Source organism: Nocardia sp. NPDC052566 (genome assembly GCF_044547285.1).
Lineage (GTDB): Bacteria > Actinomycetota > Actinomycetes > Mycobacteriales > Mycobacteriaceae > Nocardia.
Map to the genome: position 1 here is coordinate 227,265 of NZ_JBIUAF010000002.1, position 57,035 is coordinate 284,299.

54 protein-coding genes (2 of these 54 cut by a window edge) are annotated in these 57,035 nt (G+C 67.9%); 25 read left to right on the forward strand and 29 right to left on the reverse strand.

Features of this window, described 5'->3' with window-relative positions; genetic code table 11:
* A protein-coding gene (locus ACIG5A_RS08430; protein ID WP_397240577.1) for a CocE/NonD family hydrolase crosses the window boundary here: on the reverse strand, positions 1-1,274 show its 5' portion. The gene continues 754 nt to the left of window position 1, outside the view; 1,274 of the gene's 2,028 nt are visible here — the first part of the coding sequence; the start codon lies at positions 1,272-1,274; the stop codon falls past the left edge of the window.
* A 185-nt stretch (positions 1,275-1,459) separates the two neighbouring features.
* Between ACIG5A_RS08430 and ACIG5A_RS08435 the strand changes: the two genes are divergently transcribed.
* Complete coding sequence (locus ACIG5A_RS08435; protein ID WP_397239279.1) at positions 1,460-2,119, forward strand: TetR/AcrR family transcriptional regulator; 660 nt, start codon at positions 1,460-1,462, stop codon at positions 2,117-2,119.
* 145 nt (positions 2,120-2,264) lie between these two features.
* Positions 2,265-3,329, forward strand: coding sequence for a biotin synthase BioB (bioB, locus tag ACIG5A_RS08440; RefSeq protein WP_397239281.1), 1,065 nt, complete (start codon positions 2,265-2,267; stop codon positions 3,327-3,329).
* A gap of 228 nt (positions 3,330-3,557) precedes the next feature.
* On the opposite strand, the gene ACIG5A_RS08445 is transcribed toward bioB, so the two are convergent.
* On the reverse strand, positions 3,558-4,172 hold the full coding sequence (locus tag ACIG5A_RS08445; RefSeq protein ID WP_397239283.1) for a putative glycolipid-binding domain-containing protein: 615 nt from the start codon (positions 4,170-4,172) through the stop codon (positions 3,558-3,560).
* 61 nt (positions 4,173-4,233) lie between these two features.
* Between ACIG5A_RS08445 and ACIG5A_RS08450 the strand changes: the two genes are divergently transcribed.
* Entirely contained in the window at positions 4,234-4,503 is a 270-nt protein-coding gene (locus ACIG5A_RS08450) for a DUF2277 domain-containing protein (protein ID WP_397239285.1), read from the forward strand.
* A gap of 12 nt (positions 4,504-4,515) precedes the next feature.
* Positions 4,516-5,049: a DUF1992 domain-containing protein gene (locus tag ACIG5A_RS08455; protein WP_397239287.1), complete on the forward strand. Its 534-nt coding sequence runs from the start codon at positions 4,516-4,518 to the stop codon at positions 5,047-5,049.
* 201 nt (positions 5,050-5,250) lie between these two features.
* Here ACIG5A_RS08455 and ACIG5A_RS08460 read toward each other — a convergent pair whose 3' ends face one another.
* Both ACIG5A_RS08460 and ACIG5A_RS08465 read right to left on the reverse strand, forming a co-directional pair.
* Positions 5,251-5,730: a hypothetical protein gene (locus tag ACIG5A_RS08460; protein WP_397239289.1), complete on the reverse strand. Its 480-nt coding sequence runs from the start codon at positions 5,728-5,730 to the stop codon at positions 5,251-5,253.
* A 281-nt stretch (positions 5,731-6,011) separates the two neighbouring features.
* Positions 6,012-7,637, reverse strand: a complete 1,626-nt coding sequence (locus tag ACIG5A_RS08465; RefSeq protein ID WP_397239291.1) for an alkaline phosphatase D family protein — start codon at positions 7,635-7,637, stop codon at positions 6,012-6,014.
* A 108-nt stretch (positions 7,638-7,745) separates the two neighbouring features.
* Between ACIG5A_RS08465 and ACIG5A_RS08470 the strand changes: the two genes are divergently transcribed.
* Positions 7,746-9,245, forward strand: a complete 1,500-nt coding sequence (locus ACIG5A_RS08470; RefSeq protein WP_397239293.1) for a flavin-containing monooxygenase — start codon at positions 7,746-7,748, stop codon at positions 9,243-9,245.
* 10 nt (positions 9,246-9,255) lie between these two features.
* Here ACIG5A_RS08470 and ACIG5A_RS08475 read toward each other — a convergent pair whose 3' ends face one another.
* The 7 genes from ACIG5A_RS08475 to ACIG5A_RS08505 form a co-directional block, all read right to left on the reverse strand.
* A complete protein-coding gene (locus ACIG5A_RS08475; protein ID WP_397239295.1) occupies positions 9,256-9,927 on the reverse strand; it encodes a molybdopterin-dependent oxidoreductase in 672 nt (223 codons plus the stop codon).
* Positions 9,928-10,161: 234 nt separating this feature from the next.
* The gene (locus tag ACIG5A_RS08480; RefSeq protein WP_397239297.1) at positions 10,162-11,589 is read right to left on the reverse strand and encodes a beta-N-acetylhexosaminidase; all 1,428 of its coding nucleotides are present in this window, start codon (positions 11,587-11,589) and stop codon (positions 10,162-10,164) included.
* Positions 11,589-12,464, reverse strand: a complete 876-nt coding sequence (locus tag ACIG5A_RS08485) for a carbohydrate ABC transporter permease (RefSeq protein ID WP_397239299.1) — start codon at positions 12,462-12,464, stop codon at positions 11,589-11,591. Before ACIG5A_RS08485 ends, ACIG5A_RS08480 begins: the two co-directional genes overlap by 1 nt.
* Complete coding sequence (locus tag ACIG5A_RS08490) at positions 12,458-13,417, reverse strand: carbohydrate ABC transporter permease (protein WP_397239301.1); 960 nt, start codon at positions 13,415-13,417, stop codon at positions 12,458-12,460. The genes ACIG5A_RS08485 and ACIG5A_RS08490 overlap by 7 nt, the downstream gene beginning before the upstream one ends.
* 6 nt (positions 13,418-13,423) lie before the next feature.
* Positions 13,424-14,701, reverse strand: coding sequence for an extracellular solute-binding protein (locus tag ACIG5A_RS08495; RefSeq protein WP_397239303.1), 1,278 nt, complete (start codon positions 14,699-14,701; stop codon positions 13,424-13,426).
* Between the two features lie 217 nt (positions 14,702-14,918).
* A complete protein-coding gene (locus tag ACIG5A_RS08500; protein WP_397239305.1) occupies positions 14,919-15,863 on the reverse strand; it encodes an NADP-dependent oxidoreductase in 945 nt (314 codons plus the stop codon).
* A 60-nt stretch (positions 15,864-15,923) separates the two neighbouring features.
* Positions 15,924-17,357, reverse strand: a complete 1,434-nt coding sequence (locus ACIG5A_RS08505) for a purine-cytosine permease family protein (RefSeq protein ID WP_397239307.1) — start codon at positions 17,355-17,357, stop codon at positions 15,924-15,926.
* 414 nt (positions 17,358-17,771) lie between these two features.
* On the opposite strand from ACIG5A_RS08505, the gene hutC reads away from it, so the two are divergent.
* Complete coding sequence (hutC, locus tag ACIG5A_RS08510) at positions 17,772-18,527, forward strand: histidine utilization repressor (protein ID WP_397239309.1); 756 nt, start codon at positions 17,772-17,774, stop codon at positions 18,525-18,527.
* Here the strand turns inward: hutC and ACIG5A_RS08515 are convergent.
* The 5 genes from ACIG5A_RS08515 to ACIG5A_RS08535 all read right to left on the reverse strand — a co-directional run bounded on the left by ACIG5A_RS08515 (position 18,524) and on the right by ACIG5A_RS08535 (position 23,384).
* Positions 18,524-19,270, reverse strand: a complete 747-nt coding sequence (locus tag ACIG5A_RS08515; RefSeq protein ID WP_397239311.1) for a DUF4166 domain-containing protein — start codon at positions 19,268-19,270, stop codon at positions 18,524-18,526. The two genes, hutC and ACIG5A_RS08515, sit on opposite strands and share 4 nt — an antisense overlap.
* Complete coding sequence (locus ACIG5A_RS08520; protein WP_397239313.1) at positions 19,267-19,983, reverse strand: hypothetical protein; 717 nt, start codon at positions 19,981-19,983, stop codon at positions 19,267-19,269. Before ACIG5A_RS08520 ends, ACIG5A_RS08515 begins: the two co-directional genes overlap by 4 nt.
* 8 nt (positions 19,984-19,991) lie before the next feature.
* On the reverse strand, positions 19,992-20,813 hold the full coding sequence (locus ACIG5A_RS08525) for a MerR family transcriptional regulator (protein ID WP_397239315.1): 822 nt from the start codon (positions 20,811-20,813) through the stop codon (positions 19,992-19,994).
* Between the two features lie 93 nt (positions 20,814-20,906).
* Positions 20,907-22,088, reverse strand: coding sequence for a lipase family protein (locus ACIG5A_RS08530; protein WP_397239317.1), 1,182 nt, complete (start codon positions 22,086-22,088; stop codon positions 20,907-20,909).
* A gap of 183 nt (positions 22,089-22,271) precedes the next feature.
* Complete coding sequence (locus ACIG5A_RS08535; protein WP_397239319.1) at positions 22,272-23,384, reverse strand: LysR family transcriptional regulator; 1,113 nt, start codon at positions 23,382-23,384, stop codon at positions 22,272-22,274.
* Between ACIG5A_RS08535 and ACIG5A_RS08540 the strand changes: the two genes are divergently transcribed.
* Positions 23,377-23,604 carry a hypothetical protein gene (locus ACIG5A_RS08540; RefSeq protein ID WP_397239321.1) on the forward strand — a complete coding sequence of 76 codons (228 nt, stop codon included), beginning with the start codon at positions 23,377-23,379 and terminating at the stop codon, positions 23,602-23,604. The genes ACIG5A_RS08535 and ACIG5A_RS08540 overlap by 8 nt on opposite strands.
* A 7-nt stretch (positions 23,605-23,611) precedes the next feature.
* Here ACIG5A_RS08540 and ACIG5A_RS08545 read toward each other — a convergent pair whose 3' ends face one another.
* A complete protein-coding gene (locus ACIG5A_RS08545; RefSeq protein WP_397239323.1) occupies positions 23,612-24,079 on the reverse strand; it encodes a hypothetical protein in 468 nt (155 codons plus the stop codon).
* A 183-nt stretch (positions 24,080-24,262) separates the two neighbouring features.
* On the opposite strand from ACIG5A_RS08545, the gene ACIG5A_RS08550 reads away from it, so the two are divergent.
* The 3 genes from ACIG5A_RS08550 (at position 24,263) to ACIG5A_RS08560 (ending at position 26,784) form a co-directional block, all read left to right on the forward strand.
* A complete protein-coding gene (locus tag ACIG5A_RS08550) occupies positions 24,263-26,116 on the forward strand; it encodes an ABC transporter ATP-binding protein/permease (protein ID WP_397239325.1) in 1,854 nt (617 codons plus the stop codon).
* 94 nt (positions 26,117-26,210) lie between these two features.
* Positions 26,211-26,546 carry an Lsr2 family protein gene (locus ACIG5A_RS08555; RefSeq protein WP_397239327.1) on the forward strand — a complete coding sequence of 112 codons (336 nt, stop codon included), beginning with the start codon at positions 26,211-26,213 and terminating at the stop codon, positions 26,544-26,546.
* 76 nt (positions 26,547-26,622) lie between these two features.
* The gene (locus ACIG5A_RS08560; RefSeq protein ID WP_397239329.1) at positions 26,623-26,784 is read left to right on the forward strand and encodes a hypothetical protein; all 162 of its coding nucleotides are present in this window, start codon (positions 26,623-26,625) and stop codon (positions 26,782-26,784) included.
* 4 nt (positions 26,785-26,788) lie between these two features.
* Here ACIG5A_RS08560 and ACIG5A_RS08565 read toward each other — a convergent pair whose 3' ends face one another.
* Entirely contained in the window at positions 26,789-27,502 is a 714-nt protein-coding gene (locus ACIG5A_RS08565; RefSeq protein WP_397239331.1) for a DsbA family oxidoreductase, read from the reverse strand.
* A gap of 154 nt (positions 27,503-27,656) precedes the next feature.
* On the opposite strand from ACIG5A_RS08565, the gene ACIG5A_RS08570 reads away from it, so the two are divergent.
* Positions 27,657-28,994: a M20/M25/M40 family metallo-hydrolase gene (locus ACIG5A_RS08570; protein ID WP_397239333.1), complete on the forward strand. Its 1,338-nt coding sequence runs from the start codon at positions 27,657-27,659 to the stop codon at positions 28,992-28,994.
* Positions 28,991-30,508, forward strand: coding sequence for a YfcC family protein (locus ACIG5A_RS08575; protein ID WP_397239335.1), 1,518 nt, complete (start codon positions 28,991-28,993; stop codon positions 30,506-30,508). Before ACIG5A_RS08570 ends, ACIG5A_RS08575 begins: the two co-directional genes overlap by 4 nt.
* On the opposite strand, the gene ACIG5A_RS08580 is transcribed toward ACIG5A_RS08575, so the two are convergent.
* On the reverse strand, positions 30,501-31,736 hold the full coding sequence (locus ACIG5A_RS08580; protein ID WP_397239337.1) for a serine hydrolase: 1,236 nt from the start codon (positions 31,734-31,736) through the stop codon (positions 30,501-30,503). The genes ACIG5A_RS08575 and ACIG5A_RS08580 overlap by 8 nt on opposite strands.
* A 136-nt stretch (positions 31,737-31,872) precedes the next feature.
* Here ACIG5A_RS08580 and ACIG5A_RS08585 point away from each other — a divergent pair, with 136 nt between their 5' ends.
* Together ACIG5A_RS08585 and ilvD are read left to right on the forward strand one after the other, a co-directional pair.
* Positions 31,873-32,583, forward strand: coding sequence for an ankyrin repeat domain-containing protein (locus ACIG5A_RS08585; RefSeq protein WP_397239339.1), 711 nt, complete (start codon positions 31,873-31,875; stop codon positions 32,581-32,583).
* Between the two features lie 68 nt (positions 32,584-32,651).
* The gene (gene ilvD / locus ACIG5A_RS08590; RefSeq protein WP_397239341.1) at positions 32,652-34,367 is read left to right on the forward strand and encodes a dihydroxy-acid dehydratase; all 1,716 of its coding nucleotides are present in this window, start codon (positions 32,652-32,654) and stop codon (positions 34,365-34,367) included.
* Positions 34,368-34,374: 7 nt separating this feature from the next.
* Here ilvD and ACIG5A_RS08595 read toward each other — a convergent pair whose 3' ends face one another.
* The 7 genes from ACIG5A_RS08595 to ACIG5A_RS08625 form a co-directional block, all read right to left on the reverse strand.
* A complete protein-coding gene (locus tag ACIG5A_RS08595) occupies positions 34,375-34,746 on the reverse strand; it encodes a hypothetical protein (RefSeq protein WP_397239343.1) in 372 nt (123 codons plus the stop codon).
* A gap of 12 nt (positions 34,747-34,758) precedes the next feature.
* A complete protein-coding gene (locus ACIG5A_RS08600) occupies positions 34,759-35,208 on the reverse strand; it encodes a roadblock/LC7 domain-containing protein (RefSeq protein WP_397239345.1) in 450 nt (149 codons plus the stop codon).
* 29 nt (positions 35,209-35,237) lie between these two features.
* On the reverse strand, positions 35,238-35,609 hold the full coding sequence (locus ACIG5A_RS08605) for a hypothetical protein (protein ID WP_397239347.1): 372 nt from the start codon (positions 35,607-35,609) through the stop codon (positions 35,238-35,240).
* A gap of 229 nt (positions 35,610-35,838) precedes the next feature.
* On the reverse strand, positions 35,839-36,621 hold the full coding sequence (locus ACIG5A_RS08610; RefSeq protein WP_397239349.1) for a DUF1460 domain-containing protein: 783 nt from the start codon (positions 36,619-36,621) through the stop codon (positions 35,839-35,841).
* A gap of 9 nt (positions 36,622-36,630) precedes the next feature.
* A complete protein-coding gene (locus tag ACIG5A_RS08615; protein WP_397239351.1) occupies positions 36,631-37,635 on the reverse strand; it encodes a hypothetical protein in 1,005 nt (334 codons plus the stop codon).
* A gap of 120 nt (positions 37,636-37,755) precedes the next feature.
* Entirely contained in the window at positions 37,756-38,826 is a 1,071-nt protein-coding gene (locus ACIG5A_RS08620; protein WP_397240578.1) for an AI-2E family transporter, read from the reverse strand.
* Between the two features lie 454 nt (positions 38,827-39,280).
* Complete coding sequence (locus ACIG5A_RS08625) at positions 39,281-40,219, reverse strand: EamA family transporter (RefSeq protein WP_397239353.1); 939 nt, start codon at positions 40,217-40,219, stop codon at positions 39,281-39,283.
* A gap of 38 nt (positions 40,220-40,257) precedes the next feature.
* Here ACIG5A_RS08625 and ACIG5A_RS08630 point away from each other — a divergent pair, with 38 nt between their 5' ends.
* The 3 genes from ACIG5A_RS08630 to ACIG5A_RS08640 all read left to right on the forward strand — a co-directional run bounded on the left by ACIG5A_RS08630 (position 40,258) and on the right by ACIG5A_RS08640 (position 42,873).
* Positions 40,258-40,788, forward strand: a complete 531-nt coding sequence (locus ACIG5A_RS08630) for a CGNR zinc finger domain-containing protein (protein WP_397239355.1) — start codon at positions 40,258-40,260, stop codon at positions 40,786-40,788.
* A 535-nt stretch (positions 40,789-41,323) separates the two neighbouring features.
* The gene (locus ACIG5A_RS08635) at positions 41,324-41,731 is read left to right on the forward strand and encodes a hypothetical protein (RefSeq protein WP_397239357.1); all 408 of its coding nucleotides are present in this window, start codon (positions 41,324-41,326) and stop codon (positions 41,729-41,731) included.
* 485 nt (positions 41,732-42,216) lie between these two features.
* Complete coding sequence (locus ACIG5A_RS08640; protein ID WP_397239359.1) at positions 42,217-42,873, forward strand: LuxR C-terminal-related transcriptional regulator; 657 nt, start codon at positions 42,217-42,219, stop codon at positions 42,871-42,873.
* A gap of 60 nt (positions 42,874-42,933) precedes the next feature.
* On the opposite strand, the gene ACIG5A_RS08645 is transcribed toward ACIG5A_RS08640, so the two are convergent.
* Complete coding sequence (locus tag ACIG5A_RS08645; RefSeq protein ID WP_397239361.1) at positions 42,934-44,190, reverse strand: glutamate synthase-related protein; 1,257 nt, start codon at positions 44,188-44,190, stop codon at positions 42,934-42,936.
* Positions 44,187-45,269, reverse strand: coding sequence for an asparagine synthetase A (locus ACIG5A_RS08650; protein WP_397239363.1), 1,083 nt, complete (start codon positions 45,267-45,269; stop codon positions 44,187-44,189). Before ACIG5A_RS08650 ends, ACIG5A_RS08645 begins: the two co-directional genes overlap by 4 nt.
* Before the next feature lie 285 nt (positions 45,270-45,554).
* Between ACIG5A_RS08650 and ACIG5A_RS08655 the strand changes: the two genes are divergently transcribed.
* The 8 genes from ACIG5A_RS08655 to ACIG5A_RS08690 are packed head-to-tail and all read left to right on the forward strand — an operon-like array spanning position 45,555 to position 54,694.
* Complete coding sequence (locus ACIG5A_RS08655; protein WP_397239365.1) at positions 45,555-46,676, forward strand: LLM class flavin-dependent oxidoreductase; 1,122 nt, start codon at positions 45,555-45,557, stop codon at positions 46,674-46,676.
* Positions 46,673-47,917: an MFS transporter gene (locus ACIG5A_RS08660; RefSeq protein ID WP_397239367.1), complete on the forward strand. Its 1,245-nt coding sequence runs from the start codon at positions 46,673-46,675 to the stop codon at positions 47,915-47,917. Before ACIG5A_RS08655 ends, ACIG5A_RS08660 begins: the two co-directional genes overlap by 4 nt.
* Positions 47,914-48,396: a cobalamin B12-binding domain-containing protein gene (locus ACIG5A_RS08665; RefSeq protein WP_397239369.1), complete on the forward strand. Its 483-nt coding sequence runs from the start codon at positions 47,914-47,916 to the stop codon at positions 48,394-48,396. The genes ACIG5A_RS08660 and ACIG5A_RS08665 overlap by 4 nt, the downstream gene beginning before the upstream one ends.
* Positions 48,396-49,646, forward strand: a complete 1,251-nt coding sequence (locus tag ACIG5A_RS08670) for an acetyl-CoA carboxylase biotin carboxylase subunit family protein (RefSeq protein WP_397239371.1) — start codon at positions 48,396-48,398, stop codon at positions 49,644-49,646. Before ACIG5A_RS08665 ends, ACIG5A_RS08670 begins: the two co-directional genes overlap by 1 nt.
* Positions 49,647-49,660: 14 nt before the next feature.
* Positions 49,661-51,130, forward strand: a complete 1,470-nt coding sequence (locus tag ACIG5A_RS08675; protein ID WP_397239373.1) for a hypothetical protein — start codon at positions 49,661-49,663, stop codon at positions 51,128-51,130.
* 26 nt (positions 51,131-51,156) lie between these two features.
* Positions 51,157-52,380 carry a methylaspartate mutase gene (locus ACIG5A_RS08680; protein WP_397239375.1) on the forward strand — a complete coding sequence of 408 codons (1,224 nt, stop codon included), beginning with the start codon at positions 51,157-51,159 and terminating at the stop codon, positions 52,378-52,380.
* 23 nt (positions 52,381-52,403) lie between these two features.
* Positions 52,404-53,651: an ATP-grasp domain-containing protein gene (locus ACIG5A_RS08685; protein WP_397239377.1), complete on the forward strand. Its 1,248-nt coding sequence runs from the start codon at positions 52,404-52,406 to the stop codon at positions 53,649-53,651.
* Between the two features lie 26 nt (positions 53,652-53,677).
* On the forward strand, positions 53,678-54,694 hold the full coding sequence (locus ACIG5A_RS08690; protein ID WP_397239379.1) for a TauD/TfdA family dioxygenase: 1,017 nt from the start codon (positions 53,678-53,680) through the stop codon (positions 54,692-54,694).
* Positions 54,695-54,697: 3 nt separating this feature from the next.
* Here ACIG5A_RS08690 and ACIG5A_RS08695 read toward each other — a convergent pair whose 3' ends face one another.
* A protein-coding gene (locus ACIG5A_RS08695; protein WP_397239381.1) for an AAA family ATPase crosses the window boundary here: on the reverse strand, positions 54,698-57,035 show its 3' portion. The gene runs 377 nt beyond the window's last position; the window shows 2,338 of its 2,715 coding nt (coding positions 378-2,715); the start codon falls outside the window, past its right edge; its stop codon occupies positions 54,698-54,700.

Sequence of the window (57,035 nt, forward strand, 5' to 3'; positions counted from 1 at the left end):
TGCTGCCAGAGCGTCAGCGGGCTGTAGCGGTCGATGCCGTTATCGATTCCCTTGAGCCACTTGTCGAACCAGGCCCGCTGTAGTGCGTCGATCCGCGGCGGCGCACCGGCGACGCCGAGGCCGGCGCCCGCGGTGCTGTGGTACCAGTCGCCCATCAGCAGCTTCTTCTGTGAGGTCGGCAGCGGGATCGCGTTGTAGGCCTCGGGCTGGGAATTGGCGAAGATGTCGTGCCAGCCGCCGACGATGAAGGTCGGCGCCTCGACCTTGTCCGGATGCCCGGTGATACCGACGCGGAACGGGCCGTCGGGATCGAGAAGTGCCCGCATATCCGGCGGAATCGAATCGACCGAAAGGACGAAGAGCGCTCGAATGAGAGTGTCCAGGAACGTCACCGGGCTGGCCACCCGGTCGGCCAGCCATTTCCAATCGAATCCGCCGGTGGCGATCGAGACGAGATCGGGCAGCCATTTGGCCACGTTGATCCCGGCGAGCCAGAACGGGACGAAGCCGACGACGAAGCCACCGCCCGGCGCCAGCGTGTCGCGCAGGAGGTCGCTGCCGGGGATGACGGAGAACACCGCCTGCACCGACGGTGGTTGCTGTTCGGCGCCCTGCAGCGCGCTGATCCCGCCGTTGGAGACACCGGCGAGCCCGACCTTGCCGTCCGACCATGGTTGGCGCGCCGCCCATTCGGCGATCTCGGCGGTGTCCTGCTTCTCGCGTTCGCCGAAGGCCTGCCACACCCCCTGGGAGAAACCGGTGCCGCGCAGGTCGGCGACGATCTCGGTGTATCCGCTCTGAATCAGCTTGCGGTCCGCGGTGACCGCGCGCGCGATACCTCCGGACAGGGTCTTGACCTGATCACCGAAACCGGAGAACGGCGTGCCGTTCAGATTGAACAGGTCGAACCGATTGATCAGCGTGACAAGAGGATCCGAGAGCCCCGGAATCGACAGCCCCGAATCCAGCAGCATGTACGCCAATTTCGTGTACGGCGTCATGTTGACGATGGTCGGCAGCGGTGTGTCGACGATGCGGCCCGCCGCGTCCATCGGCCGGTACACGTTGGCCTTGATGACGACGCCGTCGCTCATGGTGATCGGCACATCCCAGTCGATGTGCACCCCTGGATACTTCGGCGCTTCGTCTTGCGCCGCCGTCCATGCCGTCTCGTCGGCGGTCCGATCGGCCTGCGCCGCAGGCACCGTCAGCGTGGCGATCACCGTCGCCGCCACCGCGGCGCCGACGACCCATCTTCGCAGGAAAACCTTCATCGGCAACGGACCCACCCTTCGTTGGACTGCGCATCGTGATAACGAAAAACAGCCGGGTACCCGACTGGTTGGGTACTGTAACGTTTCTCACTATCGAGTGGCAATGATGGATTGCGCCATAACGGAACTCGATGGTGCACAGCGAGCGATCACGCACCTCGGGGCGCGTTGATATCGTGGACGAGGTGAATGTGCCGACCCTGGACGAGCGTTTGCCGCGCGGCCCGCACGGGCTGACCCGCGCGGAGGTCGCCCAATCGCAGCGCGGCCGGCTGTATGTCGCCATGCTCGACGCCATTGCCGAGCGTGGCTATCACCCGGTGACGGTCGCCGATCTTGTTGCGCGCGCCAAGGTTTCCCGGCGCACCTTCTACGAGCTGTTCGATTCCAAGGAATCCTGCTTCGCCGCCGGATTCGAGACCATCGTCGAGATCCTGCGTCTCCGGCTCACCGACGCCATCAAGGCTGCCGCACCGCAGGATTGGCGCCAGCTCGTGCGCACCTCGCTGACCGCCTACCTCGATGTCCTCGTCGACGACCCCGCCATCGCCCGAGCCGTGCACGTCGAGGCGCTGATCGCCGGGCCCGAGCTGGCCGGCTATCGGCGGCGGATGATGTCGGTCTTCGCCGACCGCATGCGCGCCGCGCACGACCTCGCCGTGCAGTCGGGTCAGCTGACGGGCCCACTTCCCGACGACGTCTTCGACTTCCTCATCGGCGGCCTCGACGACCGCATTCGCGACTGCCTGCAGACCCGCGGCCCCGCCGCGCTGCCGGAGCTGGAGCCGACGCTGTCGTTCATCGCGCTCACTCTGCTCGGCGCGCCACCGCATTCCGCGGCGTAGGTCGCCGTATCCGTCACCCACGCCGCTCCGGCATGGCCGGGGTGGAGCTCTCGCGTGCGCCGAGCATGACTCGCCAGCATCTTGATTGAACACCGTTCAAGATTAACCTTGAACGGTGTTCAAGTTTGTTGATATGTTGGCTGGCATGACGGCTGAGACATTGAATTTGTTGGTGGACAAGGCAATCCGAGGTGAGGCGCCGAACAGGGCTGAGGCGCTCGCGGTGCTTGCCGGAGCGGATGACCTGATCGACGTGGTAGCTGCTGGTTCGCGGGTGCGGCGGGAGTTCTTCGGCAGGCGGGTCAAGCTGAACACCATCGTGAACATGAAGAGCGGGCTGTGCCCGGAGGATTGCGGGTACTGCTCGCAGCGGCTCGGATCGGCGTCCGAGGTGCTCAAGTACTCGTGGATCACGCCGGGGAAGGCAGCGGAGGTGGCCGGTCAGGCCGTCGACGCCGGGGCGAAGCGGGTGTGCCTGGTGGCCAGCGGGCGCGGGCCGGGGGAGCGCGACATCACCCGGATCGAGCACACCATCGCCGCGATCAAATCCGATCATCCGCAGGTGGAGGTGTGTGTCTGTCTCGGCCTGCTCGCCGACGGCCAGGCCGAGCGGCTCGCGGCGGCGGGCGCGCACGCCTACAGTCACAACCTGAACACCAGCGAATCCCGTTATGCGGACATCTGTTCCACGCACACGTTCACCGACCGCGTCGATACGCTGCGCCGGGCCACGTCGGCCGGGCTGTCACCGTGTTCGGGGGCGATCTTCGGGATGGGCGAATCCGACGACGACATCGTCGATCTCGCGATCGCGCTGCGCGAGCTCGACCCGGACTCGGTGCCGGTCAACTTCCTGATCCCGTTCGAGGGCACACCGCTCGGCGATCGGTGGGAGCTCACGCCGGAGCGCTGCCTGCGCATCCTGGCCCTGTTCCGCTTCTACTTCCCGGATGTCGAGGTGCGCCTGGCCGGTGGGCGCGAAATCCATTTGCGCGCACTGCAACCGCTCGCTCTGCACCTGGCCAATTCGATGTTCCTCGGCGACTACCTCACCAGTGAGGGCCAGCCAGGCGCCGACGACCGCCAGATGATCACCGACGCAGGCTTCACCATCGAGGGCGCCGCCGAGCCCACCCTGCCCGCCGCCCGCCACGACCTGGTCGCCATCCGCCGCCGCGGCGCGGGCACCGAACTCCCCGCCAACGCCTGAGCCCCTGGTGCCCGCCCACTCCGCCGAGCGCAGTCGAATGGCGGTGCGACACACCGTACTCGGGGGCCATATGACTGCGCTCGACAGTTGAGCCCCACCGACCACAGTCGGACGGCGGTCACGCAGCCTGCTCGCGGTCCGCGGCGGCGGTGTCGCCGAGCGTAGTCAAATGGCGTGTGGCACGCCGTGTGTGGCCACCATCTGACTGCGCTCGATGGATCTCTGGCGCTAGTCGGGGCGGGCGCTGCCTGGGCCTTGTTGGCGAATGTCCTGTGTCGCAGCGTGTTCTGGGGGGAGGCGGCGGGCCATGGTCGGGTACACCACGACGAAGCCCGCGCTGTCGATGGTCAGGTCACTGGTGAAAGAGCCTGAGGCGTAACGGACTCGGCCGCCGTCGCCGTTCGTGTCCAGGTGGGTGTAGGTCTGGCGGTCCGGGATCACCCGCAGGGTCGGGACCTCGACGAAGGCCATCAGGAACTCGATGCTGCCCGGCTTGCGGTGCAGCGCGGTGCGAATGATGGGCATGGTGTTGGTCAGCGGTGAGCAGGCGATGTCGCAGTCGAGTGCCCCGGCGAGATCGGGCCGCGGCTCGCCGTTGACAGTCCAGTCGTCGCCCACGCGGCGCAGGTCGAGATGATGCTGCGTGGTCGGGGTGGCGGCGGTGATGGTCAAACAGGTGGTGGCCGCCTGGTCATCCGTATCGAGGGTGTAGGACAACCAATACGGCTCGGGGAGCTGGCCGACGGCACGACCTTCGGCGTGCAGGACCAAATCGTCCAGGGTGACCCACGAGGACTCGAACCCAGCCGTTTCCTCGACCTGCCAGACGAACTGCGCGACCATGCCACCACATCCTATTGATCACCACGTGCCAGGGGGCGGAGTTCGGATTAGCCTCGGATTTATGTGCCGAAACATTACTGCCCTGCGTGGGCTGGAGCCCGCGGCCACCACCGAGGAAATCCAGGCCGCGGCGTTGCAATATGTGCGCAAGGTCGGCGGGCTGTCGAGCATCTCCGCCACGAACAAGGCGGCGGTCGATGAGGCCGTCGCCGAGATCGCGGCGGTGACCGCCCGGCTGCTGAATCAGCTACCGGACCGGAAGGTACCGCCGAAGACAGTGCCGCCGCTGCGCCGACCCGAGGTCAAGGCGCGAATCGCCGCACGCGGCTGAGGGCGGCGGGGGATGACCGAGCGGAAACCGCCGGGGATCACGTTCGAATCGTGGATCGATAAGCAGGTCCGCGAGGCGACCGAGCGCGGCGAATTCGACAATCTGCCAGGCACGGGCAAACCGATCCCCGGTGCGGGCGCCGAGGTGGACGAGAACTGGTGGTTGCGCGGCTACCTGCGCAAGGAGGGGGTGAGCGGCGACGCGATGCTGCCGCCCTCGCTGCTGCTGCGCCGCGATGTCGAGCGGCTGCCGGAGACGCTGGCGGGGCTGAATTCCGAGGCACAGGTGCGCGAGATCATCGCCGACATCAATATGCGCATCGTCGAATGGCTGCGCATGCCATCGGGCCCGTTCGTCCCGGTCGCGCCGGTCGACACGGAGGAAGTCGTCGCCACCTGGCGGCAAGCGCGCGCGAAACCGGCACTCACGCGGGAACCGGCACGCGCGGCAAGGGAACCGGCGCGCGTCGTATCGGCAGGCACCGACCGCAAGCGCCGCCGCTGGCTACCGAGACTGCGCCGCAAACTCTTTCGCGCGCGCCCGTAACCGCCAACCGATACCTGCACGCGCAGTGCAGGAGCCCTGCGCGTCGTATCGGCGGTGACCGCAAACGCCGCCTGGGCGGCAACCCCGCCCATGACCGTCCGCCGAGCGCAGTCGAATGGCCCTGCGACACGCCGTAATCGGGGGCCATTCGACTGCGCTTGGCGGAGCTCGATCAACGCGGCGGCTGTCTGGCCTGTGGGTTCAGGCGGGGAGGGGGATGGTGGTGGAGCAGACGGTGTCGCGTAGTTGGCGGGGGGCGGTGTTGAGGGGGATGTCGTACCAGAGGTCCAGTTCCAGGCGGTTGCCTGCGCCGAGGGTGATCTCGAGGGGCTGGCGCTTGATGCGGATGGCGTCGATGCTCACCGGGTGGGGGGCGTCGGCGGCGTCGGTGAGTTGGTAGTCGTCGGAATTGGTGGTGTGAAAGGCCCTGTCGGTGTTGGTGATCGCCACGCGGACGCGCACGAATTGGCCCTTGGGCAGCCATTCGGCGTGCGTGCCGAGCAGGTAGCCGATGCCGGGTTCGACCTCCAGCGCGGTGACCGTCAGCTTGTCGCAGTCCTGCGGCGTGCGGGTCTCCGGCGCGGCCGTGGTGGTTGTCGTGGCCGTCGGCGCGGCGATCGGCGCCGGATCGGACGCACAGGCGGCCAGCGGGAGGATCAGGAGCGAGAGAAACCAGCGCACATGATCAAGGGTAGGGGCGCAGACCGCGCGGTATCGCCGATTACGTCGCGAAAACTGTTCAAGTGTGGGCGATTCGCTAGCCAAAGAAGGCGCGACTTGTTCCCTGGTCCGAGCCGCCGAGCCGCCGAGCCGCCGAGCCGCCGAGCCGCCGAGCCGCCGAGCCGCCGAGCCGCCGAGCCGCCGAGCCGCCGAGCCGCCGAGCCGCCGTGGTATCCGGAGCCGTGCCGGAGTTGGGCAACTGCTCTCGCGCGTTTGGCCAACGAATGGCTGCGGTGGCGGGCTCACCTGGTTCCGGTGGCTTGGCCGCCGATCGCGCCTGGAGCGGCGCCGGAGGCTTCGATGACGCCCGGAATGCCGTTCCGCACAATGAAACTGGCGCGGGTATGGATAGGCGCCCCTGGTCGCCGGACGTAGGGGACGACACGGAAGTCGTTGCGCCACTGGTGCTGATCCACCTCGACCCGCACATACCCGCGTTGCGCGTTGAAGAACTTCAGGTCCGGGTTGGCGGCGAGCAGCCTGCGCCCCTTCTCCGGGAAGTCGGCGCCGTCGCCGTTGGTCGAGATCGAGGTTCCGGTGAATTCCACCGCGACCACCGGCGACTCGGGGTCGGTGTAGTCGCGCCGCAACTCGGCGGCGTGGTTCTCGTGACGGTCGCCGGTGATCACGACGAGGTTGCGCACGCCACGGTCGGCGGCGGCGCCGAGCACGGCATTGCGATCGGCGACGTAACCGTCCCACGAGTCGGTGGAGACCGAGGTGTCCGGACCGGGATCGGTGTCGTTCTGGCTCATGCCGACCTGATTGCCGATGACCTGCCAGCGGGCGGGGGAGTCGGCGAATCCATCGACGACCCAATCACGTTGCGCCCCGCCGAGTATCGTGCGGTCGGTGGCGAACCGCGCGGCGCAGCCCGCGACGACGCTGCCGCCGCAGGCCTGCGCGGTGCGGTACTGCCTGGTGTCGAGCATGGTGATCTCGGCGAGGTCGCCGAAGCGATAGCGGCGGTGCAGGCGCATGGACGCCCCCGATGGCAGCTGCGCGATCCGCAGCGGCTGATGTTCGTACATCGCCTGGAAGGCGGCGGCCTTGCGGCGGCGGAACAGCGCGGGAATGCGATAGATGTCGATACCGAGCCCGGGTGCGTCGCCCGCCCAGTTGTTGTCGACCTCGTGATCGTCCATGGTGACCAGCCACGGGAACGCCGCGTGCGCGGCGCGCAGCGGCGCCTCCGCCTTGGCCTGGGCGTAGCGCAGCCGGTAGCCGGTCAGGTCGACGGCCTCGTCGCGCAGGTGCGGCTCCAGCGACATGCCCGCGCGGCCGCGCGCCCATGCCCGCTCGTAGATGTAATCGCCGAGATGCACGACCAGATCGAGGTCTTCCTCGCTCATGTGCTGGTAGGCGGTGTAGAAGCCGGAACTCCACGATTGGCAGGAGGCGAACGCGAAACGCAACCGCGAAAGGGGTTGCCCCGCAGCGGGAGCGGTGCGGGTCCGGCCGATCGGGGAGATCGCCGAGCCGGCGCGGAACCGGTAGAAGTACCAGCGGTCCGGGTCGAGCCCGGTGACCTCGGGATGCACGCTGTGCCCGAGTTCGCGGGTGGCGACCGCGCTGTCGCGCCGCACCACCCGGCGGAAGTTCTCGTCGTGCGCGATCTCGTATTCGACGGTGACCGGTGCGCGCGCCGTGCCCGCGAGCCCGTCGGGAGCGAGCGGGTCCGGCGCGAGCCGCGTCCACAGCACCACGCCGTCGGGGAGCGGATCGCCCGAGGCGACGCCGAGGGAGAACGGATCACCGTGCCATCGGGGCGCCGCGAATCGCGAGCTGCTCGCGGCCGCCGTTCCGGCGAGTACCGCGGCCGTGCCCGCGGCACCGAATCTCAACAACTGCCGACGAGACAGGCCCATATATCAGGCTAACCGAGATCAACTAGACGTAACTTCCAATAACAAGTAACCTGCTGGCAGCGCTCGGCAGTGGGGCCGCAGGCGTGACCAGACGAAACGAGTACCTCAATGACGCGGCATGTCGACGTACTGATCATCGGTGCCGGTATTTCCGGAATCGGGATGGCCTGCCACCTGACCCGCGAGGGCACCGGACGCAGCTACACCATCCTCGAGCGTAGACCGGCCGTCGGCGGCACCTGGGATCTGTTCCGCTACCCGGGAATTCGCTCCGATTCGGATATGTACACCTTCGGTTACGGCTTCCGGCCGTGGCACGGCACCAAGGTGCTCGCCGACGGCCCGCACATCCGCCAGTACATCGCCGATACTGCCGCCGAATACGGTGTCACCGAGCACATTCGGTTCGGCCGCAGGATGACGCGCGCCAGCTGGTCGAGCGAGGCCGGGGTGTGGACGGTCGAGGCGCACAACGAGCAGACCGGCGAGATCGAGCGCTACACCAGCAATTTCCTGGCCGGCTGCACCGGCTACTACGACTACGACAAGGGCTATCGGCCCGCCTTCACCGGCGAGGAGCGCTTCGGCGGCCGCATCGTGCACCCACAGCACTGGCCCGAGGATCTGGACTACGCGGGCAAGCGCGTGGTGGTGATCGGCAGCGGCGCAACGGCTATCACCCTGATTCCCGCGATGAGCGCCGACGCCGCGCACGTCACCATGCTGCAGCGCTCGCCGACCTACATCACCGCGCTGCCCGCCGACGATCCGGTCGCGGTCGGCCTGAAGCTGGCGCGGGTGCCTGCCAAGGTGGCCTACCGGATGGGGCGCGCACGCAATATCGCCTTGCAGCGCGCCAGTTTCCAGCTCTCGCGCACCAACCCGGCGGCCTCGCGCAAGGTGCTGCTCGGCGCGGTCAGGGCGCTGGTCGGCCCCAATATCGACATGCGCCACTTCACCCCGTCCTACAACCCGTGGGATCAGCGGCTGTGCGTGGTACCGAACGGTGACCTGTTCAAGGTGCTGCGCCGCGGCAAGGCCTCGATCGTCACCGACCACATCGACACCTTCACCGAGACCGGCATCCGGCTCGCCTCCGGCGCGGAACTGCCCGCCGACATCGTGATCAGCGCGACCGGCCTGCAGTTGCAGATGCTCGGCGGCGCGACGCTCGAGGTGGACGGTGCGCCGGTGACGGTGCGCGACCGCGTCGCGTACAAGGGCGCGCTGCTCGACGGCGTGCCGAACGCGATGGTGGTGATCGGTTACACCAATGCCTCGTGGACGCTGAAGGCCGACCTGGCCGCCGAATACTTCTGCCGGGTGCTCAATCACATGCGGGCGCGCGGTTTCACCGAGTTCGTCGCCGTGGCCGAGGACGCGGACCGCTCGCCGCATTCGCTGATGGGCGGCGCGCTGACCTCCGGTTACATCCAGCGTGGCGATGCCGTGATGCCCCGCCAGGGCGCCCGCGGCCCCTGGCAGGTCATCAACAACTACTTCCGCGACCGCGCCATGCTCCGCAAGGGCCCGATCGAAGACGGCGTGCTCACCTTCACCGCCGCGGCGAGCAAGCCGCTTCGGGTGGCCGACGCGCGAACCGCTTAGGCCGAGCGGATTACCGCGGTACGTTGCGGCTACCGCGGGCGCTCAGTGCGCGGATCGGTCCGATCAGCCAGCGGTAGACGGGCCGCACCGTGCGGCCGGGAAGATAGCGGTGACGTTCCTCCTGCCAGACTCTCGCCCTGCCGTGCGCCGCGATGGGCGACCACCGGTCGGGAAGCGGGGGTTCGGTGGTGTGGAATTCGATGCGGCACAGATGCTTTGTGCTGACGAAGCCGTACTGGCTCGGGCTGACCAATCGCACCGGGGCGCCGTGGTCGGTGTCGAGCGGCCGTCCGTCGAGGCGGTCGGCGATGAGCACATCGCTCGCCATGGCGTCTTCCAGTATCGCGATCGATCGGTAGCCGTCGAGACCTTCGAAGACCACGTGGCTGATCGATGCCGCCGACTCGAGCAGTGGTTCGACCTTGGTGCGGAAGAGGGTCTCGAACGGGACGCCTTCCCAGAGCAGACCGGTCGCCGACCATCCTGCGACGCAGTGGAAGTCGGCCGCGAGTTCTTGTCGCGGCAGGGTGGCGAGTTCGGTCGCGGGCATGGCGACGGCCTCGGTGACGGCGCCGCCGATTTCGATCACCGGGTCGGCGGGTACGGGCGGCGGTGGGTGATGCAGATGGGTGCCGAAGCGCGGGAATCCGTCCACGCTGCGTTGACCTGGGGGAAGTGACATCCGAACCTCAACTTATACGGTGGCGTATAACATCGAGCGTAGCTCATGCGGATCGTGGCGTCGACAGTCCGAACGTCCTCGTAGGCGCCGCCGGGATCGGGGGGAGGTCGCGAGTTCCGTTGATGCGGTGGGCTTTCGGTTTCGGCACTCTCCGTCGAGCGCAGTCGAATGGCCCCGGTACACGGCGTGTCGTAGGGCCATCTGACTGCGCTCGACGGGGTGCGGGTGGGGGTGTCAGTGGGCTGGGGCACCGGGGGTGCGGTGGATGGGGCGGTGGGAGGTGGGGGGTACGTCGGGACGGGTTTGCCAGGGGTGTGGTCCGTCGAGGGGGCGGTATTCGACGCCGAGGGCGTCGAGGCGGGGGAGATGGTGCTCGCGGAGGCGGGTCAGGAATTCGGGGTAGTCGCGATCGCCTGGGCTCCAGGCGATTTCGGCGATGGCGCAGAGGCGGGGAAAGGCCGCGTAGTCGACGCGGCGGATGGTATCGAGGTGCTCGCTCCAGATCTGGGCCTGGATGCCGAGGATCTTCGGGCCGGTGATCATGGGCTCGTAGCGGTACATGTCTTCGAGGGTGCGCAGGTAGCCGACGGGGATCGGTTCCTCGGGGTGATCGGATTGGCGATGGTCGAGGTAGACATAGTCTTCCGGGCACAGCACCACCTCGTGACCTGCCGCGGCCGCGCGTCCGGCCGCGGCTTCGTCGCGCCAGGCGCCGATGACCATGGGCGGGAGCGCGCCGATGTCGAGTACCTCGTCCCAGCCGTGCGCACGGCGGCCGCGACCGGCCAGATGGTCGGCGAGGTCGGCGACGAATCGGCCGTGTTCGGCTGTCATACCGGGAACTTCGTCGCCGCCGATGCCGATGATCGGTGACGGGAAGATGGTCAGCACGTGATCGAGCACGCGGCGGAAGAAGTCCAGCGTGTGCGCGGTGGGATTCAGCAGGGAGGTGCTGACGCCCCACGAGGTCCACACTTCCCACGGCTCAGTGGTTTCCGGGCCGAGGTCGGGGTAGGCGGCGATCGCCGCGCGGGCATGCCCGGGGATATCGATCTCCGGGACGACCGTGATCGCCCGCTCGGCCGCGTAGGCGACGATCTCGCGCAGGTCGTCATCGGTGTAGAAGCCGCCGTGCGGGCGGCCGTCGCGCTGCGGCCCGTCGTGCCTGCCGACCATCGAACCCGTACGCCACGAGGCGATTTCGGTGAGCCTCGGGAATTCGGGGACCTCGATGCGCCAGCCCTGGTCGTCGGTCAGGTGCAGGTGCAGCACGTTGAGCTTGTGTGCCGCGAGGAGATCGAGGAAGCGGAGCACCTCGGCCTTGGTGCGGAAATTGCGCGCGACATCGAGCAGGCAACCGCGCCAGCGGAATCGGGGGTGGTCCTCGACCACGCCGCACGGCACCGTGGTGCGCCCGTCGCCGATCGGCGCGGCGCGGAAGGTATCCGGCCCGGTCAGCTGCCGCAGCGTCTGCCGGCCGTAGACCAGGCCCGCGTCATCGGCGGCATAGAGGGTGACCTCGTTCGGCGTGATCTCCAGCCGATATCCCTCGGGTGGCAGCTCCGTGTCCGTGCGCTCGTGCAGCGGTGCGGGCCAACGGCATTCGCCGGGTAGCCGGGTCACCGAGACCGGGCGTGGTAGTAACGTGTCGAATCCTGGCATCAGCCCTTCACCGCCCCATCCAGTCCGGACACCAGCTTGCGCTGCACCAGTACGAACAGCACCAGCGCCGGAATTGTCATCAATGTCGAGGCGGCCATCACCGCGCCCCAGTCGGTGTCCTCCGGTTTGAAATAGACCAGAATCGCCTGCGGCAGCGTCTGATTCTCGGTCTTGGAGATGATGAACGTCTTCGCGAACAGGAAGTCGTTCCACGCGTGGATGAACGCGAGCACGCTCACCGACACCAGGCCGGGCAGCACCAGCGGCAGCAGGATCTGCCAGGTGAATCGGATCCGGCTCGCGCCATCGAGTTTCGCCGCCTCCTCCAGTTCGACCGGCACCGCGGCGACGAAGCCGCGCAGCAGCCAGATCGCCAGTGGCAGGCTGAACACCAGGTCCACCAGCATGATCGAGCCGAGCTCGTTGAGTCCGAACGCCGGTGTGGTGCCCCCGATGGAGCGCATCAGGAAGAACAGCGGAATCGTCAGCGCCTCCACCGGCACCATCTGCGCCACCAGGATCATCACCAGCAGCACCGTGCGGCCGCGGAACCGGAACCGGGTCAGCGCGACCGCGGACAGGAACGACAGCAGCAGCGAAAACGCCACCACCACAACGGCGATCAGCAGGCTGTTGAGGAAGTACCTGCCGAATCCGTTCATGGACAGCACCCTGGTGAAGCTGTCCATGCTCGGCGCGAACGTCCACGGTTTCGGGCTGGCCGATTGGATCTCGCCCGGCGGTTTGATCGCCGAGAGCACCATCCAATACAGCGGGAAGGCAATGAAACCCGCGATCACCACGGTGACGATCTCGGTGAGCAGGCGGCCGGTCTTGTGCGGACCGCGTCGCGTGCGGCGGGTCAGCGTCACCATGGCGTGCTCGCGCGCTGGGACCGGATGTAGAGGCCGGTGATCGACAGCAGCAACAGCGTCATCAGTACTCCGATCGCGGAGCCGAGCCCGTATTCCTGCCCGGCGAAAGCCTTTTGGTAGGCGTAGACATTGAGCACCAGGTTGCGCCCGGCGACGCCGCCGCCGTTGGTCATCACGTAGATCTGGGTGAACACCTTGAAATCCCAGATGATCGACTGGATCGTCGCGATGAGCAGCAGCGGCCGCAGCATCGGCAGGATCACCGACCGCGCGGTGCGCCAGGTGGACGCGCCGTCGAGCGCCGCCGCCTCCAGCACCTCCTCGGGGATGGCCTTGATACCCGCGTACATCGTCACCATGACGAAAGGGAACGAGCACCAGATCACCTCGGCGGCAACCAATCCGAACGCGCTGAGCGTGCCGAACGTCCACGAGTGGCCGTCCATCGACGTGAAGCCGATCCCGGTGAGCACCTCGTTGACGAATCCGAAATCGGTGTCGAACAGGAACAGCCAGACATAGGACCCGGCCATCGCCGGGGTGGCCCACGCGCCGAGCGCCGCGAGGAACAGCAGCATGCGCGGCAGCGCGCGGACCCTGGTGGCCAGCACCGCGAGCCCGGTGCCGACGACGAGCCCGCCGACCACGCACACCGCGCCGAATCCGAAGGTATTGGCGAGCACCGTCCAGAATTGCTTGTCCGAGAGCAGTTCCCGGTAGTTGCCGAGGCCGACGAACTCCAGCGGCGCGGTGCCCGCCGCCTGTGCCTGCCCGTAGTCGTAGAACGAGATGACCACGATCTGGTAGATCGGGTACGCGAGGATCGCGAGCAGCAGCAGTCCGGCCGGAGCGAGATAGAGCCAGGCGGCGATGGTGTCGCGGCTGAGCCGTCGGCGCGGTTTCGGCGCGATCGGCGGCACCTGTGCGGTGACGGAGAGTTCCTGAATCGCCATCCGCGCCTACTTGAATGCCTTGTCCATCGCCGCGGCCGCATCGGCGAGCGCGGCCGACGGATCCTTGGCTCCGGTGGCGATCTGCTGGACGGCGGTCGGCAGGATGTTCTGGCTGTCGATCTTCGACCAGGCCGGGGTGCTCGGCACGAACTTTGTTCCGGCCTTCAGTGTTTCGACGAACGGCCGCAGGAACGGGTCATTGGCGGCGAGCCGCTGCTGCACGCCTGCCAGGGTCGGCAGGTTGCCCATCGCCGCGTACATCTTCTCCTGGTATTTCGCGCTGCCGAGCAGCTTCACGAAGTCCAGTGCCAGGCCGTGGCGCTTGCTCGCATTGAATACGCCGAGCAGGTTGCCGCCCGCGAATGCCGGTGCGATCGAACCCGTTCGGGTGCCGGGCAGCGGGACCACCGCGTACTTGTCCTTCACCGCGCCCTGTTCCACGGCCTTGCGGTTGAAATCGCCGCCGATGGTCATCCCGGCTTTACCACCCGCGAACGCGGTCACGCTCTGGGTGCCGGTGAAATCCGCGCACTGGGCGGGCGGGCAGATGTCGTCGTGGATCAGCTCGGCGTAGCGGGTGATCCCCTCCTTCGCCTGATCCGAGTTCACGGTCGAGGTCCAGGTCGCGCCGTCCTGCTTGGCGAGTTCGCCGCCGTTGGCCCAGAGGTACGGCAGCATGGCGTAGGTGAACTTGCCGCCGACCGCGATTCCGTACAGATCGGGCTTCGCGGCCCTGATGCGGCGGGCGGTGTCGGTCAGCTCGGCGAGGGTGGTCGGCGGCTTCAGGCCGAGTTCGGTGAAGACGTCGGTGCGGTAGTAGAGCGCGCGGATGCCGGTGAACCACGGTAGGCCGTAGGTCTTTCCGCCGGATTTCGCGGTATCGAGGACCGAGGGGATGAGGCCCTTGCCCTCCGGCCACGCGGTGAGCTCGGCGCCGAGGTCGGCGAACGCGCCGGTGGTGGCGTAGCCGGCGAGGTCGGTGTTGCCGAATTCGGCGACATCGGGCGCGCTCGCCGGATCGTTGAAGGCGCCGGCGAACTTGTCGGCGCGGCTCGCGATCGGAACCCACTGCACGTCGACGTCGACATTCGCATGGGCCGCTTTGTATTCCGCGATGGCCTCCGCGACGACGGCCTCCTTCGGCGCGCGGTTCGCCTCGTCGAACAGCCAGACCCGCACCGTGCCGGTCTTCTCGTCGCCGCCCGCGCCCGCCGGACCGGACTGCACCGGCGCGCATCCGGCGAGCAGGAACAGTGCGGCACCGGCGGTTAGTGCGCGTTTCACATGTCCGCCAACGGCTTTGGGCCGGGATTCATGGTGCGGCATCGAGGTTCCTCCGGGTCACGCCTGCGTGGGTTGCATATTACGCAATGCATATTGCGAGCTATGCCACACTGTTCTAGCATCAACCTGGATCACATTCAATAGGCGGATGTGACCCAGGTCGCAGTGCGAGGGGGTGTTGGCGGAGGGGTAATCCGGTGTCGCTCAGCGGATTCGATCAGGCGTCGGCGACGGAGAGAACGATCTTCCCGGTGGTGCGCTCCTGCCGGATGAGCCGATGCGCCTCGGCGGCCCGCTCGAGCGGAAACACCGCGTCGATGTGGGCGGTGAGCTGCTTGTTCGCGACCAGCTCGGCGATGGCCTCCAGCTCGGCGCGGTCGGGTTCGACGAGGAAGGCGCTGGCGCGGACGCCGAGCTGAGCGGCGCGCTTGTACATGCCGCGGGTGAACGCGGCCTGCGCGTTGACGAGAATGCCACCGGGGCGCAGGGTTTCGAGCGCGCGCAGCGCGGGCTCGCCGCCGAACATCTGGATGACGATATCGATATCGCGCACCGTCGCCGCGATATCGGTGGTCGTGTAGTCGATGACCTCGTCGGCACCGAGGCCGGTCACGAATTCGTGCTTGGCGGCGCGCGCGGTCCCGATCACGTGGGCGCCGAACGTTTTCGCGAGTTGCACGGCGATATGACCGACCCCGCCCGCCGCCGCGGAGATCAGCACGCGCTTGCCCGGCCCGACCTGGCCGACGTCGACCAGCATCTGCCATGCGGTGAGCGCGACGAGCGGCAGCGCGGCGGCCTGGCGGAAGTCGACTCCGTCCGGAATGCGCACCAGCTGTCGCGACGGTGCGGTCACATACTCGGCGTAAGCCCCTGCGGCATAAGGGAATCGGGGCATGCCGAACACTCGGTCACCGGGCCGGAACCGGGTGACACCGTATCCGGCCTCCTCGACGACGCCCGCGACGTCCCACCCGTTGACGAACGGCAGGGTGAGCACATCGTTGTACCCGTTGCCCTCCCGGTTGAAGGTGTCCACCGGATTGACCGACGCCGCGACGACTTTCACCAGTACCTCGGTGTACCGCGGTTGCGGCCGGTCGATCTCGACCAGCCGCATCGTCTCGGGTCCGCCCCACTGCTCCTGCTGGACTGCGCGCATCAGCTGCCTCTCTTCGGTTTTCGTGATGCCACCAAAGTTAGGCCGACGACGCGCTCGAGATCAGGCGCGCGCGGTGGATTTCACCGTGTCCGCCGGATAGATCATCCGGTCCGGCGGATTGCTGGTCCTGCGGGCGAGCGGGTAGTAGATGCCCGCCGTGAAGACGATGCCGACGATCCACGAGATATCCGCGCCGCCGAGCAATTCGGTGATCGGGCCGGTGTACAGCTTCTGTGCCAGGAAGGGTATCTGCGCGAGGATGCCGAGGACGTAGCAGGCCAGCGCGGTGAGATTCCACCGGCCGTACCGGCCGTCGGGGTCGTACAGCGCCGGGATATCGATGCGCTCGCGCGAGATGAGGTAGTAGTCGATCAGGTTGATCGCGCTCCACGGCGTGAAGACCATGAGCAGCACGAGCACGAAATTCTTGAAGTTGTTGAGGAAGTCGGGGCTGGCGGCGATCGCGATGAGCATGGAGACCGCGGTGAAGCCGACGATGTAGGTGGTGCGCGCGGCGGACGAGGTGCGCGACTGCCCGTTGAAGGCGGTCACCGCCGTCAGGATCGACATGAAGCCGCCATAGGCGTTGAGACAGTTGACCGTCAGCTTGCCGACGACGATCACCAGGTAGATCAGCAGCGCGATGGCCGACGGTCCGGCGAGGGTGCCGATGAACCCGACCTGGTTGCCCAGGAACGCCTTTCCCGCGGCGGCGGCCACCAGCGCGCCGAGCGTCATCGACCACTGCGAGCCGATCACGGTGCCCGCGAAGGTCGACCAGAAGGTGGCCTGCTCGCTGGTCGAGCGCGGCAGGTAGCGCGAATAGTCCGCGACGTAGGGGCCGAAGGTGAGCTGCCAGCCCGCGCCGAGCGAGACGGCGAGCACGAAAGTGGCCACCTCGAACGGCTTCGCGCCGATGACCGCGCCGACGTCGTACTGCGTGAACACCCGGATGGTCAGATAGCCGAAGCCGAGAATGCCGACCACCGTGGCGATCCGGCCGACCATGTGGATGAGCCGATATCCGGTCACCGCGACGACGGCGGTGAGCGCGCCGAAGACGAGGATGCCGATATTCGCGTTGTCGACGTGCAACACCTTGTTCACCGCCTGGCCCGCGAGCACGGTGCCCGTCGCGGCGAAGCCCAGATACATCACGACGACGAGCAGGAGCGGGAGCACCGCGCCGAAGACGCCGAATTGCGCTCGGCTCGAGATCATCTGCGGCAGGCCGAGCCGGGGTCCCTGCGCCGAATGCAGCGCCATCACGATGCCGCCGAGGACATTGCCGAGCAGCAGGCCGATGATCGCCCAGAGCGCGTCGGCGCCGAACACCACCGCGAGCGCGCCGTCGACGATCGCGGTGATCTGCATATTCGCCCCGAACCAGAGGGTGAACTGGTTGCGTGGCGTGCCGTGGCGCTCCGCGTCCGGAATGACTTCGATGGTGCGGTGCTCGATGGCCGGGCTCGCGTCGGGTTGATTGTGCGGCATGGGTCCGCCTTCCGTCATGGTCGAGCAACCGCGGAAGTGCGTGGCGGGCAGCGGAACCCGGCTGCGCCCCCGGTCTGCTCTGGGTCACCGATCGACCCAAACGCATAGTCCTGTATATACAAGTGGCTGTCAACAGGTATGTCGAGCGGTTACGCTGACTGCCTGCACGATCGGCGAGGAAAGGTGGTCGGCATGAGCGGTCAGGCCCGGAGGCGGCAGCGAAGCGTCACCACGCAGGGCCCCGTCCATGCCGAAAAAGACACAGCATGAGCGGTCAGGCCCGGAGGCGGCAGCGAAGCGTCACCACGCAGGGCCCCGCCCATGCCGAAAAAGACACGGCATGAGCGGTCAGGCCCGGAGGCGGCAGCGAAGCGTCACCACGCAGGGCCCCGCCCATGCCGAAGAAGACACAGCATGAGCCGCCCGGTGGGGGTCTCGGACCTGGCGGCATTGTTCGCGGCGGCCGGACCGGAGTCGGCGCCCGCCTACGAGCGGATCAAAACGCTGATCCGCCGGCAGATCGACGCCGGGCTGTGGGTGGCGGGCGATCAGCTGCCGTCGGAGAACCAGCTCGTGAGCGCGCTCGGGATATCCCGCATGACGATCAACCGGGCGCTGCGCGAATTGGCCACGGCCGGAGTGCTCGTCCGGATGATGGGTGTCGGCACCTTCGTCGCGCCGGCGAAGGTGGCCTCGCCGCTGTTCGAGGTGCGCAATATCGCCGACGAGATCCAGCAGCGCGGCCACCGGCATCGCACCGAGGTGGTACTGCTGCGCAGCGAGCCGGTCGACACCGAGAACCCGCTGCTGTCCGACTGGCCCGCGGGTTCGGTATTCCATTCGCTGCTGGTGCATTTCGACGACGACGTGCCGATTCAGCTGGAGGATCGTTTCGTCAATCCCGAGGCCGCCCCCGGCTACCTCGAGCAGGACTTCGCCGAGGTCACCCCGAATCGCTACCTCAGCGAGGTCGCTCCGCTGGTGCGCGGCGAACATGTTGTCGAAGCCGTACAGGGCCGCCGTGAGGACTGCGCACTGCTGCGCATCCGCCGCACCGAGCCGTGCCTGCAGATCCGCCGCCGCACCTGGTCGGCGCTCACCCTGGTCAGCGTCGCCCGCCTGGTGCATCCTGGCTCGCGCAGTCGCCTCGAGGGCGCGTTCGGTATTTAGCGCGCCACTCTGGCACTTTCGGGCGCAGCCGGTCGGTCGGCCTGCGCATGGCCGGAGCGAATGCGGCGGTCCGCCTCTTCGCGGACCGGACGCAGGCCGGGGCGGACGCCGTGCGTGTCGGCGGCCACATAGCGCGCGGTGAACGTGCCCTGATAGCCGAAGACGGGGCCGAGCACGGGATTGGTCACGCGCACGTCGATGCGGAAGCGGCCGATGGTGTCGTCGAAGGATTCGCGGACCTCGGCGCGGCCGTGCAATACCTCGGGCAGGCGCAGGTCGACGCGCGCCTCGCGGAAACGCAGGTCGCCGGAGCGGATCAGCAGCGAACCGTCGGGTTCGGCGGACAGGTGCAGGTCGGAGGCGAGGTGCTGGTGGGTGCCGAGGTAGTCGAGGACGCGGTCGCCGCGCGGGTCGAGCACCATCTGGGCGTCGAAGCGGCGGGTGTCGCCCGGAAAGGCGAAGGTGCGGACGAACGACACCGTCTCGCGGCCGAAAGTGTCACGGTACGGGACGTTCTCGATGGTGAACGGGATATCGGCGCCGGTGCGCGGCAGCAGGATATTGCGGCTGGCGCCGAGCGCGAGGAACGGGCGGACGATGCGGCGGCCGTGCCAGATGCGGTCCATCACACCGGTGCCGAGGCAGGCCTCGTTGCTGTCGAGCCCGACGGCGAAGCGGCGGCGCAGCTGCGGATGCAGGCGTTCGAAATCGGCGCCGAGGACGGTGCGGAACATCGACGTCATGTCGCGGTCTCCAGTGCGGTGAGCAGGCTCGGGGTGGTGGTTCTCGCGGGCGGGGTGCGCAGGCAGCGGCGGGCGGCCGGGGTGACCGGGGCCGGTGGGGCGAGTACGGCGGCGGCCGCGGCCGTGCAGGACGCGAGCGTCAGCCAGCCGAATGGTGCAAGCGTAAGTGTGGCCACCGCGGTGACGAGAACGATGGCACGCGTGAGGTATTCGAGCACGGCGTACATCAGCGAGCGGCGCGGCGTGATATCCCGTTCGCACCACAGCCGCAGCCGATCGAACGACCATGCGGTGGCCCAGCCCATGAGCGGGCGGAAGATTCGATCGGCGACCGGGCCGAGCCTGCCCCAGCGCACCGTGTAGTCGTAGCCGGTGTAGAAGCGAATTCCGCTGGGAGTGGGGACATATCGCCAGTAGCCGCTGCCGTCCTCGATGATCGACAGCGGGTCGGTCGAGCTGAACCGCAGCGCGGAGGTGCGGCTGCCGTCGGGCCGGTCGCGGTCGCCCGCGCTGATGCCGGTTCCGGCGATCGGGCGGAACGGTATCGCGCGGGTCGCGTAGCGGAAATGCGTTGGCTTCCCGGGGATTTCGGGGAGGTAGTCGATATCGGTGAAGCGCAGATCCCAGCGGCGGTGTTCGGCCGGATGTTGCGTGCGTTCCCACAGCAGATCCATGTCGGCGTCGATGACGGCCTCGATGTAGAGCTTGTTCATGGTCTTTCCTAGGTATCGGCGGCCAGGAACTGGTCGACGGCATCGGTTTCGGGTGTTCCCGGCTCGACCAGGCGCTCACCGAGCACCGGAACCGGGCGTTCGAGCCAGGCGGGCGCCGCGCCCTCCGGCAGCAGCGCATGGCGCTCGGCGAAGCGTTCGGCGAGCTCGCGCATCGATTCGCGCAGCGCGCCGACCACCACGCCCTCGGCGATCCCGGTGAGCTCCTCCAGCAGCGCGCGTACCTGATCGAGTTGATCGGATTCTTTGCCGCCCTGCCGGATTCGCGGCCACAGGGTGCGTTCGAAGGTGTCGGCGAAATCCGCGGCGATCTCGTCGGTGTGCGCCCGCAGCCTGGCGAACTGGTCGAGCACCTCGCCGGACGGTATACCGAGTTCGGCGGTGCGCAGCCCGCTGGCCAGCGCCCACCGCCTGGTCTGCGGCCTGCCGCGCTGCCAGCGGATGAGCCCGAGCCGAGTCGCCTTGCGCAACAAGCTCGCTCGCAGGTCCTTCGCCTTGATGACGGTGCGGATATCACGCAGGCCGAGCGGCACCCAGTCCTCCGGGCCGCCGGGCAGGGCGAGCAGATCCGCGACGCTCGCGCCCTGCGTGCGCGCGGTGAGCAGCGTGGCGATCGAGGTCAGCGAGAACCCGCGCTCCTGTAGCCGATGGACCAGCTCCAGCCGCTGTAGATGTGAATCGTCGTAGCGGACGCTGCGCCCCGCTCGGCGCGGGGCGTGCAGCAGGCCCTTGGTCTGATACATCCGCACAGTGCTGGTGGGGACCCCGGCCTTGGCGGCCAGGGTCTCCACGGTGAATCCGTCTCCGCTCACACCCCGAGTGTTGCAACGATTATTATTCGAGTCAACACTCTTCTAGTAAATGCTCTAACTCTCAGTAGAACTGCTGGTGGCGGCGGTGAGATCTCAGGCACATCCCGTGGGAGGGATGGCGCCGGTGAACCGCTGGGCCAGGTAGTCCATGGCGGCGGGGTATCCGGCGGGGGACGCGGCGACGTGGTTCTGGCCGTGCGGGCGGACGTAGGTGATCCGGCCGCCGGTGGCGCACCAGGTGTCGACCAGCGCGTCGGTCCGCTCGGCGGGCAGGACGTCGTCGTCGGTGGAGTGCCAGAGGTAGATGGGCGCCGTGGGTGTTGTCCTGTCCAGGCGGGTGGTCTCGCCGATGGCGCGGATGCGGGGATCGGCGCCGATGTTCGTGGCCGCGGTGTAGTCATCGATGTTCGCGAAGAGGTACTTCACCACGAATTCGAGTCCGCAGGCATTGGCGTTCTCGGCCAGCATCCGGCGGCCGCGGTCGTTGAGCAATGCCGGAATGTCGGCCTCGGGGGCGAGCCGATGGAAGGCGGCGAGCAACAGCAGGCCGAGACCGGCATTGCTGCCTCGGTTCACTTTTGCGATCGCGCTTGGCAGATCGGCCGGGACGCCGCCGAGGGCGACACCGGCGAGTTCGAGTTCCGGTGCGTAGGAGGGCTGTTGCTGTGCCGCCCACGCGGTGGCGATCGCGCCGCCGGAATATCCGATGGTGGCGATCGGGGAGTCGGCCAGTCCGGCGGGTGCGAACGAGCGGGTCGCGCGCAGGCCGTCGAGCACGCCGTGCGCGGTCTGCCCGGCGTCGAGGAAGCGGGCCCGCGGCCCCTCGTAGTCGGAGATGACGACGGCCCAGTTCCGCCGCAGCGCCGAGGCCGCCTCGGTGGTCGAGAAGGTGCTGTTGTTGATGCCCGCGGCCAGTCCCATCCGCAGGTAATGCGAAGGGGCGCACTGCGGTCCGAGACTGTCCTCGGCGATCTGCAGGCCGAGCAGCGGCCGCGGTCCCGGTTCGGTCCACGGCGTGGTGGGCACCGCGATCGTGGCGACCACCGTGGTCGGCAGCCCCGCGCCATCCGACGATCGATACTGCACCTGCCACGCTCGCGTCGGCGGCGCACCGATGAGCCCCACCGGCACGATCTCCCGTGACCGCAGCACCGCCCCGTTGGCGTGCTCGGCCAGATCCGCGGGAGCGGTGTAGAACGGGTCCGCGGTGGAAACCGGAACTGGTTGTGCCGCAGCAGATCCCGTGACGACCCCCGATCCGGTACATGCGGTCACCGCCACAACGATTGCGCCGCACAGCCCTCGTCCGAGGTGCAAGCCGCCGCGATCCGATCTCGTCCCCAGTCTGATCACGTCGTTCATCATCCCGCAAATGCCGCGCGCGGCAACATGACTCGTCCAGCTACACGTTCTCTGCCGTGGTACCCGGGCAGTCCAGCGTTCCTGCTCCCGTCGCCGCTACCGAGGCGGTCGTCGACCACGCGGACGCCGATCCATGGGCAAGATCCGGGCACGCCGACGGCCGAACGGGATCACGCCCGAATAGAGGTCGGCGGCTATCCGGGTGAACGAGCGGATCAGTGGGCTGTGGTCGTTGGTATTCCAGGCCAGGACGAGGTTGCTCGGTGGCATGTCGGTCAGTGGGACGGCGGTGAGGCCGTCGGGTAGTTCATGGACCAGGGGGGCGATGCCGATGGTTCCGTTCCACAGCACGGCTTGGAGGCATTCGTGCATCGTGCGCACCATCGGGCCGTCGTCCTGTTCCGTCCGTTGTGTCCAATATGCCTGCCATAGTGGGTCGGTGCCGTCCGGCAGGCGGAACCAGAGTCGGTCGGCGAGCTCGCCGACCCGTAGCGCGTCGCGCTGTGCCAGCGGATTGTCGGCGCGCAGTACCGCGCCGACCGGGTCGGTGCGCAGTACGCGGACGGTGATCCCGGTCTGATCGAAAGGCGTTCTGGTGAGAGCGATGTCGACGAGACCGGCGCGCAGGCCCGCGGTCGGATCGGCGAAATCTGCCTCCCTGACCCGGATTTCGACGCCGGGGTGGCGGTGCCGGAATGCGGTGGCAAGACGGGTGCCCCCTTGTTCGGCACCCTCGGCGAGGGTGCCGATGGTGAGGGTGGCGGTGCCCGCGACGACGAGCACCCTGGCTCGCGCCCGATCCGCCTGTGCCAGTAACGCGCACGCCTCGTCGTAGAGCGCGGCGCCCGCCGTGGTGAGGGCGACGCCCGCGGGGGAGCGGTGCAACTGACGTTCGCCGAGGAGGTCGCCGCCGGACGTCGGTTGTATTTGACGACAACACATTTCCATCCGGAGCGCGCGTTCGGCGCGCACACCTTCCGCGATGCGGCGACCTATCTGATCAACCGCGACCAGGCGACCGACCTGCGGGCGAAAGGCCACGGCTATCTCGAAATGCTCACCGGGCTGGGCGAATCGGTGGCCAGGCACCTCGCAGGCGTGCGCCTGACCCAGCCCGACCTCGTCTACGAGCAGGACTACGATCTGGACCTCGGCGATCGAATGGTCCGCCTGCGGGCCACCGGTCGCGCGCACAGCATGGGTGATCACCGGCCACGGCGACTTCGGTGGCACACAACTGCTCCGCGACGTCCGCGACTATCTCCGGTTGCTGCGCGACGAGACGTGGCGTCGCCGCGATTCGGCGCTGAGCGAGGAGACGATCGCCGAGGAGATCCGGGCACTGATGATCGCTCGGCACCCCGAATGGGACGGCCAGGTGTGGATCGAGAAGGGGGTCGGCTGCCTGTGCGCCGAGCATCGCCACTGAGCGGAGGTCACGCGCCGGTCGTCGAGCCGGGCCGGATGATCATCAGCACCGTGACGACCGCCCACAGCAGATTGAAAACACCGGTGAACATGGCAAGGGTGGCCCTGGACTTGGCGTCGAGCACGGGGGCCGGTGTGGTCAGGTCGGCGAGGATCTTCGCCTGATCCGGCAGGACGAGCAGGGCGAGAATGCCCGCGGCGGCCGCGGTCAAACCGATCGAGACGGTGAGCCAGGCGTCGCTGAGCACGCCCATGCTCAGGCCGGTGGCCAGGCCGAAGACCGGGACGGCCAGGCCGATCAGCGCGTAGACGCGGCAGATGCGATGCAGGGTGCGCAGCGTGGTGATGTGCTCGCTCGCGTCCGGCTCGGCGATGGCGCGGCGGGCGACGGCGGGAAACATGCTGGCCGCTACCGTGACCGGTCCGACCGCGATGATCGCGGCCAGCACGTGCACGGACAGGAGAAATTTGGTCACCACGCGACGGTAGGTAGCGCGCGGCGTTCTGAGAAGTGGCAGCAATGCCATACTTCCCCGGATTTCGGCCAACTCGCGGACGGGTGACTGTGCGGGATCCGCCGGATTTGCCCAGGTGGCCAGTAACGTGAGCAATCGCTCGACCGCCTGATCGACGTTGCCCGGATACGACCGGAGGCCGCGGTGTCAGACTCACGAGACTGGAGTGACGAATTCGTCGCGTCATCCCAGTGGCTGCTCATCGCGTTCGTGATCACCTGCGTCGCCTTCCTCGCCATCGGGCTGCTCCTGCTGTGGATCACCAAGTGGGGGCGGCATTTCCGCAACGTCACCGGCCGATTCTTCCTCGGCCCCGAGGCGGTGCGCACCTTCGCGTATGTCGCGGTGCTGCTGCTGAGCACCGTGCTGTCGGTCCGGGTGAAGGTGCTGCTGTCCTATCAGGGCAACGACATGTTCACCGCGCTGCAGTACGCGGCCGAGGCGATGGGCCGCGGCGACGATACGGCGCTCGGCGCCGCGGTGAACGCCTTCTGGCATTCGATGCTCGTCTTCGCGGTGCTCGCCGCGATCGATGTGGCGCGCACCGTGCTGGATTTCTATGTCGGCCAGCGCTTCGAGATTCGCTGGCGCCGCTGGCTGACCGACCGGATGACCGATCGCTGGATCGACGACCACACCTACTACCGCGCCCGATTCATCGAAACACCGCTCGACAACCCGGATCAGCGCATCCAGCAGGACGTCGGCGACATGATCAGCAGTACGCGCGCCCTGTCGCTCGGCGCGGTCGCCGCGGTGATCTCGGTGGTGTCCTTCACCAGGATCCTGTGGGATCTTTCGACGACATTGACCGTGCTCGGCGTCGACATCCCCAGGGCGATGGTGTTCGTCGTGTACTTCTACACGCTGCTGGTGACCGTGGTCGCGTTCTGGCTCGGCCGTCCGCTGATCGGGCTCGGCTTCATGTACCAGGCCGCGACGGCGACCTTCCGCTACGCGCTGGTGCGGGTGCGCGACAACGCGGAGCGGGTGTCGTTCTATCGCGGCGAGGACACCGAGAAGCGCGGGCTGCGTGCGCGATTCACCGAGGTGCTGCGCATCTACGGTCGCCTCGTGCTGCTGACCACCCGGTTCATCGGCTGGAACCAGGGCGCCACCGAGACGGCGGCGGTACTGCCGTGGCTACTCCAGGCGGTGCCGTTCTTCTCCGGCGCCGTGACACTCGGCGATGTCCGGCAGTCCGGCGACGCGTTCGGGCAGATCCAGGGTTCGCTGTCGTTCTTCCGCAACAGCTACAGCAATTTCGCGGCCTTCCGCGCGACGATGCTGCGACTGGAGGGTCTGGTCGAGGCGAGCGACGAATCCCGCGAACTGCCGTCGATCGGGGTGCGGGCACTCGATGGTTCGGTGGAGATGAGCGAGATCGATGTCCGCAAACCCGACGGCGCGGTGCTGATCGAGAAGTTGTCGCTGCGGCTCACCTCGGGCGACGCGGTGGTGATCAAGGGGCTTTCCGGTAGCGGCAAGACGACCCTGCTGCGGGCCATCGCCGAGATGTGGCCCTACACGGACGGTTCCGTCGCCAGGCCGGACGGGCCGGGCACGCTGTTCATCTCGCAGCTGCCGTATCTGCCGCTCGGCGACCTGCGTGCGTCGGTCACCTATCCCGCGCCGCCGGGCAGCGCGACGGACGGGGCGGTGCGCGCGGTGCTCACCAAAGTGCAACTCGGACATCTGATGACGCGATTGGACGAGGAAGCGGACTGGGCGACCATCCTCTCGCCCGGTGAACAGCAGCGCCTGGCATTCGCCAGGATCATCCTGATCCGGCCCGAGGCTGCCTTCCTCGACGAGGCGACGTCGGCGGTCGACGAGGGGCTCGAATTCGCGCTCTATACCTTGATTCGCACGGAACTACCCGATCTCATCCTGGTCAGCACCGCCCACCGCGCCACGGTCGACCAGCACCACAACGCACGCCTGGAACTCGCGGGCGGTGGGGTATGGTCCTTCACTCCGAATCATTCGAATCGGTGACGGCGGCAGGCCCGCCCCACCGGCAAACTCGTGGTCACGATTTGCGGCTAGTATTGGCTGGTTTGTCGATTCGTGGCGTGTGAAGGGAAACCATATGGCTCGCAAGGTTGTTGTGACGCTGGTCGATGACTTCGACGGTGAGTCCCAGGCCGAGGAAACGGTGTCGTTCGCCGTGGACGGCGTTGGGTACGAGCTCGACCTGTCGGTGCTGAACGCCAGTCTTCTGCGTGGTGTGTTCGAACAGTGGACGCCGCACGCGCGCAGGGTCGGCCGGGTGCCGCGTGGCAAGACCGTCGGTGTGCGTACCGCGGGCGACCGCGCGCAGACCGCGGCCATCCGGGACTGGGCCAAGCGCAGTGGTATCGAGGTGTCGAGCCGCGGGCGTGTCTCCGCGGAGGTCGTCGAGGCCTACAACAAGGCCAACGCTTAATTTCGGTTGCGGCGCGGGGCGGGGGTGGCCCCGCGCACACTCGAGCCCGGACTCCCCTTCGGGTTATCTTGGGGTTGTGGGCGTAATCGGTGAACTGTTTCCAGGCCAGAAGCTGCAAGACGAAGGCAGCGAGGACAGCGACGGTCAGGCGCACCGTCCGCGCGTCGCCCTCGATCTTGATGCCGGAGTGGTTCGGCTCGCCCCGGTGAAACCGGCCGAGGACGAACCGGAGAAGTAACGGGTCAGTCCCGCGCGGGCAGCTCGCATCCGTCGGGCCCGCACGCCTCGCCGCCGCCGATCGTCTGGATCGCCGGCTCGCGCTCCGTCCAGGCCTGAGACAGGGCCTGCGCGAACACCTCCGCAGGCTGTGCGCCGGAGACGCCGTACTTGCGATCGAAGACGAAGAACGGGACGCCGGTCGCACCGAGCTGCGCCGCTTCCTGTTCGTCCGCGCGCACATCATCGGCGTAGGCGCCGGGGTCGGCGAGCACCGCCCGCACGGCGGATTCCTCCAGGCCTGCGCCGACGGCCACCGCGACAAGCCGCTCGGTATCGGCGAACAGTGCTTGCTCCTCGGCGAAGTTCGCCCGATAGAGGGCGTCGAGCAGCGCGTCCTGCTTGCCGATGCTGAGCGCGAAGTGCAGCAGGCGGTGCATATCGAAGGAGTTGCCGTAGTCGCGGCCCTCGGTCAGATACGTCAGCCCGAGCGCCTCCGCCTGCGCGCCGATCCCGCGCTCGTTGGCCGCGGCCTGCGCCTCACTGATGCCGTACTTGCGGGCGATCTTCGCGATCACCGGCCCCGATTCATCGGCGGGCAGCCGCGGGTCCAGCTCGAACGAGCGGTGCACCACTTCCACCTCGGCGCGGTGGTCGAATTCGGTCAGCGCCTGCTCGAACCGCTCCTTGCCCAGGTAGCAGAAGGGGCAGTTGATATCGGTCCAGATCTCGACCCGCACGGTCGTCCTCGCTCTCGTTGCTTGTCCCCCGGAAACCCGCATGGAGCAACATCGGGGCTACCTGATCTGTTCCCGCGTCCTCGGTCACACGCCCCTGCGGCGGTTTGCCTGCGCTTCGCACGAACGGCGGCTCCGCTGTGGTTCCATGTGGGGCATGGACCTGCGCGGTGTCGTCGGTGATCTGCTGCCGGAGCTCACGGACGTGCTCGAACGGCTGATATCCATCCCGTCCATCGCGTTCCCCGACTATCCGGCGGAGCAGGTGCGGCGGGCACATGACCTCGTTGCTGACGAGTTGCGAAAGTCGGGCGTCGACGACATTCAGACGCTGCGCCTGCCCGATACCGCACCGGTCGTGTACGGGCGGATTCCGGCACCCGATGGCGCGCCGACCGTGCTGCTGTACGGGCACTACGACGTGCAGCCCTCGGGTGATGAAAAGCTGTGGCAGACACCACCGTTCACGCCGACCGAGCGGGACGGCGCGATCTACGGGCGCGGTGCGGCCGACTGCAAGGCCAACGTGGTCGCCCACCTCGGCGCACTGCGGGCCTATGGCGGCAAGCCGCCGGTCGGCGTCACCATCGTCATCGAGGGCCAGGAGGAATACGGGTCCGCCTTCGACGGCTATCCGGCCGAGCATCCCGAGCTGTTCCGGGCCGATGCCCTGCTGATCTGCGATACCGGCAATATCCGGGCCGGCGTACCGACGCTGACCACCGCGCTGCGCGGGGTCGCCGATGTGTACGTCGAGGTGCGCACGCTCGCCGCCCCGGTGCACTCCGGCCAATTCGGCGGCGCCGCGGCCGACGCGCTGCTCACGCTGACGGCCGCGCTGGCCACCCTGCACGATGCCGACGGCAACGTCGCGGTGCCCGGCCTGCGCAGGGACACGTGGACCGGCGCGGACTACACCGCCGCGGAATTCGCCGAAATCGTCGGCATGCCACCGGGAATGCCGCTGCTCGGCACCGGGCCCATCGGGGAGCGGATCTGGTACGGACCCGCCATCACCGTCATCGGCCTGGACGCGCCGCCGGTGAAAACCGCGGCGTCCGCGGTGGTTCCGTACGCGCGCGCCTACCTCAACGTCCGTGTCCATCCGGAGCAGGATCCGGCCGAGGGGCAGCGGGCCGTCATCGACCACCTGCGCGAGATCAGGCCGTACGGCATCGAATTGACCGTCACCGGAGGCGATGTCGGGGCCGGTTTCGCGGCCGCGACGAACGGCCCGGCCTACGCGGCCATGAGCGAAGCGATGACGAAGGCGTGGGGCGCGGACGTGGTCTACTCCGCGATGGGCGGGTCCATCCCGCTCACCAACGCGCTCGCCGCCGCCAATCCCGGCGCCGAGGTGCTGATGCTCGGCGCCGAGGACGCCAAATGCAATCTGCACGGCTTCAACGAGCGGGTGCTGCTGAGCGAGCTGCACAATGTCGCGCTCGCCGAGGCCGAATTCTTCCAGCTCTTCGCGGACAGGAAGCGGGCATGAGCGAGGTGGCGACCGGGCAGCAGGCGACCGAGCATCACCACCGGAAGTGGTTCTTCCCTTCGACTTACACGATTCTCGCGGCCGTCACCCTGCTGGTGTGGCTGCTCGCCTTCATCATCCCGCCGGGCGCCTACGACAGCGACGACAAGGGCCGCCCGATCGCCGGGACGTATCACCGGATCGAGGACGTCAAGAGCTTCGGCTCCCGGCTGCGCGATCTGTTCCTCGCGCCGATCAACGGGCTCTACGGCATTCGCGACGGCGCGACCGGGCAGGTCGGGCCCGATCTGTCGGGCGATCTGTACGGCGCGGCGGCGGTCTTCATGTTCGTACTCGCGGTCGGCGCGTTCATCACCGTCGCCTTCGCCACCGGCGCGCTCGACAGCGGTATCGGGCAGTTGGCGTATCGGCTGCGCAACCGGTCTCAGCTGCTGATCGTCGGCGTCATGGTGGTCTTCGCGGTCGCGGGCACCGTCGAGGGCTTCGCCGAGGAGACACTCGGCTTCTACGCGCTGCTGGTGCCGTTGACGCTCGCGCTCGGCTACGACCGGATGACCGCGGTCGGCGCGATCATCTGCGGCGCCGGCGTCGGCGTGCTGTGCTCGACCGTCAATCCGTTCGCCACCGGCACCGCCTCGTCGGCCGCCGATATCCCGATCGGCGACGGCATCGCGCTGCGAGTGGCCATGCTCGTCGTGCTCACCGCGGCCACCATCGGCTACGTGCTCTGGTACGCGCGGCGCGTCGCGGGTGATCCGGACAAGTCGTGGTCGGGCTGGCAGCCGGGGGATCGCGACGTGAAAGCCGAAGACCACCAACCGGATCCGATGAGTCGCCGCCAGGCGGCGGTGCTCTGGCTGGTCGTGCTCACCTTCGCCTTCATGATCTTCGCGATCATCCCGTGGGCGGAGGTGGTCGAGGGGCCGGGCGCGGCGCCGTATCCGTGGCAATTGGGTTGGTACTTCCCCGAACTCACCGCGCTGTTCCTGGTCGGCGCCGCGGTGATCGGGATCGTCGGCGGTCTCGGCGAGACGAAGATGTCCGAGGCCATCGGCAAGGGCTTCGGCGATTTCGTCGGCGCGGGCATCGTGATCGTGCTCGCCCGCGGCGTCACGGTCATCATGAACAACACCCAGATCACCAGCACCGCACTGCATGCGCTGGAGGGCGCGGTGACCGGCACGTCCTCGGCGCTGTTCGCCGTCGCGGTGTTTCTGGTCAATATTCCACTCGCCCTGCTGATTCCGTCCACCTCCGGGCACGCCACCCTGGCCATGCCGATCATGGCGCCGCTCGCCGATTTCGCGAATGTGCCGCGCTCCCTTGTGGTCACCGCGTGGCAGTCGGCCTCCGGCCTGGCCAACCTGGTCACCCCGACGACCGCGGTGGTGACCGGCGGCATCGCGCTGGCGAAGGTCCGCTACGACAGGTACGTGCGGTTCATCGGCCCGCTGCTCGGCATCCTTTTCGTGCTGATCTGCGTGTTCTTGGCGGTCGGCGCCTGGATCAGCTGAACCGCAAAGGTCCGGCGATGCCGGAGATCTGGGCGCACAGCTGGGCGGGGCGATCCAGGTCGGTGGTGGCCTTGCCGTTGGTGAGTATCGCGCCGGAGAGGGCGCGCGCCGGGTCGGCCCAGGCGTACTGGGTGGTCAAACCGCTACGGCCGAAATGGGATTCGGTGTCGCGGCCGAACTTCGAGCGCCTGGCGCCGAGTTCGTAACCCGCCACGCTGACCCGTCCCGCCACGCCGGGCAGCCAGGGCGCTGGCCGCACCGCCTGGCGCAGGGTGTCCGGGCGCATGATCCGTACCCCGTCCAATTCGCCACCGCGGGAAAGGATCTCGTAGAAGCGCGACAGTTCGGTCGCGGTGGTGACGAGATTGCCCGATGGCAGCTCCGCGGTGAGGAAGGCGCGCTGCGCGTCCGCGGAGCGGGTGCCCTCGAATCCACCGCCGAGTGCCTTGCGCGCCAGCAGGTTCCACACCTGAGAGGGATTCGGCCCGACCTTCACGCTCGGCACCACCCGGTCGACATCCTCGGGGGCGACGCCGAAATTGGTCCAGCGGAACCCGAGCGGCTCCAGCACCTGTTTGCGCAGGTGCTCGCGCATCGAATGCCCGGTCGCCCGCTGGACGAGCAGCCGCTGGATCAGCCCGCTGGTCAGCGCGTGATAGACGCGGAATCGGCCGGGCCGCCAGCTGGGCCGCAGATCGGCGAGTGCCCGCACGGTGAGCTCCTCGTCGACCACCAGCTCGTAGCCGCGATACGGCGGCGTCACGAACGGTACACCCGCCGAATGCGACAGCACGTCGCCGATGGTGATGATGCCCTTGTTGTTCGCGGCGAACTCCGGGATGTATTGGCAGACAGGATCATTCAATGCGAAGGCGCCCTGCTCGATGAGCATGGACATCAGCGCCGCCGAGACGCCCTTGGCGGTGGAGAACCCGCAGAACGGCATCTCCGGCGTCACCGGGATCTTCTCGGCGTCCGCCGCGTCACCCGGCGCGTTACCCCAGCCGTGCCCGATCGCCCGGTTCAGCACGACCTTCCCGCCGCGGCGCAGGCACACCTGTATGGCGGGGGTGGTGCCGAGCCGGTACCACGCCCGCACCGACGCCCACACCGCCTCGATATCGCCGCGGGTGAGCCCGGCGTCGGCGGGATCGTCTTCGTGCCCGACCGTCGTCACCGAGTCCAGATCGGGGGCGACCGTCACCAGCGAGGTAGCAAGGGGGCTCATGCGCCCGAGAATAGTGTCGCCTGCTGAGCCGAAGCTGAGTCGCGCCGGATCGCGGTGTGTGCGACCGAATGTCCGGTTACCGTTGCGGTGGGACCGTGCGGGCAGTGCGCGGTCGAGGGATGAAGATGAGGTAGGCGTGGCGCGGCCGGAATCGTCACTGGACCATCGGCTCCGCACCTGCATCGGCACGGCCGATGCGGCGGGGGTCGGTGCATTGCTGCGCCGCGGCGCGGATCCGAGCCTGCCGAATACGGCCGGGGTGACACCGCTGTACCTGGCGGTTCGCCACGGCGCGGCCGACGTGGTCCGGGTATTGCTCGCGGCCGGTGCCGACCCGGAGATCGGCAAGCACGGCTGCCTGACCACCCCGCTGCAGCGCGCCGTGCTCGGCGGGCAGCTGGAGATCGCCGGTCTGCTCCTGGCCGCGGGCGCGGACCCGAACATCAAGAGCCTCTACCGCGCTCGCCCGCTCTACCTCGCGGCCATCGGCGGGCACACCGAGCTACTGCGCGCGCTGCTCACCGCAGGCGCCGACCTGCGCGTCGCCGACGACGCGAACTGGACCCCACTGCACGCCGCGGCCGGGCGCGGACTCGACGACGTGGTCCGCGTCCTGCTCGGCGCGGGCGCCGACCCGAACGTCAACCACGAAAAGCACGGCACCCCGGCCCATGTGGCCGCGCTCGCCGGGTACGACACCACGCTGCGGATCCTCTTCGACGGCGGCGCCGACCCGAGGGCCCGCCGCAACGGCGCCCTGTTCGCCTGGGACGTCGTCGTCGCGCGCCACCGCAAGCTGAGGGAAAGGTCCGCACGCCTGGCGCGGCAGGCGTGGCGCGCCGAGTAGATTCGTACCGGCAACCGGAGCTGACCATATCGCCGGAGCCCGCGACGTGATCGGAGTTGGTGTCCGCCATGACCACTGAGAATTCGACGAACGCACCCGTCGACATCAAGCCGCGCAGCCGCGACGTCACCGACGGGCTGGAGAAGACCGCGGCGCGCGGCATGCTGCGCGCGGTCGGGCTCGGCGACGACGATTTCGCCAAATCGCAGATCGGCGTCGCGTCCTCGTGGAACGAGATCACCCCGTGCAACCTGTCGCTGGACCGGTTGGCCAAGGCGTGTAAGGACGGCGTGTTCGCCGGCGGCGGCTACCCGCTCGAATTCGGCACCATCTCGGTCTCCGACGGCATCTCGATGGGCCATGAGGGCATGCACTTCTCGCTGGTCTCGCGCGAGGTGATCGCGGACAGCGTCGAAACGGTGATGCAGGCCGAGCGGCTCGACGGCTCGGTGCTGCTCGCCGGCTGCGACAAATCGCTGCCCGGCATGCTGATGGCCGCGGCCAGGCTCGACCTGGCCAGCGTCTTCCTGTACGCCGGGTCGATCCTGCCCGGTATCGCGAAGATGTCCGACGGCACCGAGCGGGAAGTCACCATCATCGACGCGTTCGAGGCGGTCGGCGCCTGCTCGCGCGGGCTGATGAGCCGCGCCGACGTGGACGCCATCGAGCGGGCCATCTGTCCCGGCGAGGGCGCATGCGGCGGGATGTACACCGCGAACACCATGGCCAGTGCGGCCGAGGCGCTCGGCATGTCGCTGCCGGGCAGCGCGGCGCCGCCCGCCACGGATCGGCGCAGGGACGGTTACGCGCGGCGCAGCGGGCAGGCCGTGGTCGAGCTGCTGCGCCGCGGCATCACCGCGCGCGACATCATGACCCGCGAGGCGTTCGAGAACGCGATCGCGGTGGTGATGGCGTTCGGCGGTTCGACGAACGCGGTGCTGCATCTGCTGGCCATCGCGCACGAGGCCGAGGTGGAACTGTCGCTCGACGATTTCGCCAGGGTGGGCGCGAAGGTGCCGCACCTGGCCGACGTGAAACCGTTCGGCAGCCATGTGATGACCGATGTCGACCGTATCGGCGGTGTGCCGGTGATGATGAAGACGCTGCTCGATGCCGGTCTGCTGCACGGTGATTGCCTCACCGTCACCGGCCGCACGGTCGCGGAGAACCTGGCCGATATCGCGCCGCCGGACCCGGACGGCAAGGTGATCCGCGCGCTGGCCGCGCCGATCCATCCGACCGGCGGGATCACCATCCTGCGCGGTTCGCTGGCGCCCGGTGGCGCTGTGGTGAAGTCCGCCGGCTTCGATGCGAGCGTATTCACCGGCACCGCAAGGGTTTTCGACCGCGAGCGGGCCGCGATGGACGCGCTGGAGGACGGCACCATCGGCGCGGGCGATGTGGTGGTCATCCGGTACGAGGGGCCGAAGGGCGGGCCAGGCATGCGCGAGATGCTCGCGATCACCGCCGCCATCAAGGGCGCGGGCCTCGGCAAGGATGTGCTGCTGCTGACCGACGGCCGGTTCTCCGGCGGCACCACCGGCCTGTGCGTCGGCCATGTCGCGCCGGAGGCGGTCGACGGCGGCCCGATCGCCTTCGTCCGCGATGGCGATCGGATCACGCTGAATGTCGCGGCGGGAACGCTCGACCTCGAGATCGCCGGCACCGAGCTCGCCGCCCGCCGCGACGGCTGGGCGCCGTTGCCGCCCCGCTATACCCGTGGCGTGCTCGCGAAGTACACGAAGCTGGTCGGCTCGGCCTCCGGTGGCGCCGTCTGCGGATGAGGCGCGCTCACACCTCCAGGTCCTCCTCGATGCCCTTGAGGCGATGCCGGGCCAGCGCGAGATTGGCTCTGGCCCGGTCCAGGGCGAGATAGAGGAACAGGCCCTTGGATTTCCGGCCGGTCATCGGCCGGATGATGTGGTACTGGGCGGACAGCGTGATGAGGATGTCCTCGATGCCCTCGTTGAGGCCGAGCTGCTCGATGGTGCGCATCTTGGCGCGCACCACCTCGGTGTTGCCCGCGGCGGCGACCGCGAGATCCAGCGTCTTCGAACTGCCGAGCATGCCGAGCGCCATGCCGCTGTTGTAGTCGACGACCGCGGCGCCGAGCGCGCCGTCGATCACCATCATGTCCTTCAGCGACAGATCCATATTCGACAATGTGTGTTCCTTTCACTTCAATTGGTGTTTGTTCACTGGCTTTTTCGAGGATTCGCTCGCTTGCGCGGTCAGGTGATCGGCGATGGCGCGGGCCACCGGGCGCGACTCCAGGTGGAGCCTGCCGACGTTCACCTCGGGATCGGCGAGCACGGTGAGCGAATTCCAGCCCGCCGCGTAGATGACCACGTGCCCGCCGGTGCCGTGGACGACGACCTCGTGTAGCCCGCCGCCGTGCGCCGTGGTGGCCAGCCGATGCGACAGCGACAGCTGCGTCGCGCTCAATGCCGCCATGCCCGTCGGCTCGACGCTCGGCGGCAGATCGTGCGCGATCAGCAGCCCGTCGCTCGAGGCCACCAGCGCGCCGGTCAGCCGGGGGACTCGATCGCGTAGCGCCCTCAATTCGGCGAGCACCGCCGCGTTCGGTTCGGGTCCGGACATCGCCACCTTGGTCAACCTTCCCATCAGTTCGCCCAGCAATTTTTTCCGTGAGTTCAACGCCCGAGACCGTCCTCGGCCGATTCGGCGAGAATTCCCCGGAGCTGGAATCGTGCGAGCGCCAGATTCCCGGTGTCGCCCGCGCAGAGCACATGCACGAATAGCCGGCTGTCCGAGTCGCCGTTCAGTAGATGTAAGAGATGGAATCCGCGTGCGCCGCAGACGATGATTTCGGCGACGTCGTCGCTGTCCTCGCCGGTCGCCAGCGCGGGGCAGTCGAGCACCGCGCGGACGACGTCGGTGGTTTCCGCGGCGTCCTCGTGCTGGTCGATCGCATTGTTGTTGCTTGCCGCGGCGATCGCGAGTCCGCTCGTGCCGTCCACCAGTGTCACGCTGCACGCACCGGGAATGTCCATGATGCGTTTCAAGCAGCCGTCAATACCGATCACCCGCGCTCCGGCCTTGTCGTGTAAGGGTTTTCAGGGTTCCAGACGCTACACACCGGCGGCGGATGATGTAAGGCCTGAGCGCGATAATTTCGGCTCGGCAATGCGTTTCCCGTGGAAACGAGCTAAGAATACCTTTCGGTATCAGTATCTTTCGGGTTCCAGCAAACTCCAGCTAATTGAATACCTTTTGGTATCAATAACTTTCGCCTCAGCGCTGGCGCAGCACCACGATGCCCGGCGTCGACCGGACGTAGTCGGCGAAGGGGGAGTCGATCACCCGGTAGTCGGCGAGCGAGGAGGCGTTGCGGAACACCGGGCCCGCCGCGGTCATGACGAAGATGCCGACGTGGGTGACGTCCAGGCCGGGCTGGTCGGCGTATGCGCCGATGTAGTCCCCGGTGCGCAACTGGCTCACGACCGAGCCGTCGACGGCGGCGGACGGCAGGTAGGTGATCGCGCGATCGACCACCGGCAGCCCCGGAAGATAGCGTCCGCCATCGGCTTTCGCGTTGAGGCTCTTGCCGACGGTCACCGCGGCGGTGCTCAGCGACGCGGTGATGTCGGTGGCGGCGACGCGCGCGGTGTGCGACCAATCGCTGAAGAAGTGTTTGCGCTGGGCGAAATCGACGCGGCCGCCGGTGTACCTGGTCTCGATCAGGTTCGCCACGAACTGATCCCGGTCGGTGGACCTGCTGAGCGCCTCGACGTAGTCGAGATAGGTGAAGCAGTCCACCCGGCGCAGATCGATCACGAGCTGTTCGGGCTCGGTCGCCGAGCCGACGAGCATATCCGCGCCGTACGGTGTGCCGAGCAGCCCGCGCGAGAGCATCTCGATCAGTTCGCCTTTGCCCTGCACGCCGACGCGCGACGCGAGCAGCTCATCGAGCTTGCGCGCGGTGACGTCGTCGAACGCCAGCGCGCGCGGGGCGCCGAGTGCGGCGGCACAGGCGAGCACGACGACCATGAGCAGCAGGCGAACGAGGGGGCGCATGGCCCCACGCTAGCGCGTGCCGAGCCCCGAAGACGCTCCCCAGTTGGCCAGGTCGGCGGTCTTGGTCACCAGGGTGACCCGCTGGGCCGCGTCCTCCCAGGTGGTCTCCTTGGGTTCGAGCGTGAGCACGACGACGATCTTCTCGTCGTGCTCACCGACGGTGCCGGTGGTGTGCATGGCCCGCTTGTCGAGGTTGATCGCGGGCGCGCGGTTCGGCGCCGATCCCTGCGTGGTCGTCCAGGTTTCGCGGATGCCGTCGGGGCCGAAGACGACGGGGCCGGTGGCGGCCGCGCTCATGGCGCCCGGCGGGGCAGGCGCCTTCGGATTGCTCGGTGCGCAGACCTTGCCCGGTTCCGGTTCGTCGCCGAAGCCCGACCAGCCCTGCTTGACGGCCTTGGGCTGGTGGGTGAGTGCCCTGCTGATGCCGAAGGACTGGTCGAAACCGTCCTGGCCGCATTTCGTGGACTGGTGCAGGTTGCTCATGATGAAGTCGCGGATCGCCGGATTCGCGGTCTCGAGGATGTAGCGGTAGATCGTCACCACATCGGCCGCGCTGATCGCGGTGTAGCCCCACATACCGCGCTTGGCGGGCGGCGCGGTATCGGTCAGTCCGAGCTTGGCCACCGACCGATCGATGATCGCGTCCCACCCGTTCTCGATCCACAGGTAGCTCGCGGTGTCGTCGTCGCTGGAGCGCAGCATCGCCTGCAGCCGCGCCAGATCATCGGACGGCGTGGTGAGCGATAAATCGTGCGACTCCAGGTAGTCCAGTGCGATGAGCAGCTTGACCACCGAGGCCGATCGGTACTGCTTGTGCGCCTCGAACTGCACGCTCGCCGAGCCGGTCTCGCGGTCGAACACCATGAAGCTCGCCTCGACGCCGATCGGCAGCTCCGAGACGGGTTCCGCGCCCGCCGGATTCGCGGCGGTGACGGTCAGCGCCGCCCCGATCAGCGCCGTGGCCAGCCCGGTAGCTGCCCTGCGGTATGGCTTGGTCGGAACGTCGCGCAACACCAGATCACTCCATGGGTCGAATCGGCGGCTCGGGTAACCGAGGCGAAGGTGCACCATAGCCGGATCTGCCCAGCGAAAGCCAGATGTGTTGCATCACAAACCATCACGAGGGGTGCCGCGCTACTCCGGTACCGGCTCGCAATCCTCGGTCTCCTCGGCGGGTGGTGCGGTGACGATATCGATCTGCTCGCCGAGGTAGCGCAGCACCACCGCGGCGACGGCGGCCACCGGCACCGCGAGGAACGCGCCGACGATGCCGTACAGCGAGCCGCCCGCGGTCACCGCGACAAGGACGACCACCGCGTGCAGCTGCATACTCCTGCTCTGCAGGACCGGCTGCAGCACATTGCCTTCCAGCTGCTGCACGGCGAGGATGATGCCGAGCACGATCAGCGCCGTGGTGACCCCGTTGGCCACCAGCGCGACGAGTACGGCGAGCGCGCCCGCCACGAACGCGCCGACGATCGGTACGAAGCCGCCGATGAAGGTGAGCACCGCGAGCACGAAGGCGAGCGGCACGTCGAGCAGCAGCAGTCCGGCGCCGATGAACACCGCGTCGATCAGGCTGACCAGCGCCTGGGTCCGGATGAATCCGCCGAGGGTGCTCCAGATCCGGTTCAGCACCTCCTCGAGATGGCGGCCGCTGCGGCTGCCGAGCACCGCGTGCAGCCACGGCAGCAGGCGCGGCCCGTCTTTGACGAAGAAGAACGTCAGCACCAGCACCAGGAACAGCGTGACCAGCGTCGAGGTCGCGGTGCTGACACCGGAGAAGACACCGGAGGCGATCTGCGTCGAACTGGATTGCAGCCGATCGACGATCGCCTTCACGGCGGATTCGAGCTGCTCGTCGCGCACGTGCAGCGGCGGCCCCTGTAGCCAGTCCCGCACCTTGTTCACGCCGCCGGTCGCCTTGTCGGCCAGCTCCGGCGCCTGATCGACGACCGAGGGCACGATCAGCGCGATGACGCCGGCGAGTACCCCGATGAACCCGAGCACCGTGACCGAGGCCGCCGCGGCGGGCCGGAAGCCGTGCCGGGTGAGCCAGCGGGTCGGCGGCCACAGCACGGTCGAGATGACCACCGCGAGCAGGATCGGCAGCAGCACCACCCACAGCTTCGCGATGACGAACCCGAGCACCCACGCCCCGGCCGCGATCGCCACGACGCACAGCGCCCATTTGGCCAGCCACATGATCCCGGCGCCGATCGCATCCCCACGATCGCGCGCTGCGACCTTCTTGCCGTCCTTCTCGCTCACGCCGCCAGTCTGGCACGGTGTACCGCGTGAGCAGGTCCGACCCGTCGCGCGGGTCTGTCAATGGTTGCGGGGCAAGGGAATTCGCCGAACCGGGCGGGTCGCGGAGCGAACGATTCGGATACATACCCAGGTCGATGTTGCCGTTTCGTTATCTCATGGGGGGTCGATGGGGTCATTTCCCCTGAAAATCGGTGTTGGGGGCGGGTGTACAGGTGCACGTGCCGGCGCACGTGCGGATGTGCGGCGCTCGGCGCGCCGAATCGCGGCGGATGTGACAGGCTCACTCTCGAGGCCGGGGTGCTGAGAGTTCAACTCGCACAACGGTCGGTGCGACCACGAGGGACCCCGGCTCCGGTCGGGGTCCCTGTGTGTCGGGTGGAGGTGGGTGTCAGTCGGTGGTGGTCTCGCCGCGGCGCACGGCGATCACGCCGGTGAGAATCAGTGCGCCGCCGAGGAGTTGGATGGGGTGTGGGGTTTCGCCTAGCAGCGCCCAGGCGAAGGTGAGTGCGGCGAGCACCTCGAGCAGGCCGGTGAAGGAGGCGAGGCGGGAGCCGAGCAGGCGGCTCGCGGCGATGCCGGTGACGTAGGACAGCGCGGCGGTCACCACGCCGAGCAGTAGGACGGGTAGCCACCACGAGGTGGTGAAGTCTTGGAAGACAACGGGATTCGTGGTGGCGTGCAGTGGCACGATGCCCGCCGCGCCCGCGGCGAGCAGTCCGAGCCCGCCGATCAGCAGTCCGCCCGCGGCGAGGACGGTGCCCGGCAGCGTGCCGTCGCCGTGTGCCGAGAGGATGAAGTAGGCGGCCGCGCCGACCACGGTGGCCAGCGCCCATGCCATGCCGACCCAGCTCGCCGACAATCCGGAGCGCAGGTCGATGACGAGCACGAGGCCGGTGATGCCGAGCATGGCGCCCGCGACCGTCGCGCCGGTCGGACGCTGGTCGTGCCGCAGCCACAGCCAGCCGACGACGGCGATCGGCGCGGTGAATTCGATCAGCAACGCCACGCCGACCGGCATGTACGAGACGGCGTTGAAGTAGGCGAGCTGGGTACCGGCGACGGCGACGAGACCGTAGACGGCGATCAGAGATGCGTTGCGGCGCAACAGTTGCCAGTCGCCACGCAGCTGTATCAGGGCGATCGGCACCAGGACGACGGCGGCGACGAGCACGCGGACCGCGACCACCGAGGCGGCGCTCCAGCCCGCGTTCATCAGGCCGCGGGCCAATGGGCCGGAGAGCCCGAACGACGACGCGGACACCACCGCGCAGATCAAACCCGAGCGCAGTCGCCGCTGAACGGCGGTGTCATGAGTCATAGTTGCCATGGCTGATGACGCTAAAGTCGGTCGAGTAATCTGTCAACATGGTTTTCGCTCATGACACCGAGGCGGCGCTGCTCGCCGCGGTCGAGCTGGTGAATTCGGCCGAGGATCCGGACACGCTGACCGAGATCGCCCAGCTCGACGAGTTTTTCGACAAGCACATCTACACCGGGGCGCACACCGGCGATGTCGCGGAACTCGCCGCGGTCCGCGCGCTGCGCGCGCCGCTGCGCCGGATGCTGACCAGTGATCGCGATACCGCGGCGGTGCTGGTCAACGAGACGCTGACACGGCATCGGGCGCTGCCGCAGCTGGTCAGGCACGGCACCGTCGACTATCACATCCACGCGGTGGCGCCGGAGGCCGCGCTGCCCGACCGGATCGCCGTGGAAACGGCGATGGCGATGATCGATCTGATCCGCGCGGACGACATGAGCCGGCTCGCGCTCTGTGCCGACGACGCCTGCGACGGCATCGTGCTCGACCTGTCCCGCAACCGTTCTCGCCGCTACTGCAGCACCGCCTGCGGCAACCGCAACGCCGTCGCCGCCTATCGCGCCAGGAAGAAATGAGCCGCCGATCGGCGTAGCCTGCTCCTGACGTGCGTCGTGATTTCGGTCGCCATTCTTGTGTACTGGTCGGTATTCTTTGACCGTAACGGAGGATGCGGCCTGATTCGTCTCACGCTGTCATCTGGCCTATGGTGTAGGTGGGGTGGCAGAGGGTAACCGAGTATTCACGCTCGCGGGGTTGATTCCGCTGCCGGGGATTCCCGCACAGCGGCGCCGACGGCGCGGTGCGCTTACCGGATGGTCGAATGTTGAATCATCGGTTCAGGTAGTAAAGGGCCCCACCCGAGTAGCCACCCGAATGGGGGGGATGTTCGATGTCCGCTTCGGCGCTACGATCGAATGCGTACCTAGTGGACCGCTCGGTACGTGAAGGAGGGGGATCCTTGATCCGAATATTTCACTGGACTGCGAAGCTACTGCGAGATGGATCAGGTCTCCTCTAGCAGAATAGCGGCGATCGGTCGACCGAAATCGGCGGGTCGACTCGTTCGCAGGCGGCCAGCGAGAGTTCGATCGGAAGTAATGCATGGGTACCGTGGTTCTGATTCCGGGAAGTTTCGATGGCGCGTGGGTTGACGATGATGTAGCCGCGCCGCCGGCGAGTGACGAGGATCCGGTCCATCCTCCGACCTCGAGTGGTCTCGACGATGAGCCGAACGACCGGCGGGCGACAACCGACCCGAATCCGGCCCACGACCTGGTAGACCGTGCCCGCAGCCATGGGGAGATGGCGCGGCGCGGAGTCCGTGACGCGATCGCGCGCCACCGCGGGGTGGCGATCTGCCGCGATAGAGCACGTGCGGAATTCACTCGCCAATGGCGGGAAAATCCATTCACCGAGATCTCTGCGACAGTGTTTGCGGATCCGGCGCGGATAATCACCGGCGATTATCCGTCGCGACTGGGCGGGGCAATGCACAAGACCATGGTCGGCTGGTACTGAATTCCGGTCGCCGTCACAGTGATCGCAGGATCGCCACCGTAATGGTGCGCGCCGGTTCGGGGAATGCCGGCGAGTGCTATTCGGGGCGTCCTGTGGTGCCCGAATGAGCTAGGACGTTCAAGATGCGCGAATCATTTGTGGACCTGCCTGTTTCCGATATCGAAATATCCGACGCGGATGTCGGGCGCTTGCCACGGCCGATTGCGACGGAATTGCGCGAGGACGGGTGGTCCGGCCGGTCCGCCGCGGCGGACCCGGTGCGCGCCGATTCCGCGCCGTGGATCGAATGCCCGATGGGGATGGGAGGCGAAGTCCGGTGGGCGGGCAGCGGTGTTGCCGGGGGTTATCCGAGCGGCGGTGAACCATTCATTGCCGGGGGCCGTAAGCACTTGTCGGGGATCAAAGACATCGGGATCGGCTCACTCGGCGCGGTCGATTTCCGTAACCAGTCCTGCCATCCGCGCTCGAAGCACGGGAGATGACGCATGCTCGCTCGGATCCAGACCAACGCCTATCCGGCCGCCGCGCCGGAGGATACGAAATCCGTTCTGCTGGTATCGGATTCACCATTCACGCTGGAGCACTTCGAACACGGTCTCGCCACGGTGGACAACCTGACGGCGGCGGGCGCGTGCGGGTGGCGCGATGTCGTCGAGCGGGCGGCATGGTGGTGTCCGGACATCATCGTGCTCGACGCGCTCCCACAGGACGGGCTGCCCGCCACGGTGCGGCGGCTGCGGTCGCTGAGCAGCCCGCCGCTGATCGTGCTGCTCGTGCACCGTGAGGTCGACGGGCAGATCATTGATTGCGTAGACGCGGCTTTCGCACTCGACCTCGGCCTCGAGCCGGTGCTGAACGGTCTGCAGCTGCTGGCCTCCGGCGTGCTGATGACCGCGTCACCGCGGCCGGTGGCGCCTGCGCGCGCCGCCGGTACGCATCAGCGCCTTTCGACACTGACCGATCGGGAGCGGGAGGTGCTGGTGCTGCTCGTGGACGGCATGTCGAATCGCGAGGTCGGCGCCCGGCTGTTCATCAGTCCGGACACGGTGAAGGAACACGTCAGCCGGATCCTCGGCAAGCTGGGGGTGTCGAGCCGGATCGAGGCCGCGGTGCTCGCCGTGCGCGCGGGAATGGATCACTGACGGGGTAGGTATCCGAATTGGGCTGTCCGGCACGTGAATCCGTGCAGGAGGGCCCAATTCCTATGTGCCAGTAGGGAACCAGATGTCCTCGTCGGAAAGTTCCGCGACACGGTACTTGCCGAGCGCGCTGATCAGCAGCCGCAATTCCAGCTCGAGCGAACCGAGCAGGTTGCGCAGGCCGTCGTCGGGATCCTCGTCGGCGGCGATCAGCGCCGCGCGGCCGAGGCCGGCGGCGGTCGCCCCCAGCGCGAGGGTTTTCACCATCCGCGTACCCTCCCAGCAGCGCCCGGACACGAGCAGGCTGCCGTCGTGCCGGTCGCGGCCGGTGAGCCTGCGCAGGCATTCGGCCAGCGGCAGCCCCACGTGCTCGAGGAACCCGTTCGGCGCCCACCCGGTGCCGCCCTCCGCGCCGTCCACGGTGACCGCGTCGGCGCCCGCCGCCCACGCGACCTCGGCGGCCTCGCCCACATCGCGCGACGGCGGCAGCTTCACCCAGATGCGGCAGCGCGGATAGTTGTTGCGCATCAACCGAATCTGCTGCCGCAGGATCTCGTCGGTGAAGGTGCCCGGTGTCGCGCAGCGCAGTACCGGTGCGTCGCCGCCGTAGACGTCGACGATGTCGTACTGCGCCGACAGGTCGGCGGCCCGCTCGCGCGGCACCAGCGTCATGCCGCCGAGGCCTGGCTTCGCGCCCTGGCCCACCTTCAGCTCGAAGGCCAGCCGCCCGGTGGTCAGCAGCGGTTCGCTGGCCGGATCGCTGTACACCAGATTCCACACCTCGGCGTCGGCGTCCTCGGTGCTCTGCTGCACGATCACGCCGCCGATGCCGTCGGCCGCCGACTTGGCGTATTCGGTGAGCCTGCGCAGCAGCGAGCTCGGCGCCTCCTCGGCCATCCGGCCGTAGCCGGAGACCGGAACGATGTTCTCGCCGATCACCATCGGCACACCCGCGATACCGGCCTGCCTCGCCACCGCGGCGCCGAGATCGCCGTCGGCCGCGGCGGTGGAGCCGAATGCCGAAACATATACGGGCAGCAGCGATCGCAGTCCGCCGATGGTCGTGGTCAAGTCGACATCGCCGGCCAGCGGTTCCCGGCCGAGGTCGTACATCTTCTCCGCGCGCAGCGGCACGAACACCGGCGGCACCAGCCTGGCGCGGTCGATCGCGTCCAGCGCGTGCCGATCCGGTGTCGCGGGGCCTTGCCCGAACAGCGTCGAGCCGTATTGCGCGCTGTCGGGAAATGCCGAGCCCGCCGCCGATCGGGCTCGCGCCCGTACCTCCCGCTCGGGAAATCCGGGGGCGTTCAACACACTCATGGGCGCGGCTCTCCCGGTGGCTTGGGATAGGCGGTCGCCTGCCAGACAGCGGACAGGCCACACAGGAAACGGGTGAAGCGTTCGACGCCGAGGCCGAAACCCGCACTGGACGGCAGCCCTTCGCGGGCCAGCGTGAGGTACCACTCGTACTTGGCCGGATTCTCGCCGGTCTCGCGGATCCGCGACAGCAGCGTCCGGTAGTCGGACTCCCGTTCGCTGCCGCTCATCATCTCACCGAAGCCGCCGGGGAAGATCAGGTCGAAATTGCGCAGTGCGCCCGGCTCATCCGGGTTCTCCTTGTCGTAGAACCCGCGCGACCCCTTGGGGTAATCGGTGATGAAGAACGGGCGGGTGGCCGTACTGGAGATGAGTTCCTCACCGGCCCAGTCGATTTCGGTGTGCTCGCGCTGGTCGTAGCCGAGTTCGCGCAGCTGGGCCACCGTCTCGGTATGCCGCTTGCGCTCGTAGGGACCGGCGAGGATCTGCTTCAGCTGCTCGACATCGCGGTTCAATACCTCGAGTTCGTGCTGCGCGCTGCTCAGTACGAACTCCACCGCGTACTTCGTCATCCGCTCGGCCACATCCATCGCGTCCTCGCGCGCGCCACCCGCGATCTCGACATCGAGCTGATGGAATTCCGCGAGATGCCGATGGGTCACCGCGGTCTCCAGCGGTTCCAGCCGGACATTGGGGGCAACGTGGAAGATCTTGTCGAAGGCGAGCAGCGAGGCCTGTTTGTACAGGATGCCGCTGGTCATCAGTTTGTAGCGATGACCGTAGTAATCGATGTCGACCTGTTTCGCGCCGCGCGCGCCCGGATCGGTCACCGGACCGATGATCGGCGGCAGCAGTTCGGTGAATCCCTCCGCGGTGAGGAATTCCCGCGCGGCGGCCAGGAATCGTCCCTGTACGGTCAATGTCGCAATAGTGCGCTCGGACGTGAGATGGGCACGCGGCAGGGGGACCGCCGATACGGCGGGCTCCGTCGATTCAGCAGACAAGTCCGATCCGTTCATTAGTAGCGAAGGGGACGCCGAAAATCCCCGCGGGATACTTCCTGCGAGGCATGAAATTGACATGTTGACTGCGGCCTAATTGTCCGATGCCGACGCCGTGCCGTCTACCCCCCGGATGGGGGGTAGATAGTCGAATTCTTCGGTGTCCGAGTAGATTACGATCCTTTGACAGGTGCCGTGCGTCGGTGTTACTTTGCATTTACAGGGTCGGGGCGTTGACATGGGGTTCGACCGCCACGGAACGCATACGGATGCGAGGGTGGCCTGCTATCAACTATTGCCCGAGTCGACACTGACAACCCTTTTTCACCCCGCTCCCGCTCCGAACCGGAAGTGAATGTCAACAGAATGAACGACAACGACCGCACGAACTTCGCTCCGCTATCCGATTCGCAAAAGATCGATTCGGGGGAATTGAGGTTTCATTGGTGTGCACCGGTGGACAGCGGGCAGCAGAAGGCCACCGATAAGTATCGGGTCGGTGTGCTGGACTTCGACGGGATCGTCGAGTTCGCGCAGGAGGCCGACGCACTCGGTGTCGACTCGCTGCTGATGGGGATCGCGCACTACATGCCGGATCCGCTGCCGATGATCGGCGCGCTGGTCAGGGAGACCCAGAACGTCACGTTCATCCTCGCCTACCGGCCGGGCCTGCTGTCCCCGACGCTGTTCACCCAGGTCGTGAACACCATCTCCTGGATGTCGGACGGGCGGATCTCGCTGAATCTGGTCGCGGGCATCTCACCGGCGGAGCAGGCCTACTACGGCGATTTCGTGGCGCACGACGGACGCTACGCCCGCACCCAGGAGTTCCTCGACATCTGCCACCGGCTGTGGCGCGGCGACAAGCCGATGTCCTACGAGGGCGACCACTACGTGATCAAAGAGGCCGATATCGGGCTCGGCTTCAAGGGCGGCACCAGGCCGGTGATCTACCTCAGCGGCGCATCGGGCGTCGCCCAGGAGACCGCGACGATGTACGGCGACTGCTGGCTGCGCTACGGCGACACCCCCGACGGCATCGCGGCGGCGGCAAGGCCGGTGCTGGACAAGGGCACTCGGGTCGGCATCCGCATGCACGTGCTCGCCAGGCCGACCCGCGCGGAGGCGCTCGCCGATCTCGCCGCCATGCAGGAGAATCCGGACGAGGCGCACCGCGCGTGGGTCGAGAAGTTCGTCGCCGCATCGGATTCCGAGGCCGTGAAGACCTCCTTCCGGCTCGCCGCGCAGGCCGACGACGACTGGCTGTCGCCGATGATCTACTCCGGCTTCGTGCCCTATCGCGGCGGTCCCGCGCTGTGCGTGGTCGGCAGCTACGACGAGGTCGCCGACTACCTCTATCAATACAAAGCGGCCGGGGTCAGCGAATTCATCTTCTCCGGCTGGCCGACCCGCGACGAGATGCGGATCTTCTATACCCATGTGCTGCCACTGATCCGAGATCGCGAACGCGGCGGACGGCTGGTATGACGGCACGGGCGGTGCCGAAGCGCACGCTGTTCGGCACCGGCGTGCTGCTCGGGCTGATCGCCGAGCAGGTGGTGCTGTTCGCGGTGCCGCTGTTGATCTTTCAGGACACCAAGGAGGTCTCCAGCCTCGGCTTCGCCTTCGCGCTCGAATGGCTGCCCGGCCTGATCGTCTACCCGTTCGCGGGCCTGCTCGCCGATCGTGACGGTGGCGCACGGCTTTTCACGAGGGTCGCGACGATGCGCGCGCTCATCCTGGTCGTCGTCGTGCTCGTATGCCTGATCCAACCGGGCTGGACCACAGGCACTTTGATGACGGGCGGCGCGTTCCTGTCGATCTGCGTCGCGCCGATCCGCATGTCGATCGAGAAGATGGTGCCGCAGATCGCCAAGGGCAGCGAGGTCGCCACGGTGCAGTCGCTGGTGCAGAACATGGAGCTGCTTGCCATGGCACTCGGGCCCGCGCTGGCGACGGTCGCCGCGGTGGTGCTCGGCAAGCTGTGGCTGCTGCTCGTCGCGGCCGCCGCCTTCGGCATCAGCGCGGTGACCTGGCTGCCGCTGCCCCGCCCCGAGCGCGAGCCCGCGGTGAAACGGGCGGCCCGAGAAGTGCTCGCGGAGTTGGCGATCGGGTGGCGGCTCATGGTCGGCATCCGTCCGGTGCTGCTGCTCGGCATCCTCAATTTCGCCATCAATCTGGTGGTCGGGGTGCTCGTCGCCGCGAACGCCGCATTGATCACCGATGTCTTCCACGCACCCGATTCGGCGTATGGCCTGCTCAATGCGGCCGTCGGGGTGACGGGACTGCTCAACCTGCTGTTGCTGCCGATGATATTGCGCCGCTTCGGCGTCGGACCCATCGGAGTGACGGGCTTTTCGCTGATGTGTGCCGCCCTGATGGTGGCCGCGCTCGCTCCGTCGTATCTGATCTATGCCCCCGCCTTCGTCGCCATCCTCGTCGGCGACGCGCTCTACAACGTCTACAACCGCACCCAGCGGCTGAAAGTCATTCCGGGCGAACATCTCGGCAAGGTGATGGGCCCGTTCTATCTGCTCAACCTGTTGTCCTATCCGATCGCGGGATTGCTGATCGGTGGTCTCGGCACCACCATCGGCCCACAGCGGCTGGCGCTTTGGCTGGGCTGCCTGCTCTGCCTGTTCGGCGCGGTCTTCCTGCCGTTGACCATGGCCAGCTTCCGCAAGGCATTGATGGCCCGCGAGAACGAAACCGTTGAGGTCGTGGCATGAATGTACGTTTCCGGTGCCTGCTGAGCACCGTCGAGTCCGATTCCCATCTCTGGAACCTGGTCTACCTGCAGAAATATCTCGAGGAGAACGGCGCGGAGGTGCGCAACCTCGGTCCGTGCACGCCGACGGAGGAGGTGGCGAGCGCGATCCGCGCCGAGCGTCCCGATCTCCTCGTCGTCTCGAGCGTCAACGGCCATGGCTTCCATGGTGCGCAGGTCCTGCTCAACGCCCTGCGCGAGCGCGGGCTCGAGGTGCCGTGCGTCGCGGGCGGCAAATTGACCACCGCGGTCTCCGATGACGATCGGGTCCGCCGTGAACTGCTCGAGCTCGGCTACACCGAGGTGTTCACCGGTGACGACGCCATACCGCACTTCGGCGATTTCCTGCGTTTCGGTATGGCGCACGGCTTTTCGGCGTGGCGCGCGGAGCCCGCGCCCATCACGCCGTGGGACAGCAACCTCACCCCGGAGGTGATCTGATGCACATAGTCATCGTCAACCGATGGCCCCGCTTCTTCGACGGTGTCCGCTGGGACAACGAGCTGACCCGCTACGAGGAGTTCGTCGATCACGACGCCAACCAGGTGAGCTACATCGTCGACGGCCTCGGCGCCGACGGCGTGCTCGCGGATCCGGCCGAGATCGCCTGCCTGGTGCGCGTCGAGGACGTCAACGATGTGGCGGCGCTCGGCGCGGCCGTCCGGGAGATCACCGAGCGGGTCGGTCCGGTGGACGAACTGCTCGCGCTGTCGGAGTTCACGCTGGAGCAGGCCGCGAAAGTTCGTGCGGAACTGGGGATTCCGGGGCCGACCGTGGACGAGGTCGCCGTCTACCGGGACAAGGTGCGGATGAAACAGATCCTGGACGAGGCGGGCATCAGGGTGCCGCGCTTCGCCGGATGCGTGGACGCGGAGCAGGTCCGCGCCTTCACCGAATCCTGCGGCTACCCACTGATTCTCAAGCCGGTCGACGCGGCGGCGAGTATCGGTGTGCACCGGGTGACCGACCGCGCGGAGCTGGATGCGGCACTGGCCGAGGTGATCTCGACCGGCGCGCTGGTTCGCTACGAGGTCGAGGAGTTCGTCGCGGGGGATATCTACCACATCGACGGTTTCGTCGACGACGACGCGTCGGTCGCCTTCCAGGCCGTCTCCCGCTACATCAACGACTGCCTGGCCTTCACCACCGGCACCCCGCTCGGCTCGGTGCTGGTCGGGCCGTCGCCGGTGCGGTCGATGATCGAAGAGTTCTCGCGGACCGTGATCGCGGCACTCGGCCTGCGCCGCTTGCCTTTCCACCTCGAGGTATTCCTGACCCCCGACGGCGAGCTGGTGTTCCTCGAGATCGGCGGCCGGGTCGGCGGCGCCGAGGTGCCGCATCTGCTCAACCAGGTGTTCGGCGTCAATCTCTACGAGATGTGGTTGCGTGCGCTGTCGGGCGATCCCGTCGCCGCGCCCGCCGAGCCCGTCGAATCCTCCGGCGGCTGGCTGGTGATACCGAAGTCCGCCGAGCGGACCGAGCGGGTGCTGCGCGCGTCCTCCATGCGCGATCAGGTGCCGATCGTCTGGCGCGAGCTGCTGCCCGCGCCGGGCCAGGTGCTCGCGCCGGGCGGCGCCTACGACGCGCTGCACCGAGGGCGCTTCATCCTGCTGCACGAGGACGAGCACGTCGTCGAGGCCGGCATCCGAAAGATCATCGAGAACTTCGACTTCGAGGCGGAACTGCTGTGAACGGCGGACAGGTTGTGATCGACGATCGCGCGCTCTACGAGCGGCTGATCGGATTCCTCACCGAGGCGGAGCGCGACGGCGTCGCCGGTGTCGGCGACCGGCTGATCGAGGCCGCGGGCGGCATTGATCGGCTTGCGGGCTACAAGGTCATGGTGGCCTACGGCGGTGGTAAGGACAGCACCTATGTCGTCGCGTTCGTGCGCACCGTGCAGCTGCATCTGCAGCTCACCCACGGCGTGACCTTCCCGATGCGGGTGGCGAACATGCGCCACGCCGGTGTGCCGCTCGCGGTGATGGAGAACATCGATCGGGTCTACTCGGCGCTCGGCCTGATGGACGACGAGCGGGCGGAGCTGCTCACCATCGACCACACCGAGATCCGCCGCTTCCGTGTCGATCTGCCGCTGCCGGAGCGCCTGGTGTCGATGAACCGGCTCGACGTCCTGATGAACGGGCACCGCTCGGCGGGCGACGGCCGCCCCACCTTCTGCAACAGCTGCAATCTGGCCGTCGCCGACTTCTACGGCAGGGCGGCCTGGTGGCGCGGCGGGGTCGACGCGATCATCACCGGTGACTCCCGGCGCGAACAGGCGCTCTACGCGGCCTGGATCCTGCGGCTGGCCAAGGGCATCGGCATCGATGTACAGCGCGGCGGCATGACCTTCCAGGATCTGCTCACCGCATTGCGCGGTATCGGCGACGCGTACTTCCGTGAGCTGTTCGGCGAGGGCGAGCACGAACTGGCCGAGCGCGAGGTCGCGGTGGGCGACCGGTCGGTGCAGCCGACCTTCGTCTCGATCTACGACCTGGTGAGTTACCGGGTGCACGACCACTGGGATCTCGTGGTGGACTTCCTCGGCTTCCGCTTCGATGATCTGGCCTTCAGCTTCACCGAATCCGATTGCGCCAACCCGACTCTCATGGCCCACCTGCGCGGGCTGCGCGCGCAGTACGTGGAGGACCGCACCTACGCGGCGGGTATCGCCGAGTACTTGCAGTTCGCCGAGACGATGATGCGCAAGAAGGAAATGCCCGACCAGCTCATCGATCTGGCGCTCGGCCGCTACGACTCGCCGGCGAAGATCGCCGAGCGGCGCGAGATCGCCGACGCCTACGCCGAACGGGCGTTCGGGCTGCGGCAGGACGCGCTGGTCGCCATGGTCTTCTCGCCGTTCACCGACAAGGGCACGCGGCTGGCGCGTTTCGTCGAACGGTGCCATCCCGAATGGATCGATCGGGTGCCCGCGCTGCACAGCGCGCTCGGCGCCGATCTCGGGGACGAGCACGTCATCGCCTGGCTCGAACAGGTTTCGGGGCTGTCCATCACCCATCTGCGCACGCTGTATCGCAGCTCGCTCGTCGATTTCGCGGCCGCGGACACCGTGATGGCGCGGGTGCGCGCTGGCGATCCGCACAAGTCGCAGGTGCGCACCGTCGACGCACGGTCGGGCGCGCCGGCCCTCGAGTTGATCTCGGGCCGGTAGTCGTGTCTGGGTATCTCGATCGTTTCGTGGCCGACCGTGCGGGCGAGGGGCGGCTGGTGGTGCAGCCGCGAATGGGGTTCGGCAGCCTGGAGGCGATGCGGTCGGGCCTGAGCCGGGTTGCCGCACTGGACTTTCCGGTGATCGGCACGCTCACCCTCGACAGCTACACCCGCGTCGGCGATTACACGACGCCGCTGGAGCGCCTGGCCGCGGGGGAGGAGCTGAACGGCTATCCGCTCGTCTCCCATCCCGCCGAGCGGACGCGGGAGCTGCTCGGCGGACTGTACGGGCCCGAGTTCCCGGTACAGGCGCGTCACGGAACCGCCCTGCCGCTGCGCGTTTTCCATCAACTGGTCGAGGTCGGCCTGGACGCGACCGAGGGCGGCCCGGTCTCGTATTGCCTGCCCTACAGCAGGCTTCCGCTGCGGCAGGCGGTCGACGCCTGGGCGGAGAGCTGCCAATTCCTCGCGGGCGAAACCGAATTCGGCCATATCGAGAGCTTCGGCGGCTGCCTGCTCGGTCAGCTCTGCCCGCCGTCGCTGCTTGTCGCGATGGGCATACTGGAGGGCTGCTTCTTCCGCCAGCACGGGCTGCGCCACATGTCGCTCAGCTACGCACAGGGGACGCTGGCCGCACAGGACCGCGGCGCGTTGCGCGCGTTGCGCACCATGGCGGGCGAGTACCTGGGCGATATGACCTGGCACGTCGTGCTTTACACCTACATGGGCCTGTTCCCGCGGACCGCCGACGGCGCGTCCCGGCTGATCCGCGACAGCGCGCGCCTGGCCCGCGACACCGGCTGTGAACGCCTGATCGTCAAGACCGTCTCGGAGGCATGGCAGATCCCCTCCGTCGCGGAAAACGTCGCGGCGCTGCGGATCGCGGCGGAGGAGGCGGCCGGGCCGCCCGATCCGGCCGGCACGGCCGAGGACGACTACTACGCCGAGGTGCTCGAGGAGGCGCGCACACTCGTCGACGCCGTGCTCGACCTCGCCCCCGACGTCGGGGCCGCGCTGCTTGCGGCGTTCGAGTCCGGCCTGCTCGACGTGCCCTTCTGCCTGCACACCGACAACCTCGGCGCGACGACCTGCGTCATCGACGAGCAGGGCGCGCTGCGCTGGGGGTCGCACGGGCGACTTCCGTTGCCGGGCAGCGCCGTTCGCGACGATCTCGGCCGGCTCGGTTCGGACCGCCTCTACGCGATGCTCGACCACGTCGCCAACCGCTACGACAGCCGACTGATCCCCTGAACACCTCGATGGGATGCACCACCATGACCGCAGTACGCCGCGCTCCGTCCACCGTTGTACTGGTGGACGCCTTCTCCACGGGGGCGTTGCTCGCCCGCCGGGTGCGGGAGGACGGTCACCGGCTGATCCACATCAGATCGCGCGCCGAGCTGACGGCGACCTTCGCCGCGAGCCTGCCCGGCGAGCTGTTCGACGCGGACCTCTCCTACGCCGATCAGGCCGACGAGGTGCTGCGCCTGCTCGCCGAACTCGATCCGGTCGCGGTCATCGCGGCCAGTGAGTTCGGTGTCGAGGTCGCCGACGAGATCGCCGCGAAACTCGGTCTGCGCGGCAATGATCCCGCGCTGTCGCACGCGCGCAGGGACAAGTTCCACATGGCCGAGACGGTGGCCGCGGCGGGCCTGCGCACCGCGCGGCAGCGGCGCGGCAACGATGCCGCGACGTTGCGGCAATGGCGCCGCGAGACGGGTCTGTGGCGGATGGTGGTCAAGCCGCTGGACAGCGCGGGCTCCGACGACGTCTTCATCAGCACCACCGACGAGCAGACCCGCGACGCGGTCGAGGCCATCCTCGGCAAGACGAATCTGATGTTGCGCACCAACGAGGCGGTGCTGGCGCAGGAGTACCTCGTCGGCGACGAGTACATCGTCAATTCGGTGAGCAGGGACGGCATCCACCGCTTCACCGACGCGTGGATCAGCCACAAGGTGACGGTGCGCGACAACCGCAGGATCTACGACTACGAGGACCTGCTCTCCCCGGCGGACCGGCGATTCAGCGAGATACTGCACTATGTTTCGGGCGTGCTCGACGCGCTCGGCATCGCCAACGGGCCCGCGCACACCGAGCTGATCTGCACCACCGACGGTCCGGTGCTGCTGGAGACCGGCGCGCGCATCTCCGGCCTGGCCAATCCGGCCGCGCTCGACCGCTGCACCGGCATGAACCAGGTGGACCTGACCATCGAGTGCTATGTCGGCGACGGCGGCGCGCTGGCGCAGCCCGCGATCTATCCGCGCCGCGAGCACGCGCGCTGCGTCAATCTCATCGCGCACCGCGCGATCGCGCTGCCGGTCGACGCGCTGCGCACGGCGCTGGAGCGGCTGCCCGCCTTCGAGAGCGTGCGTTTCCGGCGCGCCGACCAGGCCATCACCACACCGACGGTCGATCTGAATTCGTCGCCGGGGGTGGTGTTCCTCGTGCATCACGACGCTGCCGAGATCGAGCGCTCGTATCGGACGCTTCGCCGGCTCGAGCACGAGCTGTTGTAGATGAATCGGTCTGAAAGGAGCACGTCATGAACTACGAGTCACCTCTGATCTGCGACCAGGAGATCACCGGTCCCAATGCCTGGACCAGCACCGACTACATCGATCCCCGGCAATGGACCACACCGCTGACCGCCACCGACATCGCGGAACTGTTCGCTGCGCTCGCGTACGCGAAAACCTGCGACAAGGAACTCGGCGACATCACCAAGGATGACTTCCCCCTGGCGGCGCTCGGCGACAAGCTGGCCACCGTTGCCGACGATCTCGTGCTCGGCCGCGGGTTCTCGGTACTCAGCGGCTTCCCGGTGGAGGACATTCCGCGCGCCGATATCGAGCTCATGTACTGGGGGCTGTGCACCCACCTCGGCCCGGCCGTGACGCAGAACGGACTCGGCGAAATCCTGGTGCCCGTGCGCAATTACGGAAACGGCGGCCTGCTGAACGCGAGTACCCGTGGCTACCAGACCAATTCGGCGCTGCCCTTCCACACCGACAGCTCCGATATCGTCGGGCTGCTCTGCCTGCAATCCTCGGGTGCGGGCGGTCTGAGCAGCATCACCAGCTCGGTCAGCATCCACAACGAGCTGCTGCGTCGGCACCGAGAACTGCTGGGGCTGTACTACTCCGGGTTCTACTACGACCGCCGCGACGAGCAGCTGCCCGACGAGCGCCCGTACTACCGCAACGCGGTGTACGTCTGGCACGAGGGCAGGCTCAGCTGCCGCTACTACCTGCGCAACTTCATCGAATCCGCGCACAAGCGCTTCGGTCTGGATCTGTCGGATATCGAACGGCGCGCGCTCGACACCTTCGAGGAGATCGCCAACCGCCCCGAGCTGAAGATCGAGATGACGCTGCGGCCCGGCGATATCCAGTTCCTGAACAACAGCGTCACGGTGCACGCGCGCACCGCCTACGTCGATACCGAGGAGATCGAGCGCGAGCTGCTTCGGCTGTGGCTCAACCCCTTCGACGGGCCGACGCCGCCGCCCGGGTTCGCGACCTTCCGCGAAGGGATGCCCGCGCGGCAGGCGGTGCGCTGATCGTCAGGGCCGGTGTACCGGCCCCAACGTCTCCGGGAGATCGGTTCGCTTGGCCACGTTGAGTTTTCGGTAGACCCTGGTGAGGTGCTGCTCGACGGTGCTCACCGTGATGAACAGCGAATGACTGATCTCCCGGTTCGTATGGCCCAGTGCGGCAAGCGATGCCACCCGCAGCTCGGCCGCGCTGAGCGATTCCAGATCGGCATGGCCGGTATCGGGACCGCCGTCGGCGCCGTCCTGTTCACCCTCGTGCAGCGACTCGTAGAGCGCCTCGGCGTGCACCGCCTTCGACAGCTGCAGCGCGCGCCTGGTCACCGCGCGCGCCGTATTGAGCTCGCCCGCCTGCCTGCACGCGTCGCTCAGATCGACGAGCGCCTTGGCGAGGTGGTACCGATCGCCGCACTCCTCGAAGCGCCGCACCGCCTCCTGGAGCAGCGGTATGCGCTGTTTGGGCCCACTGACCAGGGCGAGCGCCCGCAGGCCGTGGCCGAGCACCCGCGGGCGCGCCGAACCGGGCTTCGACATCTGCGTATCGACGAGTTCGCGCGCGTGCTCCGCGCGGCCGAGCCTGGCATGCACCTGGGCCGCGTCGCTGCGCCACGGGAAGATCAGCGGGATATCCGCGCGCCAGGTCTCGGCGAAGTAGCCCACCGTCTGGAAGTCGGCCAGCGCCGCCTGCAGCCGGTCGGTCGCGAAGTAGGCGTAGCCGCGCGCGTAGATATAGCGCAGCCAGAAATGCGTGCTCGCCATGGCCGAGGGCACCGGCTGGCGCAGCGCCGCCGCCGCGTCGTCGACCTTGCCCATCATGCTGGTGGCCATGATCAGGCTCGACAGCGGCGCGCCGATCGCGGTGCCCCAGTTCTCGGCGGGCCAGATCTTCAGCGCGGCACGGGCATCGCGCTCGGCCTCGACCAGATTGCCGAGGCGCAGTTCGGCATTGGCGAGGAAGCTGAGCAGGATGGCCTGCCAGGTGGTCGCGAGCCTGCGCTGCGCATCGTCGAGCAGCTCGCGACACCAGACGATGACGCGATCGGGCCGGTCGGCGCAGATCAGCGCCTGCAGCGCGCACATCACCGCCTCGAGCGAGCTGTCGGTCACCCGGCTGCCCTGCAGTAGCTGCTCTGCCGCGTCGACGGCGGACGGGTCACCGATGGCCGCCGTGGACAGCGCGGCGACCGCGCGTGCCGTCGGATCCTCGTCGGCGATCGAGTGGCTGCCCGCCGCGTCGGTGACGGCCGAGATCAGCCGCGGATACCAGTTGGCGAGCCAGCGCACACCGAGGCGGTGGGCGATGAGCGTGTCGGAGTCGTGCTGGCCGACCGCGTTCAAGCGGGCGAGCACCGCCGTCGCCTCCGCCGTCTTGCCGTGCCACGCGAGTGCCCTTACCAGCCACCAGGATTCGGCGATGCCGAGCCGTCCGGCCTGCGCGGCCTCGACCAGTTCGGGCAGATAGCGCACGGCGGCGGCGGGGCTGGCGAGCCAGCGCACCCGCGCCAGCTTCGCGAGGATGGCGGGGCGCCTGCACTCGTCGGAGCAACCCTGCCACGCGATTTCGAGGCAGACGACCGCCCATTCCACATCGTCTCGCGCCAGGCCCTGATCCGCGGCCTGGGTGAGCAGTTGTACCGCCCACGGTTCGTCGCAGACGCCGGCCGCCACCACATGCCGCGCCGTTTCCTCTGCCGAGGCGCCCGTGTTGTACAGCGAGATGGCCGCACGTGAATGCAGCCAACAGCGCTCCTCTTCCGGGATGCCCGTCATCACCGCCGCGCGCGCCGCGGGATGCCGGAATCGGCCCGCGCTGGTGATGCCGATGGCATTGAGCCTGCCGAGCAACTCGACGGCGGCGGCGGGCTCGATATCGAAGACATGCCCGAGCATGGTGACCGAGGCACGGCCGGCCAGTACGGCGAGCGCGCGCACGGCACGGACCAGTTGCGGATCGATCCGGTGCAGCATGTGCAGCACCGCCTGCCGGTAGGCATTGCCGACCAGGAGTTCGGCGGAGGGCCGTGCGATTCGGCCGTGTGCCTCGCGCAATTGGTCCGCGATCAGCGCCTGCACGACGAGCGGATTTCCCTCGCTCAGCGTGCGAATCGATACCGCCTGCCGCTGTGCGGCCTCCTCGGGCATGGAGCGCGCGAGCAGCCGTTCGATGCCTTTGCGCGACAAAGGGAACAGGGGCAACTGGCGGACATCCGGATCCCGGGTGAGTTCGGTGCTGAACGCGGAGGCGGCCGTGCCCGGCGCGGTGCGCTCGATCAGTATCAGCAGTATTCCGGTCGATCGGATTCTGCGGTGCAGATAAGAAATGATATTGAGCGATGACTCGTCGGCGAAA

Excerpts from the sequence above, each read along its gene's own strand:
- ACIG5A_RS08520 (WP_397239313.1), bottom strand. The coding sequence starts at position 19,983 with ATGAACAAGCTCTACATCGAGGCCGTCATCGACGCCGACATGGATCTG.
- ACIG5A_RS08660 (WP_397239367.1), top strand. The coding sequence starts at position 46,673 with ATGACGGCACGGGCGGTGCCGAAGCGCACGCTGTTCGGCACCGGCGTG.
- ACIG5A_RS08505 (WP_397239307.1), bottom strand. The coding sequence starts at position 17,357 with ATGCCGCACAATCAACCCGACGCGAGCCCGGCCATCGAGCACCGCACC.
- ACIG5A_RS08645 (WP_397239361.1), bottom strand. The coding sequence starts at position 44,190 with ATGAGTGTGTTGAACGCCCCCGGATTTCCCGAGCGGGAGGTACGGGCG.
- ACIG5A_RS08465 (WP_397239291.1), bottom strand. The coding sequence starts at position 7,637 with ATGGGCCTGTCTCGTCGGCAGTTGTTGAGATTCGGTGCCGCGGGCACG.
- ACIG5A_RS08690 (WP_397239379.1), top strand. The coding sequence starts at position 53,678 with ATGAACTACGAGTCACCTCTGATCTGCGACCAGGAGATCACCGGTCCC.
- ACIG5A_RS08575 (WP_397239335.1), top strand. The coding sequence starts at position 28,991 with ATGAGCGAGGTGGCGACCGGGCAGCAGGCGACCGAGCATCACCACCGG.
- ACIG5A_RS08490 (WP_397239301.1), bottom strand. The coding sequence starts at position 13,417 with ATGGCGATTCAGGAACTCTCCGTCACCGCACAGGTGCCGCCGATCGCG.
- ACIG5A_RS08620 (WP_397240578.1), bottom strand. The coding sequence starts at position 38,826 with ATGTGGCTGGCCAAATGGGCGCTGTGCGTCGTGGCGATCGCGGCCGGG.
- ACIG5A_RS08515 (WP_397239311.1), bottom strand. The coding sequence starts at position 19,270 with ATGACGTCGATGTTCCGCACCGTCCTCGGCGCCGATTTCGAACGCCTG.
- ACIG5A_RS08650 (WP_397239363.1), bottom strand. The coding sequence starts at position 45,269 with ATGTCAATTTCATGCCTCGCAGGAAGTATCCCGCGGGGATTTTCGGCG.
- ACIG5A_RS08685 (WP_397239377.1), top strand. The coding sequence starts at position 52,404 with ATGACCGCAGTACGCCGCGCTCCGTCCACCGTTGTACTGGTGGACGCC.
- ACIG5A_RS08580 (WP_397239337.1), bottom strand. The coding sequence starts at position 31,736 with ATGAGCCCCCTTGCTACCTCGCTGGTGACGGTCGCCCCCGATCTGGAC.
- ACIG5A_RS08640 (WP_397239359.1), top strand. The coding sequence starts at position 42,217 with ATGCTCGCTCGGATCCAGACCAACGCCTATCCGGCCGCCGCGCCGGAG.
- ACIG5A_RS08450 (WP_397239285.1), top strand. The coding sequence starts at position 4,234 with ATGTGCCGAAACATTACTGCCCTGCGTGGGCTGGAGCCCGCGGCCACC.
- ACIG5A_RS08655 (WP_397239365.1), top strand. The coding sequence starts at position 45,555 with ATGAACGACAACGACCGCACGAACTTCGCTCCGCTATCCGATTCGCAA.
- ACIG5A_RS08480 (WP_397239297.1), bottom strand. The coding sequence starts at position 11,589 with ATGCCAGGATTCGACACGTTACTACCACGCCCGGTCTCGGTGACCCGG.
- ACIG5A_RS08610 (WP_397239349.1), bottom strand. The coding sequence starts at position 36,621 with ATGCGCCCCCTCGTTCGCCTGCTGCTCATGGTCGTCGTGCTCGCCTGT.
- ACIG5A_RS08670 (WP_397239371.1), top strand. The coding sequence starts at position 48,396 with ATGCACATAGTCATCGTCAACCGATGGCCCCGCTTCTTCGACGGTGTC.
- hutC (WP_397239309.1), top strand. The coding sequence starts at position 17,772 with ATGAGCCGCCCGGTGGGGGTCTCGGACCTGGCGGCATTGTTCGCGGCG.
- ACIG5A_RS08500 (WP_397239305.1), bottom strand. The coding sequence starts at position 15,863 with ATGCGCGCAGTCCAGCAGGAGCAGTGGGGCGGACCCGAGACGATGCGG.
- ACIG5A_RS08570 (WP_397239333.1), top strand. The coding sequence starts at position 27,657 with ATGGACCTGCGCGGTGTCGTCGGTGATCTGCTGCCGGAGCTCACGGAC.
- ACIG5A_RS08470 (WP_397239293.1), top strand. The coding sequence starts at position 7,746 with ATGACGCGGCATGTCGACGTACTGATCATCGGTGCCGGTATTTCCGGA.
- ACIG5A_RS08665 (WP_397239369.1), top strand. The coding sequence starts at position 47,914 with ATGAATGTACGTTTCCGGTGCCTGCTGAGCACCGTCGAGTCCGATTCC.
- ACIG5A_RS08485 (WP_397239299.1), bottom strand. The coding sequence starts at position 12,464 with ATGGTGACGCTGACCCGCCGCACGCGACGCGGTCCGCACAAGACCGGC.
- ACIG5A_RS08600 (WP_397239345.1), bottom strand. The coding sequence starts at position 35,208 with ATGGGAAGGTTGACCAAGGTGGCGATGTCCGGACCCGAACCGAACGCG.
- ACIG5A_RS08625 (WP_397239353.1), bottom strand. The coding sequence starts at position 40,219 with ATGGCAACTATGACTCATGACACCGCCGTTCAGCGGCGACTGCGCTCG.
- ACIG5A_RS08475 (WP_397239295.1), bottom strand. The coding sequence starts at position 9,927 with ATGTCACTTCCCCCAGGTCAACGCAGCGTGGACGGATTCCCGCGCTTC.
- ACIG5A_RS08630 (WP_397239355.1), top strand. The coding sequence starts at position 40,258 with ATGGTTTTCGCTCATGACACCGAGGCGGCGCTGCTCGCCGCGGTCGAG.
- ilvD (WP_397239341.1), top strand. The coding sequence starts at position 32,652 with ATGACCACTGAGAATTCGACGAACGCACCCGTCGACATCAAGCCGCGC.
- ACIG5A_RS08455 (WP_397239287.1), top strand. The coding sequence starts at position 4,516 with ATGACCGAGCGGAAACCGCCGGGGATCACGTTCGAATCGTGGATCGAT.
- bioB (WP_397239281.1), top strand. The coding sequence starts at position 2,265 with ATGACGGCTGAGACATTGAATTTGTTGGTGGACAAGGCAATCCGAGGT.
- ACIG5A_RS08445 (WP_397239283.1), bottom strand. The coding sequence starts at position 4,172 with ATGGTCGCGCAGTTCGTCTGGCAGGTCGAGGAAACGGCTGGGTTCGAG.
- ACIG5A_RS08555 (WP_397239327.1), top strand. The coding sequence starts at position 26,211 with ATGGCTCGCAAGGTTGTTGTGACGCTGGTCGATGACTTCGACGGTGAG.